This window comes from uncultured Methylobacterium sp. (genome assembly GCF_964242245.1).
Taxonomy (GTDB): domain Bacteria; phylum Pseudomonadota; class Alphaproteobacteria; order Rhizobiales; family Beijerinckiaceae; genus Methylobacterium.
The window spans coordinates 1-40,958 of sequence record NZ_CAXTBY010000004.1 but is presented as its reverse complement, the minus strand read 5'-3'; the positions used below and the strand labels follow the sequence as shown (position 1 = coordinate 40,958).

At 71.6% G+C, this 40,958-nt stretch carries 39 protein-coding genes; 18 read left to right on the top strand and 21 right to left on the bottom strand.

What is annotated here, in order from left to right; genetic code table 11:
• The 5 genes from ACFE8Y_RS01905 to mdcG all read left to right on the top strand — a co-directional run.
• Positions 1-103, top strand: a 103-nt coding sequence (locus ACFE8Y_RS01905) for a malonate decarboxylase subunit alpha (RefSeq protein ID WP_375462759.1), incomplete at its 5' end; no start/stop codon positions are given.
• 11 nt (positions 104-114) lie between these two features.
• Positions 115-429 (top strand): malonate decarboxylase acyl carrier protein, encoded by a 315-nt coding sequence (gene mdcC, locus ACFE8Y_RS01900; RefSeq protein ID WP_375462693.1) that lies wholly within the window; start codon positions 115-117, stop codon positions 427-429.
• Positions 426-1,334, top strand: a complete 909-nt coding sequence (locus ACFE8Y_RS01895) for a biotin-independent malonate decarboxylase subunit beta (protein WP_375462692.1) — start codon at positions 426-428, stop codon at positions 1,332-1,334. Before mdcC ends, ACFE8Y_RS01895 begins: the two co-directional genes overlap by 4 nt.
• A complete protein-coding gene (mdcE, locus tag ACFE8Y_RS01890) occupies positions 1,321-2,040 on the top strand; it encodes a biotin-independent malonate decarboxylase subunit gamma (RefSeq protein WP_375462691.1) in 720 nt (239 codons plus the stop codon). The genes ACFE8Y_RS01895 and mdcE overlap by 14 nt, the downstream gene beginning before the upstream one ends.
• Before the next feature lie 2 nt (positions 2,041-2,042).
• On the top strand, positions 2,043-2,687 hold the full coding sequence (mdcG, locus tag ACFE8Y_RS01885) for a malonate decarboxylase holo-[acyl-carrier-protein] synthase (RefSeq protein ID WP_375462690.1): 645 nt from the start codon (positions 2,043-2,045) through the stop codon (positions 2,685-2,687).
• Between the two features lie 476 nt (positions 2,688-3,163).
• On the opposite strand, the gene proC is transcribed toward mdcG, so the two are convergent.
• The 6 genes from proC to ACFE8Y_RS01855 all read right to left on the bottom strand — a co-directional run bounded on the left by proC (position 3,164) and on the right by ACFE8Y_RS01855 (position 9,134).
• Entirely contained in the window at positions 3,164-3,970 is an 807-nt protein-coding gene (proC, locus tag ACFE8Y_RS01880) for a pyrroline-5-carboxylate reductase (protein WP_375462689.1), read from the bottom strand.
• 37 nt (positions 3,971-4,007) lie between these two features.
• Entirely contained in the window at positions 4,008-4,517 is a 510-nt protein-coding gene (locus ACFE8Y_RS01875) for a YbjN domain-containing protein (RefSeq protein WP_375462688.1), read from the bottom strand.
• 321 nt (positions 4,518-4,838) lie between these two features.
• On the bottom strand, positions 4,839-5,117 hold the full coding sequence (locus ACFE8Y_RS01870; RefSeq protein ID WP_375462687.1) for an accessory factor UbiK family protein: 279 nt from the start codon (positions 5,115-5,117) through the stop codon (positions 4,839-4,841).
• Positions 5,118-5,283: 166 nt separating this feature from the next.
• Complete coding sequence (locus ACFE8Y_RS01865) at positions 5,284-5,499, bottom strand: hypothetical protein (protein ID WP_375462686.1); 216 nt, start codon at positions 5,497-5,499, stop codon at positions 5,284-5,286.
• A gap of 141 nt (positions 5,500-5,640) precedes the next feature.
• Complete coding sequence (locus ACFE8Y_RS01860) at positions 5,641-6,357, bottom strand: PhoH family protein (RefSeq protein WP_375462685.1); 717 nt, start codon at positions 6,355-6,357, stop codon at positions 5,641-5,643.
• A gap of 422 nt (positions 6,358-6,779) precedes the next feature.
• On the bottom strand, positions 6,780-9,134 hold the full coding sequence (locus ACFE8Y_RS01855) for an ATP-dependent helicase (RefSeq protein WP_375462684.1): 2,355 nt from the start codon (positions 9,132-9,134) through the stop codon (positions 6,780-6,782).
• A 142-nt stretch (positions 9,135-9,276) separates the two neighbouring features.
• Between ACFE8Y_RS01855 and ACFE8Y_RS01850 the strand changes: the two genes are divergently transcribed.
• The 3 genes from ACFE8Y_RS01850 (at position 9,277) to ACFE8Y_RS01840 (ending at position 15,055) form a co-directional block, all read left to right on the top strand.
• A complete protein-coding gene (locus tag ACFE8Y_RS01850) occupies positions 9,277-9,522 on the top strand; it encodes a hypothetical protein (RefSeq protein WP_375462683.1) in 246 nt (81 codons plus the stop codon).
• An 89-nt stretch (positions 9,523-9,611) separates the two neighbouring features.
• The gene (locus ACFE8Y_RS01845; RefSeq protein WP_375462682.1) at positions 9,612-13,160 is read left to right on the top strand and encodes an AsmA family protein; all 3,549 of its coding nucleotides are present in this window, start codon (positions 9,612-9,614) and stop codon (positions 13,158-13,160) included.
• Positions 13,161-13,459: 299 nt separating this feature from the next.
• Positions 13,460-15,055, top strand: a complete 1,596-nt coding sequence (locus ACFE8Y_RS01840) for a gamma-glutamyltransferase family protein (protein WP_375462681.1) — start codon at positions 13,460-13,462, stop codon at positions 15,053-15,055.
• 219 nt (positions 15,056-15,274) lie between these two features.
• Here the strand turns inward: ACFE8Y_RS01840 and ACFE8Y_RS01835 are convergent, their stop codons facing one another.
• Positions 15,275-15,622: an FAD-dependent oxidoreductase gene (locus ACFE8Y_RS01835; protein ID WP_375462680.1), complete on the bottom strand. Its 348-nt coding sequence runs from the start codon at positions 15,620-15,622 to the stop codon at positions 15,275-15,277.
• 653 nt (positions 15,623-16,275) lie between these two features.
• Here ACFE8Y_RS01835 and rpmF point away from each other — a divergent pair.
• Positions 16,276-16,464 (top strand): 50S ribosomal protein L32, encoded by a 189-nt coding sequence (rpmF, locus tag ACFE8Y_RS01830; protein ID WP_003601373.1) that lies wholly within the window; start codon positions 16,276-16,278, stop codon positions 16,462-16,464.
• Between the two features lie 389 nt (positions 16,465-16,853).
• Here rpmF and phaR read toward each other — a convergent pair whose 3' ends face one another.
• The gene (phaR, locus tag ACFE8Y_RS01825; RefSeq protein ID WP_375462679.1) at positions 16,854-17,444 is read right to left on the bottom strand and encodes a polyhydroxyalkanoate synthesis repressor PhaR; all 591 of its coding nucleotides are present in this window, start codon (positions 17,442-17,444) and stop codon (positions 16,854-16,856) included.
• 296 nt (positions 17,445-17,740) lie between these two features.
• On the opposite strand from phaR, the gene ACFE8Y_RS01820 reads away from it, so the two are divergent.
• Positions 17,741-18,925, top strand: coding sequence for an acetyl-CoA C-acetyltransferase (locus ACFE8Y_RS01820; RefSeq protein ID WP_375462678.1), 1,185 nt, complete (start codon positions 17,741-17,743; stop codon positions 18,923-18,925).
• Positions 18,926-19,443: 518 nt separating this feature from the next.
• A complete protein-coding gene (gene phbB, locus ACFE8Y_RS01815) occupies positions 19,444-20,172 on the top strand; it encodes an acetoacetyl-CoA reductase (RefSeq protein ID WP_375462677.1) in 729 nt (242 codons plus the stop codon).
• Between the two features lie 497 nt (positions 20,173-20,669).
• On the opposite strand, the gene ACFE8Y_RS01810 is transcribed toward phbB, so the two are convergent.
• Positions 20,670-21,065 (bottom strand): PAS domain-containing protein, encoded by a 396-nt coding sequence (locus ACFE8Y_RS01810; protein ID WP_375462676.1) that lies wholly within the window; start codon positions 21,063-21,065, stop codon positions 20,670-20,672.
• 298 nt (positions 21,066-21,363) lie between these two features.
• Between ACFE8Y_RS01810 and ACFE8Y_RS01805 the strand changes: the two genes are divergently transcribed.
• Complete coding sequence (locus ACFE8Y_RS01805; protein ID WP_375462675.1) at positions 21,364-21,630, top strand: hypothetical protein; 267 nt, start codon at positions 21,364-21,366, stop codon at positions 21,628-21,630.
• On the top strand, positions 21,614-22,090 hold the full coding sequence (locus tag ACFE8Y_RS01800) for a Crp/Fnr family transcriptional regulator (protein WP_375462674.1): 477 nt from the start codon (positions 21,614-21,616) through the stop codon (positions 22,088-22,090). Before ACFE8Y_RS01805 ends, ACFE8Y_RS01800 begins: the two co-directional genes overlap by 17 nt.
• Positions 22,091-22,306: 216 nt before the next feature.
• Here ACFE8Y_RS01800 and ACFE8Y_RS01795 read toward each other — a convergent pair whose 3' ends face one another.
• The gene (locus ACFE8Y_RS01795; RefSeq protein WP_375462673.1) at positions 22,307-22,573 is read right to left on the bottom strand and encodes a DUF6894 family protein; all 267 of its coding nucleotides are present in this window, start codon (positions 22,571-22,573) and stop codon (positions 22,307-22,309) included.
• A 677-nt stretch (positions 22,574-23,250) separates the two neighbouring features.
• Here ACFE8Y_RS01795 and ACFE8Y_RS01790 point away from each other — a divergent pair.
• A complete protein-coding gene (locus tag ACFE8Y_RS01790) occupies positions 23,251-23,433 on the top strand; it encodes a hypothetical protein (protein WP_375462672.1) in 183 nt (60 codons plus the stop codon).
• 43 nt (positions 23,434-23,476) lie between these two features.
• On the opposite strand, the gene ACFE8Y_RS01785 is transcribed toward ACFE8Y_RS01790, so the two are convergent.
• From ACFE8Y_RS01785 to ACFE8Y_RS01775, 3 genes are all read right to left on the bottom strand, one after another.
• Positions 23,477-23,947, bottom strand: a complete 471-nt coding sequence (locus ACFE8Y_RS01785) for a cupin domain-containing protein (protein WP_375462671.1) — start codon at positions 23,945-23,947, stop codon at positions 23,477-23,479.
• 110 nt (positions 23,948-24,057) lie between these two features.
• Positions 24,058-24,639 carry a hypothetical protein gene (locus tag ACFE8Y_RS01780; protein ID WP_375462670.1) on the bottom strand — a complete coding sequence of 194 codons (582 nt, stop codon included), beginning with the start codon at positions 24,637-24,639 and terminating at the stop codon, positions 24,058-24,060.
• Positions 24,636-24,917 carry a hypothetical protein gene (locus tag ACFE8Y_RS01775; protein WP_375462669.1) on the bottom strand — a complete coding sequence of 94 codons (282 nt, stop codon included), beginning with the start codon at positions 24,915-24,917 and terminating at the stop codon, positions 24,636-24,638. Before ACFE8Y_RS01775 ends, ACFE8Y_RS01780 begins: the two co-directional genes overlap by 4 nt.
• A gap of 178 nt (positions 24,918-25,095) precedes the next feature.
• On the opposite strand from ACFE8Y_RS01775, the gene ACFE8Y_RS01770 reads away from it, so the two are divergent.
• Entirely contained in the window at positions 25,096-27,972 is a 2,877-nt protein-coding gene (locus ACFE8Y_RS01770; protein WP_375462668.1) for a phosphoenolpyruvate carboxylase, read from the top strand.
• Positions 27,973-28,338: 366 nt separating this feature from the next.
• Here the strand turns inward: ACFE8Y_RS01770 and ACFE8Y_RS01765 are convergent, their stop codons facing one another.
• The 5 genes from ACFE8Y_RS01765 to ACFE8Y_RS01745 all read right to left on the bottom strand — a co-directional run bounded on the left by ACFE8Y_RS01765 (position 28,339) and on the right by ACFE8Y_RS01745 (position 32,502).
• The gene (locus tag ACFE8Y_RS01765) at positions 28,339-28,635 is read right to left on the bottom strand and encodes a GIY-YIG nuclease family protein (protein ID WP_375462667.1); all 297 of its coding nucleotides are present in this window, start codon (positions 28,633-28,635) and stop codon (positions 28,339-28,341) included.
• Positions 28,636-28,841: 206 nt separating this feature from the next.
• On the bottom strand, positions 28,842-29,279 hold the full coding sequence (locus ACFE8Y_RS01760) for an NfeD family protein (protein ID WP_375462666.1): 438 nt from the start codon (positions 29,277-29,279) through the stop codon (positions 28,842-28,844).
• A complete protein-coding gene (locus ACFE8Y_RS01755) occupies positions 29,276-30,259 on the bottom strand; it encodes an SPFH domain-containing protein (protein ID WP_375462665.1) in 984 nt (327 codons plus the stop codon). The genes ACFE8Y_RS01760 and ACFE8Y_RS01755 overlap by 4 nt, the downstream gene beginning before the upstream one ends.
• Before the next feature lie 188 nt (positions 30,260-30,447).
• Positions 30,448-31,662: a nuclease gene (locus ACFE8Y_RS01750; RefSeq protein ID WP_375462664.1), complete on the bottom strand. Its 1,215-nt coding sequence runs from the start codon at positions 31,660-31,662 to the stop codon at positions 30,448-30,450.
• 9 nt (positions 31,663-31,671) lie between these two features.
• Positions 31,672-32,502 carry a hypothetical protein gene (locus ACFE8Y_RS01745; protein ID WP_375462663.1) on the bottom strand — a complete coding sequence of 277 codons (831 nt, stop codon included), beginning with the start codon at positions 32,500-32,502 and terminating at the stop codon, positions 31,672-31,674.
• A 544-nt stretch (positions 32,503-33,046) separates the two neighbouring features.
• Between ACFE8Y_RS01745 and ACFE8Y_RS01740 the strand changes: the two genes are divergently transcribed.
• The 3 genes from ACFE8Y_RS01740 to ACFE8Y_RS01730 all read left to right on the top strand — a co-directional run bounded on the left by ACFE8Y_RS01740 (position 33,047) and on the right by ACFE8Y_RS01730 (position 35,993).
• Positions 33,047-33,991 (top strand): lipid kinase, encoded by a 945-nt coding sequence (locus tag ACFE8Y_RS01740; protein WP_375462662.1) that lies wholly within the window; start codon positions 33,047-33,049, stop codon positions 33,989-33,991.
• A 339-nt stretch (positions 33,992-34,330) separates the two neighbouring features.
• Positions 34,331-35,068 (top strand): TerC family protein, encoded by a 738-nt coding sequence (locus ACFE8Y_RS01735; RefSeq protein ID WP_375462661.1) that lies wholly within the window; start codon positions 34,331-34,333, stop codon positions 35,066-35,068.
• A gap of 145 nt (positions 35,069-35,213) precedes the next feature.
• The gene (locus tag ACFE8Y_RS01730; RefSeq protein ID WP_375462660.1) at positions 35,214-35,993 is read left to right on the top strand and encodes a transporter substrate-binding domain-containing protein; all 780 of its coding nucleotides are present in this window, start codon (positions 35,214-35,216) and stop codon (positions 35,991-35,993) included.
• Positions 35,994-36,011: 18 nt separating this feature from the next.
• On the opposite strand, the gene rho is transcribed toward ACFE8Y_RS01730, so the two are convergent.
• From rho to ACFE8Y_RS01715, 3 genes are all read right to left on the bottom strand, one after another.
• Complete coding sequence (rho, locus tag ACFE8Y_RS01725; protein ID WP_375462659.1) at positions 36,012-37,370, bottom strand: transcription termination factor Rho; 1,359 nt, start codon at positions 37,368-37,370, stop codon at positions 36,012-36,014.
• Positions 37,371-37,758: 388 nt separating this feature from the next.
• Positions 37,759-39,573 carry a single-stranded-DNA-specific exonuclease RecJ gene (recJ, locus tag ACFE8Y_RS01720; RefSeq protein ID WP_375462658.1) on the bottom strand — a complete coding sequence of 605 codons (1,815 nt, stop codon included), beginning with the start codon at positions 39,571-39,573 and terminating at the stop codon, positions 37,759-37,761.
• A 93-nt stretch (positions 39,574-39,666) separates the two neighbouring features.
• On the bottom strand, positions 39,667-40,958 hold a 1,292-nt coding region (locus tag ACFE8Y_RS01715; protein ID WP_375462657.1), incomplete at its 5' end, for an NAD(P)(+) transhydrogenase (Re/Si-specific) subunit beta.

Genomic DNA, 40,958 nt, shown 5'->3' with positions numbered 1-40,958 from the left:
GCTCGACGCCGACCGCAGCTTACTCGCGGCGCGATCGATCAAGGATCTCGTGCACCGGTCGGGCGGGCTCTACGACCCGCCGGCGCGGTTCCGGAACTGGTAAGGTTATGGTCGATGGAAACCTTCTCCTTCCACCATGCCACAAGCAAGCCGCTCGCCGGTGCCAAACCCCAGGCGATCACCGGAATCGTCGCCTCCGGCAACCTCGAAGTGCTGCTGGAGCGGGTGCTGCCGCCGGATCAGTGCACCATCGAGATCGCGACGCCCGTGCACGGCTACGGTGCCGTCTGGGCGGCGGTGGTGGCCGACTTCGTGGCGCGCGCCCAGCCGGGGGGCCTGCGCATCGCAATCAACGACGGCGGCGCGCGGCCCGACACCGTGTCGCTCCGCCTGCTCCAGGGCGCCCGCCTGATGGAGACGGACCGATGAGCGCGCCGACCGCCCTGAGCTGGTACGAGGCGAGCGCCCGCCAGCGCATCGCCGCGCTCCTCGATGCCGGGACCTTCGCGGAGTTCGTCGGGCCGGAGGAGCGCGTGATGAGCCCGCACCTGCCGCTGTTCGACCTGCCGCGCGCCTTCGACGACGGCATCGTCGTCGGCGCCGGCCGCCTCGACGGCCGGCCTGTCCACGTGGCCGCGCAGGAGGGCCGCTTCATGGGGGGCGCCTTCGGGGAGGTGCACGGCGCCAAGCTCGTCGGGCTGCTGCGCGCCGCGCTTGCAGAGAAGCCCGACGCGGTGCTGATCCTGTTCGATACCGGGGGCGTGCGCCTGCAGGAGGCCAATGCCGGCGAGACCGCGATCGCCGAGGCCATGCGCGCGGTCGCCGACCTGCGCCGGGCCGGCATCCCAGTGATCGGCCTGATCGGCGGGCGGGCCGGCGCCTTCGGCGGCGGCGGGCTGATCGCCGGCACCTGCTCGCGGCTCGCGGTCTCCGAGGGCGGGCGCATCGCCGTCTCCGGCCCGGAGGTGATCGAGACCAACAAGGGCGCCGAGGAATTCGACTCCAAGGACCGGGCGCTGGTCTGGCGCACCATGGGCGGCAAGCACCGGCGGCTGACCGGCGGCGCCGACGCGTTCTGCGACGACACGGTCGCGGCTTTTCGCGAGGCGGCGCTGCGCCTGATCGGCGCGGCACCGGCCTTCGACCTCGCGACCCTGGAGGCCGAGCAGGCGCGGCTGACGGCGCGCCTTGACCGCTTCGGCGCGTGCCGCGACGCGACCGAGATCTGGGCGCGGCTCGGGGTGAACGATCCCGCCGCCGTCCCGGGATTGGCGACGCGGGCGTTCGACGCCCTCCTCGCCGGGCTCGAAGGGACGACCCATGACGCTCGCTGAGATCCTCGCGTCCCTGTTCCCAGACGGTCACGCCGTGTCGGTCGCCGCAGACGGGCTCATTGCCGGCCACGGGCCGCTCGGCACCGACACGCTCGCGGTGATCGGCATCGACGGCGATGCGCCCCTCGGCGTCGAGGGCGCGCTGACGCTCGCGGCCCACGTCCTGGCGACGGTGCGCGCGGGCAGCCGCACGCCGATCCTCGTGATGATCGATTCCGACAGCCAGCGCATGAGCCGGCGCGACGAGCTGCTGGGGCTCAACGAATACCTCGCCCACCTCGCCAAGGCGCTGCTGCTGGCCGACAGCCACGGCCACCCGACGATCGGGCTGATCTACGGGCACTCGGCGGCCGGGGCCTTCATCGCCACCGCGCTCGCCGCCCGCGTGCTCGCTGCGCTACCGGGCGCGTCCCCGAGCGTGATGGACCTGCCTTCCGTCGCCCGCGTCACCAAGCTGCCCCTCGACAGGCTGGAGGCGATGGCCAAATCCACGCCGGTGTTCGCGCCGGGCCTCGACAACATGGTCCGGGCCGGCGCGGTCCACGCCGTGCTCGACCCCGCACGTCCGCTCGGGCCGCAGGTCGCGGCGCTGATCGCCGATCGCCCGACGCGCGACACCCGCGACGTGCTGGGCCGGGAACGCGGCGGTCGCCCCGTCGCCCGCGACATCGCCGCGCGGGTGATGCGGGCCGCGCAAGGGCGCTGAGGGTGCACGCGGTCCGCCGCCACGACCTGTTCACCGTGGCGCCGGACGCGTGGTCGGACCTGCTCGCGGGGCACCCCGACCTCGACGGCGTGCCGCACCTCGGAGAGTGGGCCAGGAAAGGGCGGCCGGTAATCGCGCGCCGCCGCCATCCCGGCGAGGCGTCCGATCACCTGCCGGCCGGGCTTCCCCTGCCGCCGGCCTCGGGCCAGCGCCGCATCGCCCTTGCGGTGCCGTGGCCGGCCGCAACCCCGCGTCCGGCCGTGACACTCGCCGAGGCGCGGGCCGCGGCGCCGGCCGCGTGGCACCCGGCCCTCGACGGGGTGCTCGATCTCTCCGCCCGATGGGGCCTCGTCCCGCGCGTGTTCGGCAGCCTGCTCTGGCAGAGGTTGACCGGACTGGACTACCTCACCGCGGGGTCCGATCTCGACCTACTCTGGCCCGCCGCCGCCGATCGCCGCTTCCTCGATGGCCTCGCCGGGATCGAGGCGGGCGCGCCGATGCGCCTCGACGGCGAGGTGGTGCTGCCGGACGGCACCGGCATCAACTGGCGCGAACTGCGCGACGCAGCACCCGACGGGTCGGTGCTGGCCAAGGGCCTCGATGCCATGGCGCTGATCCCGGCGGCGTCCGTCCTGTCGTCGGCCTGAGCCACGACGCGCCTCGCCGCGATGGCGGGGACGAAGGCTAGGCAAGCGCCGAACGGTCCGCTCTCCCGTTCAGCAGAAGGGTTGGGACGAGGAACGTAACCTCCCCGGAGGGTTCTCATCCACCGCGTCGCCGATGAAGTCCGTCGCCGTCGTGGAAGCATCTCCCGACCGAGCTGTTTTAAGGGTGCCCCTTCCCTCCCCCCTCTGCGGGGGAGGATGGCCCTCGCGTGAGCGAGGGGCGGGTGAGGGGAGCGCCATATCCGAAAATGTCGCTCCCCTCACCCGCCCCGCTTCGCGGGCCACCCTCTCCCGCTAAAGGGGAGAGGGAAGAGATGCGGATCGAGACTACCTTCGTTCCCAGGGTGCGGGACATGCGCTCTGCATGGGCACCCGTCGGATGGCGTCTGCGCCGCCGTCGAAGCCGGGCACGCGCGCAGAGCGATCCGGAGGCCGCCTCGCCAATGGGCGAGCCGCCCTCAGCCCGACAGTTCCCCGGCCCGTCGCTTGGCGGCGGCGACCGCCTCGCGCAGCAGCGGAGCCATCCCGTCGGCGCGCATCAGCACGTCGAGGGCCGCGGCGGTGGTGCCGCCGGGCGAGGTGACGTTGCGGCGGAGCTCGCCCGCGGGCAATGCGCTCGCGTCGAGGAGCGCGCCGGCCCCGGAGACCGTGGCCCGCGCGAGCCGCGCGGCGACCTCCGGCGACAGGCCGGCCGCGACGCCGGCCTCGGCCAGCGCCTCGGCCAGCAGGAAGACGTAGGCCGGTCCCGATCCCGAGACGGCGGTCAGCGCGTCGATGTCGGCCTCGCTCCCGAGCCATTCGACGAGGCCGCTCGCCGCGAGAAGGGCGTTCGCGCCCGCGCGCTGGCGCGCCGACACCTGCGGGCTCGCCACGGCCCCGGTCGCGCCGCGGCCGATGCTGGCCGGAAGGTTCGGCATCGCCCGCACCACCGCGCTCGCCCGCCTGAGCCGGGCCTTCAGGTCGGCGATGGTCTTGCCCGCCAGGATCGAGATCACGAGGGTGTCGGGGCCGATCAGCGCATCGAGCGCGGGCGCCGCATCCGCGAGGCCCTGCGGCTTGATCGCCAGCACCAGAACCTCGGCCGCGACGATGCCTAACGGGTTGAGGGCGATGCCGCGGGACTCGCAGAGGCGGGCGACCGCGTCGGACGGGTGCGGATCGCGGATCGTCGTGCCGGCCGGATCGAGCCCGGCGGCGAGCCAGCCGTCGAGCATCGCCGCGCCCATCCGGCCCGCACCGACGAGGGTCAGGGCGGCGGGAAGCACCGCGCGCGCTTCGATCGAACCGGGCGCCACGGCCGGATCAGGCCTCGCCCTCGGTCTCGAACAGCACGGCGTCGAGCGCCTCGCGGGCGGATTTCCCGGCCCAGAGCACGAACTGGTAGGCTTGGTAGTAGCGCTCGCACGCCTCGACCGCGGATTTCAGCAACATCGCGCATTGCGGGTGCGTCGGCACGGCGCCGCCAGCCAGCAGCAGGGCGTGGCGGAACATCACCACGCTGTCGGTCGACCACAGGTCGAAATGCCCGATCCAGAGCTGCTCGTTGATCAGTGCGATCAGCCGCAGCACCTCCGTGCGGCGGCGCTCCGGCACCTTGAGGTCGAATGCGCAGGCGACGTGCAGCGCCTCGACGTCCTCGATCCAGGTGAAGGCGACCTGATACTCGGTCCAGCGTCCCGACACGACCACGGACATCTCGTCGGTCTCGGCCCGGTCGAAGATCCAGTCGCGGAGCGAGGCAAGGCGCTCGACGATGTCGAGCGGATGCTCGATCCGATCGTGGATTTCGATGTCGACTTGGAGCTGTGGCATGACGATCCGAGCTGGCGATTCCGTCGAGGACGCGTCGCGGCATGGTGAAGGACGAGGTTGCGGCGCTGTCAGGCACGCGACGACGCGGAACGACTTGACCCGTGCGGGCCGAATGCATCACGGCGCGGACTTAACGGCTGCCGATCTCCGGCGGGCTTGGGCGAATCAGTACGTCACCGACTATAAACCGGCCGCGAGTCGCGACACAAAGCGCTTGCCGCGGACGGTGAACAGGAAACGAATCGGATGCTGCTGCTTCCTGTGCACAAACCGAAGCGCCGTGCGGTCGCCGATCCGAGGCGGGCCGCTCCAGGGGGCGTCTCAGATCGCCTCGCTGACGCCGGCGGCGGGCATCGTGCCCGCCCGCGCCTCCAGGGCCGCGATGCGGGTGGTCAAGGCCTCGTTCTGCGTCCGCAGGGTGGCGACAAGGTCGCGCAGCACGTCGACCTCCTCGCGCGAGGCGATGTCCATGTCGCGGATCAGGCGCTCGGCCTGGGCGCGGATCACCGTCTCGGCCTCCCGCCGAACTCCCTGGGCCGCACCGGCGGCATCGGTCACCAGCCGGGCGAAGTCGTCGAACAGACGGTTGGAGGGGGGCATGACGTCTCCCGGGGCGGATGCCGGCCGCACGTCGCGGCGGCCCGCAGGCCGACATAGGAATCGGCGCGGCCCGGGGCAATCCATGCCAAGCGATCGAAGGCCGGAGACCGGACGAAAAACGGGGCCCCGAAGGGCCCCGCCGCGGGTCGTTGCCGATCGGCCGAGATCACATGCGGTGCATCATCCGGCGCCGCATCGTGTGGCGATGCATCATGCGCCGCTCCATCCGGCGGTGCATCATCCGGCGCTCCATGCGGCGCATCTGGACATGCTCCACCGCGCTGGGGGCGGTGACACCCATCGGCGCGCCGGGAGCAGCGGAGGCGGAGGTGGCAAGCGCCGCGCCGCCGAGCGAGGCCAGCACGGCGATGGCGAAGGTCATTGTCCTCACGGAGAGTATCCTGTTGCTTGGATCGTGGGCGCGGAACCCGTTTCGTTCTCCGGGACCGGAGAACGGGAGAGCGTTCTCGCGCCTTGAGGCGCGGCGGACCTCCGCTGGGGTCCGCCGCTAGTAACATCCAAGTCAGAGATTCGTTTCCTCGAACGCCTTCACCCATTCGGCGCAGATGCCGGAGCGGACGATGTCGTCGCGGGTGAACTCGACCACGGGGATCGGCATCATCCGGCTCTTGATCAGGTGGATCACGGTGCGCAGGCCTGAGGTCTCGCGCAGGTCCGTCTGCGAGACGTCGCCGTTGATGATCACTTGGCACTGATCGCCGATGCGGGTGAGGAACATCTTGATTTCGGCCGTGGTCGTGTTCTGCGCCTCGTCGAGGATCACGAGGCAGTTCTTGAACGTGCGCCCGCGCATCACCTCGAACGGCACGATCTCGATGTCGCCGGCCTTGAGCGCGATCTCGAAGGCGGCCGCCCCCATCCGCTCCTTCATCGCCTCGGTCAGCGGCGCGACCCAGGGCGCGATCTTCTCCTCGAGCGTCCCCGGGAAGAAGCCGAGCGAGCGGCCCGAGGGCACGTTCGGCCGGGTGATCACCACCTTGGCGATCCGGCGCTGTCGGAGGAGGTCGGCGGCCCGCGTCCCGGCGATGTAGGTCTTGCCCGTGCCGGCGGGGCCGAGAACGATGACCTGAGCGTGGGCACTGAGCGCGTCGAGGTAGTCGCCCTGCCGGTCGGTGAGAGGTTGGATGGGGCTTAAGTTTCGCTCCTCGTCGAAGCGGGTCCTGTGCAGCCGGACCGTGCGGTCTTCCACCAGCTCAAGTCGTGCGCGCCGTCTTTTCATCGATCAACACTCCACGTGGGACTTGCCAACCAGGATTCGTCAACCAGGACTTGCTAATGCGCTAGAAGCGTCTCGGACTTCGTGTCGTGAACCTTCTCCACTCGGAAGCAATCATGCAGCCTTGAGCCGGTTCCGGCCCTCGACACGAAGCCTGTGGACAGCGCGGCCGAAGCTTCGGCGCGCCCCGTCGCCGCGGAACCATGCAACGCGCGCACCATGACTGGGCGGGTGCGACGGTTGCGTGACGCTGAAGGGTTGCTGTTGCAGGAAGGCCGCGGACGGGCGGCGGATCAGGCGCTCTGGGCGCCGGCTTCGTCGGGATGGCACGGCATCCGCCACGTCCTCGATCCTGACCCGCCCTCGCGGGCGATGCCGGCCGGCCCTGCCGCCCCCGCGATTCGGGCTTGGACCGGCGGGACGCTTCACGCCTGCTGGATGAAGCTGTCGAGGACCATTTTGCGACCGGCCTTGTCGAAGTCAACGGTGAGCTTGTTGCCGTCGACCGCGGCCACGTTGCCGGGGCCGAATTTGGTGTGGAACACCCGCATCCCGGCATCGAACGCCGAGGGCGCGCCGGCGGACTTGGCGATCAGCTCGCCCTCGATCTCGCGCAGGGCTCCCGAGCGCCCGCCCGGAGCAGCGCCGAAGCCGCGGCCGGCGGCCGTGTTCGCCTGCGCCCGCTGCCAGCCTGGGGTGCCGTAGGACGAGCCGAAGGGCTGCGGGTTCCGGTCGAAGCGGGAGGCGCCGGCCTGGAAGTGCGCCGGCGCCTCGATCACGTCGACCGCGGTCTCCGGCAATTCGTCGATGAAGCGGGAGGGGATCGTCGAGGACCACAGCCCGTGGATGCGCCGGTTGACGGCAAACGACAGCTTGGCGCGCTTCCTGGCGCGCGTCAGGCCGACATGGGCCAGCCGCCGCTCCTCCTCCAGGCCCGCGCGGCCGCTCTCGTCCAGCGCCCGCTGATTCGGGAACAGCCCGTCCTCCCAGCCCGGCAGGAACACCGTGTCGAATTCCAGGCCCTTGGCCGCATGCAGCGTCATCAGCGAGACCCGATCGGCGCCCTCGGCCTCCGAGGCCTCCATCACCAGCGAGACGTGCTCCAGGAAGGCCCCCATGTCCGGGAACTCCTCCATGGAGCGGACGAACTCCTTCAGGTTCTCCAGGCGGCCGGCGGCGTCGGCCGAGCGGTCCTTCTGCCACATCTCGGTGTAGCCGGATTCCTCCAGGATGGTCCGGGCGACCTCGGAATGCGGCGTCGTCTCCACGAGGCGCGCCCAGCGCGAAAAGCTCTCGGCGAGCGCCCGCAGCGTCGCCCGCACCCGGGGCTTCAGTTCGTCGGTCTCGCACAGCCTCTGCGCCGCGCGGAGCAGCGGGATGCGCTCCGCCTTGGCGAAGACGTGGAGCTGCTGCAGCGTCGCCTCGCCTAAGCCGCGCTTCGGCGTGTTCACGATCCGCTCGAAGGCGAGGTCGTCGGCGGCGTTGGCGGTGACGCGGAGGTAGCCCAGCGCGTCGCGGATCTCGGCCCGCTCGTAGAAGCGCGGGCCGCCGATCACCCGGTAGGGCAGGCCGAGCTGGACGAAGCGGTCCTCGATCTCGCGCATCTGCGCCGAGATCCGCACCAGCACCGCGATCTCCGAGAGCGGATGCTGTTTGGCCTGCAACGACTCGATGGATTCGGCGAGCAGTCGGGCTTCCTCCTCCGAATCCCAGGCGCCCGAGACGGTGACCGGCTCGCCGAGCACGTCCTCCGTGCGCAGCGTCTTGCCGAGCCGGCCCTCGTTCCGCGCGATCAGCCCGGAGGCGGCGGCGAGGATGTGGCCGGTGGAGCGGTAGTTGCGCTCCAGCCGCACCACGACGGCGCCGGGAAAATCGTGCTCGAAGCGCAGGATGTTGTCGACCTCGGCGCCGCGCCAGCCGTAGATCGACTGATCGTCGTCGCCGACGCAGGCGACGTTGCGGTGCCCCTGCGCAAGGAGTCTCAGCCACAGGTACTGGGCGACGTTGGTGTCCTGGTACTCGTCCACGAGGATGTAGCGGAAGCGGCTCTGATAATTCGCGAGCACGTCCGGGTTCTCGCGCCAGAGCTTCAGGCACAGCAGCAGCAGGTCGCCGAAATCGACCGCGTTGAGCGTCGCGAGCCGCGCCTGGTAGGCGGTGTAGAGGCTGCCGCCCTTGCCGAAGCCGAAGGCCTGCGCCTCACCCGGCGGAACCTGCTCAGGGCTCAGGCCGCGGTTCTTCCAGCCGTCGACGGTGTGGCCGAGCGCGCGGGCCGGCCAGCGCTTCTCGTCGATGTTCTGGTCCCTGATCACCTGCTTCATCAGCCGGAGCTGGTCGTCGGTGCCGAGGATGGTGAAGTCGGATTTCAGGCCGACGAGCTCGGCGTGGCGGCGCAGGATCTTGGTGCCGATGGCGTGGAAGGTGCCGAGCCAGGGCATGCCCTCGCCGGCCGGGCCGATGAGCCCGCCGATGCGGTGCTTCATCTCGCGGGCGGCCTTGTTGGTGAAGGTCACCGACAGGATGTCGAACGGCCGCGCCCGGTTCGTCGCGATCAGGTGCGCGATCCGCGTGGTCAGCACCCGCGTCTTGCCGGTGCCGGCGCCCGCGAGCACCAGGACCGGCCCCTCGGTCGCCTCGACGGCGCGGCGCTGCTCGGGGTTGAGCCCGTCGAGGTAGGCGGCGGGCGCGGGCCGCAGCCCGCCCATGGCGCGGGCGGCGATCGAGGTCGGCGCAGCCCCCGCGTCCGAGGGGGAAGATGCCGCATGCGAGGGGGTCTGCATGGGCGAGTCCTGGACCAAAACACGAACGGCGTCGAGGCCCGGGCGGCGCGCCGAGGCTCGGCGGCGCTGCCGCAGGAACTTGCACGCCGCCGCCGGCTTCCTCACATCGATTTCCAGACACCGTCTCGCACAGGAGAGAGGCATGCACGCCAAGTTGATCACGATCGCCGCGCTCGCGGCCTTCGCCGCCGCACCGGCCCTCGCCCAGGTCTCGCAGACCAACCCGAACGCCGCCAACGAGTCGCTGGCGCGCCAGGGTGAATCACGGGCGCTTCAGCAGAACATCACCTCGCAGAACAACACGACGCGGATGGACATCCAGCGCAGCCAGCAGGCGCAGCCGGTGCCGCAGACCGGCCCCGGCGTCATCGTCGCGCCGAGGCGCTGAACCGGGCCGTCCTGGCGCGTCCGGCCACGCTCCGTGCTATGTCCGCGTGAACCCGCGGCGCTGCGCGGGCTGCATGCGGAACGATCACGGTGCGTGACCTCCTGACCGCGCTCGCCGGCGCCGTCATCCTGATCCTCGTCGCGGCACTCGCCGTGCCGCCCTTCATCGACTGGCCGGCTCACCGCGCGCTGGTCGATCGTGCGGTGAGCCGCTCCCTCGGCCTGCCCGCCCGCAGCGAGGGGCGGATCGCGGTGCAACTGCTGCCGCTGCCGCGCCTGCGCCTCGACCGGCTTCACCTCGGCGACGACCCGGCCAAGCCCGCCCTCGACGTGCGCTTCGTCAAGGCGGAGGTGGCGCTGAGCCCCCTGCTGAGGGGCCAGGTTCGCTTCACCGAGACCCGGATCGGCCGGGCCGAGATCAAGCTGCCCGTCACCGAGGGCGACGCCCTGCTGCTGCCGCCCGGCCTCGGCGACGCCCTGCGCGGCCGCGACCTCGCCATCGAGGACCTGCACGTCCAGCAGTTCCTGCTGACCACGATGGTGCCCGCGACCGGGCGCACCGACCAGGTCTTCGCCGAGGGCCTGCGCCTCCAGGCACCCGCCCTCGCCGGCCCCTGGCGCGTCGAGGGCACGAGCGGCGGCGTGCCCTTCCGCCTCGCCAGCGGCGAGCCCGGCGCCGACGGCACCGTCGCCGTGAAGCTCTCGGGCGGCGGGGACACCCGCCCGCGCTTCGAGGCCGACCTGCGCATCGGCCTCGTGCCGGCCGATCCGCGGCGGAACGCACAGGGGGCCGAGCCGGGCGCGCTGTCCGCGGAGGCCGAGGGCACGGCCCGCTTCGTGGTCGGGCCGCCGACGCAGGCGGCCGGGGCCTACCTGCCGTTCTCGCTCTCCGGAGCGTTCAAGGCACGCGGGCCCCTCGTCCGATTCGAGCAGGTCGCTGCCGAGATCGATCCCGGCGGCAAGACCCTGCGGCTCGCCGGGAAGGGCCAGATCGACCTGCGCCGCTGGCGGGCCGGGCTGACGCTGGAGGCCCGCCGCCTCGACCTCGACGCCTTCCTGATGTCCCCGGCCGGACAGGCCCTCGTCGCCCGCGGCCTGCCACGGACGCGGGCCGGCCTGCCGGTGATGCTCGACCTCGACCTGTCGGTCGAGGCGTTAGCCCTCGGCTTCGAGGAATGGTCGAACCTCAACCTCGTCGGCACCCTGGACCGGAGCGGCGGCCTGCTTCTGCGGCGGCTCGCGGCGATCGCACCGGGCGCCGCGGCGGTCTCGGCGAGCGGGGAGATCGACACCGAGCCCGGTCCGCACTTCACCGGTCCGGTCTCGCTGAGCGCGCCGGCCTCGGACGGGCTCGGGCGCTACCTGCGCCGCCTCGGCGTCGAGGGGCCGCTCGTCGCGCTGCTCAACGGGCGGCCGATCGAGGCGACCGCCGAGGTCTCGGCCGCCACCGCCGACTTCTCGCTGCGCAACCTCCGCCTCGGGCTCGGCGACGCGCAGGTCACCGGCAACGCCCGCTACGCGGCGGGCGACGGCCGCACCCGCGGGCGCTTCGACGCCCAGATCCGGGCCCGCGGCCTCGATGTCGCCGGGCTGCCGCGGCTCGGCGGCGCACTGGCCGCCCTGCACGACCACGATCTCGGCCTGACCCTGGAGGCGCGCGACCTGCGCTACGGCGCGACCGGGTCCGGCAACGGCACCCTGTCGGCGAGCATCCAGTCGGACGGCCCGAACCTCGTCGTCGACAGCCTCGACGTGACCGACCTCGCGGGCGCGAACGCTCGGCTCTCGGGCCGGATCGGTGCCGACGGAGCAGGCCGGATCGCCGGACGGCTGTCCGCGCCGGTCGCGGCGCCGCTGCTGGCGCTCATCGACCGGGTCTGGGTCGCGGAAGCGCGCCTGATCCCGGCCTTCCTGCGGGCCGGCGCGCTCGACCTCGGCGTCACCCTGGAGCGGGACGCGGGCGATGCGGATACGCTGCGCGTGGCCGCCGCGGGCCAAGCCGCCGGCGGACCCCTCGACCTGTCGCTCGCCAGCCGCGCCGGGGCCGTCGAGCGGGCGAGCGTGACGCTCTCCACGCCCCGGGCGGGCACGTGGTTCGGGCGCGCCGACATCCCCGGCCTGCAGCACCCCGCCGACCTGCGCCTCACCGCGCAGCGTGCGGCGGACGGCGAAGGCGGCCTGTCGGTTCAGGCGGCGGGCACGATCGTCGGCGCGCGGATCGCGACGGCGGTGCCGCTCCGGCTCGGGGCGGCGGACGGGCCGCCCGCGGCCGGCGAGATCAGGGTCGACGGCGATCTCGGGCCGTTCCTGGTGATCGCCGGCGGGGCAGCACTCGCGCCGGGACCGTGGCCGGCGGACCTGACGATCGGGCTGTCCCGCCAGGGCGACGATGCCCGCGCCGCGGTGCAGGGACGGATCGCGGGCGCCTCTCTCGACGCGCGCCTGACGCGGGCGCCCGGCGGCGAGATCGCGGGCGACGCCCGCCTCGCCCGCCTCTCCCTGCCCCAACTGGCCGCCGCGCTGGTGATCCCGGCCGGCGCGGCCGGACGGTTCGGGACCGCGCCGCCGCCGGGGCCGCGCATCGACCTCGACCTGCGGGTCGAGCGGCTCGAACTCGGGCGCGGCCTCACCGCCGCAAGCGCCGGCCTCGGCCTCGGCCTCGACGACGGCACGCTGACGCTGCGCGACCTGTCCGCACAGCTCGCCGAGGGGCGGCTCGGCGGCTCCGCGACCCTGTCCCGCCGAGGCCCGGCGGCGACGGTCTCGGGCGAGGGGACGCTGGCGGACGCCTCGATCGCGGCGCTCGCCGACGGCAGTCCGATCGGCGGCCGGATCTCCGCGCACCTGCGCTTCGGCACCTCCGGCGACGGCGGGCCGGCGCTCGCCGCGAACCTGTCCGGCAGCGGCGACCTGACGCTGTCGGCCCTCAACCTGCCCGAGACCGACCCGGCCGCCGCGGGCCGGGCGCTGGCCCGCGCCCTCCAGGTGGAGGACCCCCTGCGCGAGGGCCGGCTCCAGGCGCTGGTCGCCGACGAACTCGGAAAATCCGCCGCGGGCACGACCGCCCCGGCGGCGGCCCCGGCGACCCTCGTCGGCGGCGTGCTGCGGGCCGGCCCCCTCGACCTCGATTTCGGCCCCACGCGCTGGACCGGCACGCTCGGCTACGACCTGCGCGCCGGCCGCCTCGACGCGCGCGGTACTCTCATGGGCGGCACGGCGCCGAAGGGCTGGGCCGGGCCCGCACCCGCGATCCAGCTCGGCCTGACGGGTGCGCTCACCGCGCCCGAGCGCAGCCTCGACGCCGGCCCGCTCTCCACCGGCCTCGCGGCCCTGGTGCTCCAGCGCGAACTCGAGACGATCGAGCTGTTCGAGGCCGATCAGGTCGAGCGCCAGCGCCGCCGCGCCCGCCTCGAGATGGACAGGACGCGCGCCGCCGCCCTGAAGGCCTTGGCCGACAAGGCCGCCGCGGAGCGGGCTGCGGCGGAGAAAGCCGCATCCGAGGAGGCTGCCCGCCAGCTCCGCCTCCGGGCGCAGGCGGCCGAGGACGCCGCGCGGCGCGCCCGCGCCGAGGCCGCCGACGCGCCTCCGCCCGAGGGTGGGCGGCCCCTGGACATCCGCCCACCCGCGGCTCAGCCCTGAACCGGGTCGGCATGGCGAGAGGCGCGGCGCCCGCTCGGGTCCGCGGAGCCGCGCAAGCCGTCCGGCGGCCGACAGACGAACGCGGTGCGGGTGCCCTCGTAACTTGATGTCCAAGTTACGAGGGATGAGCGGCGCGCCGTGTCCGCGCTGGTCTCACCCCCGCCCCTCTCCCGCGCAGGGTGCGCGACCCGCGTCGCGTCCGTCGCGAGCGGAGGGTCTTGCGCGATCCCGAAGCCTTTGCGGGGCGGCGCGGTTCCCGTAAGCCTCGTGCCACCCACCCTCGCGACCCTGACACGGACATGCCCGAGACCTCTGTCTTCGCCCACGGCGCTTGTGCCGCCCCGCACCACCTCGCAGCGCAGGCCGGGCAGACCGTGCTGGCGCAGGGCGGCAACGCCATCGAGGCGATGACGGCGATGGCGGCAACCATCGCCGTGGTCTACCCGCACATGAACGGCATCGGCGGCGACGGGTTCTGGCTGGTGCGCGAGCGGGGGGGCCGCGTGCGCGGCATCGAGGCCTGCGGGCCGGCCGGCGGCCTCGCCACCCGCGCGCGCTACCGCGAGCGGGAGCTCGACGCGATCCCGGCGCGCGGCCCGGACGCGATGGTGACGGTGGCCGGCGCCATCGGCGGCTGGCGCCTCGCCCTGGAGCTGTCGCGGGCGCTGGGCGGTCGCCTGCCGCTCGCAACGCTGCTCGCCGACGCGATCCGCCACGCGCGGGACGGTTGCCCGGTCTCGGCCTCCGAGGCGCGCTACGTCCCGAAGGCGCTCGACACCCTCCACGACGCGCCGAACTTTTCCGCCACCTTCCTCAAGGACGGCGAGCCGTGGCCGGCGGGCGAGGTGCGGAAACTGCCGGCGCTGGCCGCGACCCTGGCGCAGTTGGCCCATGCCGGGCTCGACGACTTCTACCGCGGCGACGTCGGCCGCGAGATCGCCGCCGATCTCGAACGCCTGGACGCGCCGGTGACGCGGGCCGACCTGAAGGCCTACCAGCCGCGGGAGCGTCAAGCCCTGTCGATCCGGCGGCGCGACGCGACGCTCTACAACTTCCCGCCGCCGACGCAGGGGATCGCCGCGCTGCTGATCCTCGGCATCCTCGACCGGCTGAACATCCGCCAGCCCGAGACCCCCGCGCATTATCACGGGCTGATCGAGGCGACCAAGCGCGCGTTTTCGATCCGCGACCGGGTGGTGACCGATTACGACCGGCTGACCTCGGACCCCGCCGCCCACCTCACCCCCCAAAGCCTCGCCCGCGAGGCGGCGCAGATCGACGTGGGGCGTGCCGCGAGCCTCCCCCTGCGCGCGCCCGACGCGGGCGACACGGTGTGGATGGGGGCGATCGACGACGACGGCTTGGCCGTCTCCTACATCCAGTCGATCTACTGGGAGTACGGCTCGGGCTGCGTGCTGCCGGCCACCGGCATCCACTGGCAGAACCGCGGCACGGCGTTCTCCCTCGACGCGAATACCGTGAACCCGCTGGAGCCGGGCCGGCGCCCGTTCCACACCCTGATCCCCGCGCTTGCCTGCTTCGACGACGGCCGGGTGATGGCCTACGGCGCGATGGGGGGTGACGGCCAGCCCCAGTTCCAGGCCCAGATTTTTTCCCGCTATGCCGATTATGGGATGAGTCCGGCGGAGGCCGTCGACGCGCCGCGCCTGCTCTACGGCCGCACCTGGGGGGCGGACTCGCTCACCGTGAAGGTCGAGGACCGCTTCGATCCGGCCTGTCTCCGCGCGCTGGCCAAGATGGGCCATGAGATCGAGGAACTGGGCGGCGCCTACATCGACTCGCTCGGCCACGCCGGCATGCTGGTGCGCCACCCAAGGGGTCGGATCGAGGCGGTGCATGATCCGCGCTCGGACGGTGGCGCGCTGGGGCTCTGAGGCGGCGTCTCGCGGCAACCGGACGTTCCACGTGTGAGGTTGGCCATCACGGATAGGGGCAGATGAGCAACCGGAGACCGTACCTGCGAGCGATGCTGGTCCAACCGACGGATGCGGACCGGACCCGGTCACCGCGGCGATGCGCGTCGCGGTCTTTCGGCGGCGCGACCGAACGCCGTCGGAACCGGGTGCGGATCGCGCGGGCCTCCTCGATGGTCTTCAACGAGAGCGCATGGGCGCCCATTCGTCGTGCCCGCAGTAGGTGCTGGTCGAGCCCGTGGCGACGACGAGACGGTCGTAGGCGATGGCCTCTCCGTCCGTGAGCCGGACGCTCTTCGTCTCCGCGTCGATGGCGGCGACCTTGCCCATCACCACGTCGATGTCGGGGTAGTCCGCCACGATGCGGCGGATCGGCTCGGCGATGTCGGCCGGCGACAGCGCGGCGGCGGCGACCTGATACAGCAGCGGGACGAACAGGTGATAGTTGTTGAGGTCGACCAGCGTGACCGGCACGTCCGACCCGGCCAATGCCTTGGCGGCCGCGAGGCCACCGAAGCCCGCGCCCACGATGACGACGCGCGGCGGGGCAGGTCGGTCCGAGGGGCGTTGTCCGGTCGTGGGGCAGGACCCCGCGCGAGGTGAGACGTATCCCGGTCCGGCCTGTGCGGGCCGCCATGGAGTGCCTGCGGAGCGCTCTACGTCGTCCCCGCTACCGTCTTGGCGAAGCCGCGCAGGTAGGTCGCGAAGGGACAGCTTGAGGGGCTGGTCCGGATCGTCCGCCCCACGATCGCATTCCCGTCGGCGCCGTGCGCCGCGAAGGGGGCACGCTCACGTCCTAGCAGGGGTCACGGCTGCCCGCGGCGAAGGGACGGTTCAGCGTCAGGAATCCGGTGTCCCCCGCAGCGAGGCGTGCACCGTGGTCTCCCTGATCCTGGTACCCGGTTCCGTTCACGACCAAGCAGCCGCGTGGGCGACGAAGGTCTGCCCTCCATCCCGAGGGGACCACCATGCGAAGCGCAGCGCCCCCGACCATGCACGCGGCCCGCACCCGATCGTCCATCGCCGGCAAACCCCCTCGTCCCGGAGCCCCTAGCCAGGATAACGCAGCGCCGCTATAAACCGCCCTCGAAATCTCCGGCCCGGCGGCGCGCGGCGACGCTTGAACGCGAAGCCTCTGGGCTTCACCGTGGCGCCGTTCGACCGAACCTAGGATTCCTGCCGTGGCCGTTCCGAAGCGCAAGACCTCCCCCTCCCGCCGCGGCATGCGCCGCTCGGCCGACGCCCTCAAGGCGCCGACCTACGTCGAAGACAAGGATTCGGGCGAGCTGCGCCGTCCGCACCACATCGACCTGAAGACCGGGATGTACCGCGGCCGTCAGGTGCTCAAGGTGAAGTCGGCCGAGGCCTGATCCAGGCGGTCCGCCGCGCCGTCTCGGCGTAGCACGCTGCGGCGGTCCGCGTCCGCTCCAGGCGCGACGGGCGCAGCGTCGGGTCCGCATCCACGATCATTTGAGCCAGGAAGCCCGCGAGCGGCCGTGCGCCGCTGCGGGTTTTTCGCGTCGTCTCCGATCGGGCGTGATCGTCCCGGCCGCCGCCCAGCGCGACGAGGGCACGGGAAGGCTCGGGTCGCAGCGGTGCCTCGGGCGCGCCCCGCGCGGCGCGTACCGTTCCGGAACGCTGGAGTGTCCTGATCCGCACCATGGCCCGCACCGTCGCCCCGAGACCGGAGGCGCGGTGCAAGGGTGGGGCCGGCGTTAACGGTTCGTCAACCTTTTCCTGAGCGCCCCGGGCCGCGCGGCTACTTCTTGGCCAGCGCCTCCAGGCGCTCCTGCATCGCCAGCATCTGGCGCTTGAGGTCGTCGAGGTCACTGGAGGCAGGTGCCGGAACCTGCGGGGCGGGGGCCGCCGGGCCGGGCACGCCGGGGGGCGTGAACCCGGTGAACATCTTCATGGCATCGCCGAAGAAGCCCATGTTGGCCCGCACCTGCTGCTCGATGGCGTTCTGGAACGTCGAGGGACCGAAGCTCTGCGAGAACTTCTCGCGCAGGCCGTCCTGGTCGCGGGCGAAGTTCGCCATCGAGAATTCGAGGAAGCTCGGCACCATCGTGCGCATGCTGTCGCCGTAGAAGCGGATCAGCTGGCGCAGGAACGCCACCGGCATGAGGTTGTCGGCCCCGGCCTTGTTCTCCTGCTCGAAGATGATCTGCGTCAGCACCGAACGGGTGATGTCGTCGCCCGAGCGCGCGTCGTAGACGACGAAGTCCTCGCCGCTCTGCACCATCGTCGAGAGGTCTTCGAGGGTGACGTAGGTCGAGGTTCCGGTGTGGTAGAGGCGCCTGTTCGCGTACTTCTTGATGACGGTCTGGTGTGCCTTGACGCTGTCCGCCATCTCTGCGGCCTCTCCCGATCGCGCGACGAGCGGGGGCATCCCCGTCGACAGGGGTCGTCCCCGCGTCCGGCAGGAACCTTAAGGCTTTCAGCCGACGACGAAAACAGCAATCTGACGCGTTGTCCCGCAGAATAATGCATCCTGGTGGCTCGCGTCGCGGTCTCGGCCCCGCCGCGGCGGCACGCCGGGCCATCCAGGCTCCTTGACTTCGCGCATCCTAAGCCTTTCATCCGAGGGCAACGGCCTCGGAGCGTGCGACCGCCAAGGCGCGCCGGCCGGCAGAGGAGACACGTCAGATGGCAGGCAGCGAAGACATCGTCATCGTCGGCGCGGCGCGCACGCCCGTCGGCTCGTTCGGCGGCGCGTTCAACGCGGTGCCCGCGCACGAACTCGGCAAGGTGGCGATCCAGGCCGCGCTCGCGCGCGCCGGCGTCTCGCCCGACGACGTCGACGAGGTGATCTTCGGGCAGGTGCTCACCGCCGGCGCCGGCCAGAACCCGGCCCGCCAAGCCGCGATCGCGGCCGGCATCCCGGAGAAGGCCACCGCCTGGGGCGTCAACCAGGTCTGCGGCTCAGGGCTCCGCACGGTGGCGCTGGGCATGCAGCAGATCGCCAACGGCGACGCGACCGTCATCGTGGCCGGCGGCCAGGAATCGATGTCGCTCAGCCCCCACGCGCAGTACCTGCGGGGCGGCCAGAAGATGGGCGACGTGAAGCTCGTCGACACGATGATCAAGGACGGGCTGTGGGACGCCTTCAACGGCTACCACATGGGCACCACCGCCGAGAACGTGGCCCAGGCCTTCCAGCTCACCCGCGAGCAGCAGGACCAGTTCGCGACGCGCTCGCAGAACAAGGCCGAGGCCGCCCGCAAGGAGGGCCGCTTCAAGGAGGAGATCGCCCCCGTCACCGTGTCCGGCCGCAAGGGCGACGTGGTCGTCGACACCGACGAGTATATTCGCGATGGCGCCACTGTCGAAGCCATGGCCAAGCTGAAGCCGGCCTTCTCCAAGGATGGCACCGTGACCGCGGCCAACGCCTCGGGCCTCAACGACGGCGCGGCGGCGATCGTACTGATGTCGGCGGCGGAAGCCGAGCGCCGGGGCCTGACGCCGCTCGCCACGATCAGGTCGTGGGCGACCGTGGGCGTCGACCCGAAGGTGATGGGCACGGGCCCGATTCCCGCCTCGCGAAAAGCCCTGGAGAAGGCCGGCTGGAAGCCCTCCGACCTCGACCTCATCGAGGCCAACGAGGCCTTCGCCGCCCAGGCGCTCGCGGTGAACAAGGACATGGGCTGGGACGATTCCAAGGTGAACGTCAACGGCGGCGCCATCGCCATCGGCCACCCGATCGGTGCGTCGGGCGCCCGCGTCCTGGTCACGCTGCTGCACGAGATGAAGCGGCGCGACGCCAAGAAGGGGCTGGCCACCCTCTGCATCGGCGGCGGCATGGGCGTGGCCATGTGCGTCGAGCGGGCGTGATCTTCGCATACAATCGATACAAGCTCCTCTAACGCCCATTCCTGCAATATACATCGAAGATGGCGAGACCATTTTCAATCAGCATGGCAGGGTTGCTTATGGCAGCAATGCTTGGGAGCTATTCAAGCAACTAAGGCTGGAAGATTTAGACAAAGATATTCCAGCTTTAATATATGTGTCAGCAACTGCGTCTCAGAACTTTGAGTGGGAAAATTTCTCGCCATAAAACAGTCTCCGTAGAGAAGCTGGATGGATATGAAGAAAGTCACTCGGGAAAGCGCAAAAAGCCACACCTGCGCAGCAAGCACGCCCTTGAGACAGACAGCAGCTTTGCTGTGTTTTGGGAAGTTGTGGATTTAAAACGCCTTGAGAAACCTGCAAATTTAATTGGCGTTCGCACACTTCGCACTGATGGTAAGCCGGACAGCAAACTCAACGAAGCTCCACGCGGACCCATACGCGTGTGGGCAATCGACGAAACAATAAGCAATAATTTCTAATCAGAAACGGAGGAAACCATGGCTCAGGAACGCGTCGCCCTCGTCACCGGCGGCACCCGCGGCATCGGCGCGGCGATCTCGAAGGGGCTCAAGGCCAAGGGCTACAAGGTGGCGGCCAATTACGGCGGCAACGACGAGGCCGCCCACGCCTTCAAGGCCGAGACCGGCATCCCCGTCTTCAAGTTCGACGTGGGCGACCTCGCGAGCTGCGAGGCCGGGATCAAGACGATCGAGGCTGAGCTCGGGCCGGTGGACATCCTGGTCAACAACGCCGGCATCACCCGCGACGGCGCGTTCCATAAGATGACCTTCGAGAAGTGGCAGCAGGTCATCCGCACCAACCTCGACTCGATGTTCACCTGCACGCGGCCCCTCATCGACGGGATGCGCGCCCGCGGCTTCGGGCGCATCATCATCATTTCGTCGATCAACGGCCAGAAGGGCCAAGCGGGCCAGACCAACTACTCGGCGGCGAAGGCCGGCGTGATCGGCTTCGCCAAGGCGCTGGCGCAGGAGAGCGCGGCCAAGGGCATCACCGTCAACGTGGTGGCGCCGGGCTACATCGCCACCGAGATGGTGATGGCGGTGGCCGAGGACATCCGCAACAAGATCATCGCGTCGATCCCGACCGGGCGGCTGGGCGAGGCCGACGAGATCGCCCGAGCGGTCGAGTACCTCGCCAGCGACGAGGCCGCCTTCGTCACCGGCTCGACGCTGACGATCAACGGCGGCCAGTACATCACCTGATCCGCGTTCGGAGCAGGACTCCGGGTCCCTGCTACCCGCTCCGCCCGGACGCCTTGACGAAATCCACGAACGCCCCGGCGGTGCCGGCATCAGCCGCCCGCTCGGGCAGTAACAGGCGCGGGCCGGAGAAGCGCGGCCACCACGCCTCCAGCACCGGCACGAGCCCGCCGGCCTCGAGGGCGGAGCGCAGGAACTCCTCTGAAGATCAGGCCCGAGGCCCGTCAGCGCCGCGTCCAGCTCGATCTGCGAGGCCACGAGCGGCCCCGTGGGCGCGACCCGCACCGTCTCGCCGCACTGGACGCGATCGCCGCCGACGTCGGCCCGACGGATCGCATGGACGAGCACTGACGGCTGCCGAACGGGCTGCGGCGCCCCGGTCGTGTCTCGGCCCGGAGGCGTGGCCGGGTTCGACCGACGCGCGGAGCCGCCATTCCGGACACGTCGCGAGGCGATCGATAGGCCCCCGCCAGCCCGCGACCGCATCGGGTGGCGGGATGTCACGCGGCGAGGCGGGCCTTGCTCACGTCGAGGAAGACGCCGAACATCACGCGGGCGACGTTGCCGGCATCGTCGCCCTGGCCGCGTGCCGAGACCCAGCGAGTCTCCTTGCCGTGCAGGATTCGGAAGTCGATCTCGTAGGCCCCCAGCACCGCTCGCGTCGCCTTGAACGCGATCCTCGCCCCGTCGACATCGGCCGGATGGATGCACGCGGACAGGTCGTCGAAGCTCACCGGCGCATCACTGGGGAGGCCCCACAAGCCGTGCGCGCGCTCGTCGAGGGCGATCTCATCGGTGTCGACGTTCCACGACCACAGGGCGACCCCGGCCGCATCGGTGGCGATGCGCAGGTGCTCGGCATCCCACACCGGGGCGCCCGATCCATCCCATGACACCGTCGATCACCCCTCGTCATCGAGCCTGAAACAATGGCCGGTGCTGCCCAAGGCCCTCACCCGGATTGATCGCAGGAGATCCAGATCCAGTCAGGGCGCCGACCCCCCGAGCACGTTCACCGGATGGATGACTCTACGTCTCATCGTGGAACGTCACGCCGAAATTTGTTGGTATGATCGCGATGAAAGCCGACGGCGCAGCAAGAAAGTTCGTATGACTTTAGTTTTCCTTGCGCGTTATCGACGAATAACATAAGTCAATTTCAGATTTTCAAAGCTTGTCGATGCGGAAGAGACGATGTCGAACCCGCTGATCCGCAAGCTCGACCATGCCGGCGGCCTCGACGAGGCGGACCATGCCGCACTCCACGCGGTCTCAGTCCTGACCCGGCAGGTCGAGGCGCATCGCGACCTCAGCCACGAGGGCGACCGGCCCGAGACCGTGCACCTCGTCCTGGACGGGCTGGCCTGCCGCTACAAGATCCTGCCCGGCGGCAAGCGCCAGATCCTGGGCCTTGCTGCTACCCGGCGACTTCTGCGACCTGCATATGGCGATCCTGGCTGAGCGTGACCACAGCATCGGCACGCTTGCCGCCTCCTGCATCGCGGAGATCCCACGCGAGACGATCATCGACCTGACAGCCAGACGGCCCAATCTCGCGCGCGCCTTTTGGTGGGCGACGCTGGTCGACGAGAGCATCCTGCGCGAGTGGCTGGCCAGCATGGGGCAGCGCGTTGCCGACAAGCGCGTGGCGCACCTGTTCTGCGAATTGCTGGTCCGCCTCCAGGCCGTGGGCTGCGCCACGGAGAACGGCTACGACCTGCCGATGACGCAGATCGATCTGGCGGATCTGTTCGGGTTCACGCCGGTGCATGCCAACCGGATGATGCAGGAGTTGCGCGGACAGAACCTGATCATCCTGAAGCGCGGCCACCTCGACATCCCCGACGTACCGAGACTGAAGGTCTTCTGCGGCTTCAGGCCGAACTACCTCCACTTGAATCCGCGGCGGCCCGACGCCTGAGGCACGGCCCTTCGTCCTTGGCCCCTTGGATCAGGGGCGCCTCACGAAACGCCCGTTCAACCCCCGCCCCCGCGCGGGCGCGCACCGTGCGTCGGACGTTTCGTGAGGCGCTCCAATACCAACGGCCCGAACGTTTGACCCTTCCTTCCGTTGTCCGTTGGCGATCGCGGAGGCGCGTCGCCGCTCGTGCGGCGGGTCGCCCTTGAGGCGTCAGCATCAAGGGCCGCCGGTGTAAGACAGCGGAGGCTCGACGGACCATTCGTCCTCCAGCCTCAGGCTGGCGCTGTAGACGGTGGCACCGCTCTCATCCCGTACCCGGACACTGAACGTGCGTCGACCGCCGCGCCCGATCCCGCACTTCGCCATGTCCGGGAGCGACGCGAGGGCCACGTCACGGGCGGCCTGCGCGTCAGCATAATCCTGTCCCTCCTCGTCATGGACGAGCAGGTCGCCGTCGTCGCTGTCGATGTGGAAGCGGACCATACCGGCCCTCCGCGGCAGAGTAGGTGGGAACGTGCGCGTCTCGCGGTCGCCACGTCTGCGACTGAGGATCGATCGACAGTGGGATGATCCAGCGGCAATCGCATTAACATGCGTTAACGCGTAATCCGACGCTCCAGCATCAGCATTACATGCATTAGTGCGGATGTACGGTCAGGAGGGCAAAATAATCATTTTATAATTTTGCTATATATCATGGTCAATAGTCTTTACTACTGACGATTAACATTTTTTAATTTCCCCAATCGATACGAACACATTTCTTTTACTCGGTCGAAAGCCGATCATGCCCATTACGCTCAAGCCTTACTGGGAGGGTACGCCTCACCGTCTCAGCCTCGCGCTGGCGCGTGAAGATATCGATGCGGTTGCGCATGATCTTCGGAAGCGCGCGCCTTGCGCGACCGCGAGGACATCGAACTGGCTGATGTGAGATCGCGCTACGGATCGTCGTTCCGCAGCCCGACTCACGTGCTGCCGATCTGGATGGATGGCGGTGAGCGACCGCGCCCTGATGCTCGATGCGCGAGGTCGGATCGTCCAAGGCGAGACCGTAGCTGCGGCCGGCGGCGACGAGGCGCTGGCTGTTCCAGCGCTCCGGCGCCGTCGACGCCGTTCCGGCTCGCGGCGATGACGTTCGCGGTCGGCGGCCTCGTCGGGTGCGCGGGATTGCCGGCGCGGGCGGGCGGCGCGCGGGGCACGTGGCCGGCGCGGTGCTCGGGCCGGCCGGCGTTGCGGCCCTGTTCCTCGCACGCGGCGATCTGCGCGTCCCGGACGGCGGCGTCGGGCGACCTCGGCGCATTCCCGGCGCCTTCGTCCGGGCGGGCTACGCGATGCTGTGATCTCCCGATCACGGAACGTGCCCCGACGCCCCGGGCGTTCGCTTCACGCGAGCCGGTCCCCGCCTCGCTCGGCGCTCCCGCGCGGCACCGGCCGCCAGTCCGGCGGGGCCATCTCGAAACCCGCGAAGCGGAAGGCCGGGGAGACCGTGCAGCCGACGAGCGTCCAGGCGCCGAGGCTCGTCGCCGTCTGCCAGTGGCCCTCCGGCACGACGAGCTGCGGACGCTGCCCGCGCAGGAGGTCCGGGCCGAGGTGGTGGGCGGCGGCGTCGTGGCCGTTCGGGCTCACGCTGAGCACGAGCGGCGCACCGGCGTGCCAGTGCCAGATCTCGGCGGCGTCGACCCGGTGCCACGCCGAGACCTCGCCCACGTCGAGCAGGTAGTAGATCGCGCTGCCGACGGACCGCCCGTCGACCTCGCGGGCATCGCGAAACGTCTCGCGGTAGTGGCCGCCCTCCGGGTGGGGCGCGAGCCCGAGCGCCGCGATCACCTGCGCGGCCGTCATGCCGTTGGCCATGGTCCGTCGTCCTTGCAAAGCAGCGCCGTTGCCCGTCGACCGTATCCCAGCCGGCGCCCGCCCGGATACGGTTCGCGCGCAGGACGGCAGAGATCCCCTGACACGGCGCGCTACTCGGCGATGGCGCCCTGCGGCACGCTGAAGCCGGGCGGAGCCTTGGGCACCTTCGGGGCGCTCGCCGCCCTGGCCCGCGGCCCCGCGCGGTCCTTGCGTGCGGCCGCCGGCGGCGCCTTCACCGCGGGCGGCTCCGCGCAGTCGCGGAACGCGAGGGTGGCGAGCGGCGCGCCGTCCTCGGCGACGATCGCGAGCGGATCGGGCAGCGCCGGCAGCGCCGCCTCCCAGCGGATCGCCGTGCCGAGCTGCGCCTCCAGGGCGGCGGGCGCGGCGCCGCGGCGCAACGCCGTGAGGTCCGGCCCGTAGGCGGTGGCGAGCTTGCCGGCGATCGTCACCTGGAGCACCTGCGTCACCTCCGGCGTCAGCGGCCGCAGGGGGTTTTCGAGGCTCGCCCGGCCGAGGCGCGTGACGAACACCTCGAAGTCCCGTTCCCCCGCGTAGCGGGCGGCGCGCGTGCCGCAGGGCTGCGCAGGGACGAGCGCGGCCGGCGTCGGCGACTCCTGCGCCCGCGCGGGGCCGAGGAGCAGGCTGAAGGCTGCGGCCAGGAATGCCGCGCGGGACGGGCGGACCGGGCTCAACGCGTGCCGCCCTCAGCCGGATCGAACCGTTCGAGGCGCTTGAGGTCTTCGGGATGATCGCGTCCGGCGTCGACCGGATCGAGGTCGGAGACCGCGGCCGACCGGTCGATCGGGCTGGCCGGCGGCGCGACGGAGGCGAGCACCATCCGCTCGTCCACCTCGTCGAGGTCGCTGTCCATGCGAAGCGGCGCGCGCCGGCCGCGCGCGGTCAGCGCGAGGGCGACGAGGCCGGCCGCCGCGCAGGCCGTGACGGCTGCCAGGATCAGGACGGTTTCCATGCCCTGCAGCGTTACCCCATGGCGGACGCGCGTGCACCCTCGATCGCGGCGCAAGCCCGGGCCGCACGGAATGGTCCTTGCGTCGTCGGCCCGTCCCGTGACCCCGACACCGGACGGCGGGAGATGCGGGTTCGCCCGCGCCCAACCGCGCACCCTCCTTCCGGAGCCCGAGCGAGCGATGCGAACGGACGAGACCCGCGATCCGGAGGAGCTCGAGGCGCACCTCGTCGGGCTGATCGAGGCCTCGCGCGAGCAGGCGAGCGAGGACCCGTTCCGCAACCCCGTGCTGGCGGTGACGCTGGCCATCACCCGCCGCTTCGACCGGGGCGAGATCACCGAGGGCGACCTCGACGCCCTGTTCGTGCGCCTGCGGGCGCAGGCGCTGGCCGAGCGGGCCGCGCGGCTGCGCGACTACGTCGGGATCGCCGAGGCCGCGGACCCCGGAGCCGCGATGCCGGCCCGCCTCGTCGCGGCGGTGCCCGACCGGCCCGGCGCCTTCGAGGGTTTTCGCGACGGGATGGCGCGGACGGCCTTCGCCGTGGTGTTCACCGCGCACCCGACCTTCGGCATGCCGCGGGCGGTCGCCGCGCTGATCGCCGAGGCCGCCAGCCTCGGGGACGCGCAGGCGCGCACCCCGCTGATCGCGAAGGCCGCCGCGCTCTCGACGCGGCCCGACGCGCCGATCACGCTGGACGGCGAGTTCGAGCAGGCCTGCGTGGCGGCCAACCACGGGCGCGAGGCGGTCGATGCCTTCAACGGCGCGCTGCTCGATGCGGCCCGCGCCCGCTGGCCCGACCGCTGGACCGAGCTGGTGCCGCGCCCCTTCGCCATCGCGAGCTGGGTCGGCTGCGACACCGACGGGCGCACCGACATCGGCTGGTGGGACACGCTCCGCTACCGCCTCGAATCCAAGCGGATGCAGCTCGACCGGGTGATGCGCCACCTCCCCGCCATCCCCGCCACCGGCGTGGTGCGGGGCCTCGCCGAGGGGGCGCTTGCCGCGGTCAACCGCCAGCTCGCGGTGGCGCCGCGGCTCGGCACCAAGCCCTCGCTGGAGGCGGTGCACCGCTTCGCGCTCGCGCTGATCATCGAGCGCGAGCGGGCGCAGAGCGATTCCGGCGCGCTGATGGCGGGGCTGGCCGGTGCCGTCACCGCCGCCGAGGCGGAGGCCGACCAGCGCACCATCGCGGTGCTGCGCGCCGGCATCGCGACGCACGGGCTGTCGAACGCGCTGCCGCACTTCCGGCTCAACGCCAGCCAGATCCACAACGCCGTGCGCCGCGTCATCGACCTGGAGGGCGAGCCGACGGACGCGGCGCAGCGCCGCTCGCACCTCTCGGCGATCCACACGCTCCTGAACGACGTGCAGCCGGTCGCCGTCGATTTCGGGGCGCTGGCCGCCGAGCGGGCGTCCGCCGCGCGGCTGATGATGACGATCGCGCAGATCCTCAAGCACGTCGACGGCACGCACCCGGTGCGCTTCCTCATCGCCGAGACCGAGACCGGCTACACCCTGCTCGCCGCCCTCTGGCTGGCGCGCCATTACGGCATCGCCGACAAGCTCGAGATCACGCCGCTGTTCGAGACGGCGAGCGCGCTGGAGCAGGGCATCCGGGTGCTGGACGACGCGCTGCGCAACCCCCACTGGCGGCGCCACCTCCAGCGCATCGGCCGGCTCACCGTGCAGTTCGGCTACTCGGATTCCGGGCGCTACGTCGGCCAGCTCGCCGCGACCTTCTGGATCGAGCGGCTGCGCCTGCGCATCACCGAGATGCTGGTCGGGAACGGGCTGGAGGCGGTCGAGCTCGCGATCTTCGACACCCACGGCGAGTCGATCGGGCGCGGCGCCCACCCGACCTCGCTGCGCGACCGCCTCGCCTACCTCGCCCCCGAGGACGCGCGCGCGCGCAACCGCACGGCCGGGATCAAGGTCCGGCTCGAATCGAGCTTCCAGGGGACGGACGGCTACCTGCTGTTCGGCTCTCGGGCGTTGGCGGAGGCCGGCATCGCGCGGATTGCCGAGCACGTCTACGCGCTCGACGTCGCCGAGGACGACGCCTTCCCCGGCTACGCCCTGACCGAGGCGGCCGAGGGCGCGGACGCGGCCGACGACCCGGTCTACGCCGAGACCGACTTCGCCCTCGAATTCTTCACCGTGGTCCGCCAGGACATGGAGACGCTGGTCGACGACCCGGGCTACGCGGCCCTGCTCGGCACCTTCGGCCCGGGGCTGATCGACCGCACCGGCTCGCGGCCCGTGGTGCGGCAATCGGATGCCGGGGGGCCGGCGCTGATCACCCACCCGCGCCAGATACGGGCGATCCCCAACAACGCGATCCTGCACCAGCTCGGCTACCTCGCCAACTCGCTGCACGGCCTCGGCCGGGCGGCGGGCCGCGCTCCGGACCTGTTTGCCGACATGCGCCGCGATTCGGTGCGCTTCTCCCGCGCCTTCCGGCTGGTGCAGCACGCGGCCTCGGTGGGCGACCTCGACGTGCTGCGCGCCTACATCGACACCCTCGACCCGGCCGTCTGGCTGGAGCGCGCCCGCCGCACCCGGAAGGACGGGCGGCGCGACGAGCTCATCGTCATCGCAGGCGCCCTCGACCGCCTCGACCTCGCGCCGAACCTGCGCCGCCTGTTCGGGCGGCTCACCACCGACTGGCTCAGCCTCCAGAGCGCGGCGCCCGACCTGAAGAAGATGTCGGTGCGCCTCACCCTGCTGCACGCGATCCGCCTCGCCCTGGTCCACCGGATCTGGTTCACGGCGGTGCACATCCCCGGCTTCCGGCCCCAGGCCGGGATCAGCCGCGAGCAGTTGCTCGAGCGCTTCCTGCGGCTCGACATCGACGGCTGCCTGACGCTGCTGGACGAGATCTTCCCCGTCACCCCCGACCCGACGCTCGGCCTCAACTTCGGCGAGCCGGCGGGCCCGCGCGACGTCGGCACCTACGAGGCCGAGCACACCGGCCTGTTCCAGCCGATCCGCCGGATGTTCGCCCAGGTGCGCGAGATCTCGGGGATGATCCAGCACGAGGTCGGGGCGTTCGGGTGAGGGCGACCGATCGATACCGTCTCGCATCGTCATTCCGGGGCGCCGTAAGGCGAGCCGGAGGCGTGCAATCAGAGCAATCGCTTGAACGCGTTTGCCCTGGTTTTTCTCCTGCCTCAGCCGCCGGCACCCGCTTTCGCGGGCTCAGGCTTTCGCTTCGCTCGATACTTTCCAGGACGTTCTTCCTGGAAAGCCCGCTCCGCGGGGCACTCTTCGCACCCCGAAGCCGCAACGGAGGCTTCGAGCGATTGCCTTGGGCGTGCAATCCAGAGCCGTCGACAGTGCAGGTCGAACACCACCTGCGGTTCTGGATTCCGGGCTCTGCTACGCAGCCCCGGAATGACGAGGCGGGCGATGTAAATTGGAGCCTCAACCGGTCCACCCCACCAACGTCGCATAAAGGTCGGACCACTCGGGATTGAAACCTTCGATCAGTCGGACCTTCCAGTCGCGGCGCCATTTCTTCAGCACCTTCTCGCGATCGATGGCCTCGACGATCCGCTCGTAGGTCTCGTACCAGACCAATCGATCGACGCCGTAGGTCGCGGCAAATCCGGGGTTCTGCTTCGTCTTGTGCTCGTACACGCGTCGCGCGAGATCGTTCGTGACGCCGATGTAGAGGGTGCCGTGCCGCCGACTGGCGAGCATGTAGACGGCATAGGGCAAGAGCGCCTCCCGTTCTCCGCCGTCGCCCCCAGCCCCACTCCGTCATTCCGGGTCGCCGTAAGGCGAGCCCGGAATCCAGAGCCGCTGACAGTGCAGGTCGAACACCACTGCGACCCTGGACTCCGGGCTCTGCTACCCAGCCCCGGGATGACGGATTGAAGCGGCGATCGATGCGGCCGCATCGGGGAACGGAGTCCTGAGCAGCCTCACACCCCCGCCACCCGCAGCACCGTCCCGTCCATCCCCGTGACCCGCACCCGCGCGCCGGCGGGGAGATCCGGGCCGGTGACGCGCCAGAGGGTGTCGTCGAAGCGGATGCGGCCGGCGCCGTCGCGGATCGGCTCGGGCAGCACGCCCTCGCGCCCGATCAGGCCGCGGTCGGCGCGGTTGAGCACGGCGACGTGGCGGCGGTCGAGGCGGCTCGCCAGCACCACGGCGGCGACCGAGAGGGCGGCAAACAGCAGGGCCTGGGCCTGCCACGCCACAGGCGTCGCCACGGCGGCGAGGCCAGTCAGCACGGCGGCGATCCCGAGCCAGATCAGGAAGATGCCGGGCGCGGCAAGCTCCAGCCCCATCAGCACCAGCCCGGACAGGACCCAGATCCAGACCGGCCCTAGCGCGGCGGCAGCCTCCGTCGCGCTCACGGCCGCGGCGTGCCGGCGGCGGGCGGCAGCCCCGAGCCCTTGCGCGCGGCGCCCGCGGTCTCGCCGAAGACGGCCTTCGTGATCTCGGCGATGCCCCCGAGCGTGCCGGCGAGCGCGGCCGCCTCGATCGGCACCACCACCACCCGCTGGTTCGGCGCGGTGGCGATGGCGCGCACCGCCTCGACGTACTTCTCCGCCACCAGGAAGTTGGCGGCCGCGATGTCGCCCTTGGCGATCGCCTCGCTGACCATGCCGGTCGCCTTCGCCTCGGCTTCGGCCGAGCGCTCGCGCGCCTCGGCGTCGCGGAACGCCGCCTCCTTGCGCCCTTCCGCCTCCAGGATCGCCGACTGCTTGCGCCCTTCGGCGCGCAGGATGTCGGCCTGCCGGTGGCCTTCGGCCTCCAGCACGGCTGCGCGCTTCTCGCGCTCGGCCTTCATCTGCCGGGCCATGGCGCCGGCGAGATCGGCCGGCGGCACGATGTCCTTGATCTCGATGCGGGTCATCTTCACGCCCCACGGGGCGGCTGCGGCGTCCATCACCCGCAGCAGGCGCTCGTTGATCTCGTCCCGGTGGGAGAGCAACTGGTCGAGGTCCATCGAGCCGACCACCGTGCGGATGTTGGTCATCGTCAGCGTGCGGGTCGCGACGTCGAGGTTGGAGATCTCGTAGGACGCGCGGGCCGCGTCGAGCACCTGGTAGAACACCACCGCGTCGATGGTGACTCCGGCGTTGTCGCGGGTGAAGGCCTCCTGGCTCGCCACCTCGATCACCTGCTCCATCACGTTGACCCGCCGGCCGATCCGCTCGACGAACGGCGTGATCAGCCCGAGCCCGGATTCGAGGGTGCGGGCGTAGCGCCCGAAGCGCTCGACGGTGAAGACGTAGCCCTGCGGCACGATGTTGATGCCGGACGCCAGCGTCGCCACCACGAGGAGCGCCGCCACGACCGCGAAGACGCTCAGGCCCACCGAGAGGTCCATGCCGGAACTCCTGTCGCCGCGTTTCGGCGACCGCATCCCACTATGAGGCGCAGGCGCGCCCGATCCGCAAGCCCGGACGGCCGGCGGAGCGGCCGGTCAGGGCTCCTACGGCGATCAATGCTTCGATCCGCAAGCGGTGCTCCTCTCGGAAGTCCGGTCGAACGAAGCACGGATCGCCGTGGGGACCCTCAGCGCTTCCAGACGCCGATGCGCTCGGTGCGGGCGTGGTCCTCGGCGGCCACGAGTTCGGGGGAGGCCTCCGGCGAGGCGCGGCCGCCGCCGTTGAACAGCACCACCTCGGAGAGGTCGCGGCCCTCGACGGAGCACGAGACATTGTCGCTGCCGGGAACCGGCGCGCAGGCGACCGGCCGGCCGGCGAGGTACTTGGCGAGTTCGTCCGCTTGGCCGCCCCGCACCCACTCGACGCCGAACAGGTGCAGCACCTTGCCGGCGACCCGCACGGTGGCGGTGTCGATCACCTCGGCTTGCCCGCGGATCTCGTTGGGCGAGGGCGGCGGGGGCGGCTCGCCGAAGTCGGTCGTGTCGGCGGTTTCCGGCGGCGGGGTCGCGGTGTCGACCGGCGCGGACTTCGGGATCGTATTGGGCGCGGGCGGGGCGGCGTCGGGTACTGTGGGGCCGGCCGACATGCGCTCGGCGACGACGAGGCCGGCCCCAAGGACGGCCAGCAGCGCGGCGGCGGTGCCGCCCGCGAGCCAGCGGCGATGCTGGCGCACCGATTCGCCCTCGCCCTGCCAAGCCCCGCCCACGGCTGCGAGCCGGCCGAGGGTCCTGCGCGCGGCCGCGCCGGCCCTCGCCGCCCCCGCGCTCCAGGCCGGCGCCCCGGTGCCGGCCCGACGCGCGGCGAGCCGGGCCCCGAGCGCGGTGCGCAGACCCGAGACGCGCCCGGCGGCGGATTCGGCGAGCGCCCGGCCCTGGACCGTGGAGCGCTCGGCCAGCGCCCGGGCGAGTTCGGACTGCGTCTCGACGAAGCGCGCGGTGGCGGCCCGCATCTCGATGGCGCCCGCCATCAGCGGCGATTCCTTCTCCACCTCCTCGGGTGCGGGGCTCACGGCGACGACCGGCGCCGGCGGCATGAACAGGGCTGGATGCTTCGCCTGGAGCCCGTCGACGAACTCGGGCAGCGTCAGGGGTGCGTCCGATCCCTCGCGCAGGCGCGGCGCGCCGTGACGATCGACGATGCGGTAGCCGGGCGCCGCCTCGGAGGTCTCGACGGCGGCCTCGGCCATCAGCAACAGGGTGCGCAGCGCCACCGGCTTGGGGTCGCGGCGCTCGATCTCGGCCCGGATCTGCGTCCGCAGGTTGGCGCGCCCGACCCCGTCGAGGACGGCGCGCGCCGTGCCGGTCTCCGCGCCTTCCGCCGCCGCTATGTCCGTGACCGCCATCGGGCCGGTCTAGCCGCTGACGCGCGGTCCCGCCAGCGCGCCGACCGTCGCGCCACGGCGCAGGACGCGGCTCGATTCGGAGACGATCACCGGCCGGCCGCCGGAGAAGTTCACCTCCAGCACCAGCTCGGCGACGCCCCGCGAGAGCGCGCCGCGGGCCGGGTTGCCGGCGCGGAAATCGACGATCGTGCGCACGACGCAGGTCTCGATCGCGGCGTTGCAGGCGGTCCGGCTCGCGCGCGGCGCGTAGCGCCGCTCCGGCCAGCGCTGGGCGAAGCGGCGCTTCTCGGCGATGAGCGCCGGCAGCGTCATCATCCGCCCGTGGAAGCGCAGGCGCGCCCCGTAGAAGCGCGGCGCGTCCGCCACCATCGCCCCGTTCGGCGCGGAGAAGACGGCGAGGTAGTCGCTGGCGAGAGCCTGGGCGCGCCCGGCCCATCCCGGGAAGCGCGGATCGGCGGCGCCCTCGCGCGCGGCTCGGGGCACGATCGGCGGCGCGAACGGCGTGGACCCCGCCGGCGGCGCATCGGCGAGGCGCCGGGCGGCGCGGCGGCGCATCCGCGGCCGCTCGGCGCGCCGGCTCGGACCGCTCATCGCGCCGCCATCGGCCTGCGCCTCCGGCACCGAGGGCTTGGCCACGGCAGCCTGCGTCGGAACCGGCGCGGGCGGAACGGCCGGCGCCTGGGGCGACGCGGCGGCCGGCGCGGGCGTCGTGGGCGCGACCTTGGCGGGCGGATCGACCCAGCCCGGTCCCGACTGCGCCGCGGCGTCCGCGAGCGGCAGGATCAGGCCGAGGGCGAGCGCGGCGCGGCGCAGCGGGCCGGGCGTGGGCTGGGAGCGCATGGAGATCACCGGATGGCGGCCGAGCGGGGACGGGATCGTCCGCGCTCGTCCCCCTACGACGCGGGTCGATGCGTGACGCGGCCCGCCCCGAGGCGGCGGGACGGGCGAGGCGTCGCCGAACGTCCGTGCGGGCCGGTTCGGATCACCGGTCCGCGCGGGTTCGGCCGTTGCATCGACGGGCAAAGTCATGCCACGGAAGCCGATTTCCCGGCAAGTTCCGCGGCGCGTTCTCCGGCAAGATTGCGCGCGGTTCCGAGGCTCGATCACGGGCGGCGACGCGCCTTGCGCCTAGGCCGATCCCGGGCGCCGACGGTCGACCGGGGGGTTGTGGTCGCCGTGATTGCAAGCCAAGGTCGGCCGGCCCCGGTCTGCCTTGCTCAGGTTGCGTCGGCGGTGCTCGCCCAGCGATCTGGGGAATCGCGATGCCGGACCTCCGCCAGCGCTTCCGTGCCGGGCGGTACGAACGGGAAGGGCACCGAACCCTGTCGCGTCCGACGCCCATCCGCCCGCTGGAGGGCCATTCGCGACCGCCGGAGGTTTGCCGATGAGCGTCGAAGACTTGCCGACGCCCGGGGCGAGCCGGCGCCGGGCGCTCCTAATCCGCAACCCGCGGGCCCGCAACGGCGCGGTCGCGATCGAGGCCGTGCGCGGGGCCCTGCGGGACGGCGGCATCGAGCCCGTCGAGCCGCCGCCGGAGCGCGACTGCCGGGCCGTGATCGCCCGCCACGCGGGCGCCGTCGACCTCGTCATCCTGGGCGGCGGCGACGGCACCCTCAACGCGGCGGCGCCCGCCCTGGTGGAGACCGGCCTGCCGCTGGGCATCCTGCCGCTCGGCACCGCCAACGACCTCGCCCGCTCCCTCGGGCTGCCCCTCGATCCGCTGGCCGCCGCCCGCCTGATCACGATCGCCGAGCCGCAGCCGGTGGATCTCGGCTGGGTCAACGGGCACTACTTCTTCAACGTGGCGAGCATCGGCTTCTCGGCCGATCTGGCCGGCGACCTCACCGCCGCGTCGAAGCGGACGTGGGGCACGCTGGGCTACGGCATCGCCGCCTGCCGGTTGCTGCGGCGCGTGCGCCCGTTCACCGTCACGATCGCGCATGACGGGCGCACCGAGCGCGTCACCACCATCCAGGCCTCGGTGGGCAACGGGCGCCACTACGGCGGCGGCATGACGGTGGAGGAGACCGCCACCGTCGACGACGGCAAGCTCAATTTCTACAGCCTGGAGGTCAAGCACTGGTGGCGCCTGCTCGCCCTGCTGCCGGCGCTCCGCCGGGGCACGCACGGGCGGGCTGCGGACGTGCGCGCCTTCCAGACCACCGAGGTCGTGCTGACGACGCGGAAGCCCCGGCCGGTCAACACCGACGGCGAGCTCACCACCCACACGCCGGCCCACTTCAAGGTGTTCCCGGGGATCGTGCGGGTGTTCGCCCCCGGCGCCGCGAGCCGGCCGGGGGCGCCCGGGAACCGCTTCTTCCCCCTTTGAGCGACGCAGCGCATGGCCCTCGGGAGGCGCATGGGCGGACGTGCCCGTCCGCCGGACTACGGGGTGGAGAAGTGGTAGTCGAGCGCCACGCGGGCCACGTCGACGGCCGTCCTCCGGGCGATGTCGTAGGTGAAGCGCCCGCCGCCGAAGACGGACGGCGCGCCGGTCGAGCGCACCCGACCGAGATCGACGTGCAGGTACGATCGGTCAGGACGCCTCGCGGCGCCACCGGCGGGCGCGCGGATTATCGCAAGACATAGGTCGGAGCCTGCGATATCGGCAATCGCGATCGTGGGCGGCCGGGTATCGGCGTGGGCACGGCAGGGAGTTTAGAACGGCGTGGACAGCATTCTCCGGCTCGCATCCGACCCGACGGTCTGGGTGGCGCTTGCCACCCTGATCGTGATGGAGGTGGTGCTCGGCATCGACAACCTGATTTTCATCTCGATCCTGACGAACAAGCTGCCGCCCGAGCATCGGACGAAGGCCCGCCGCATCGGCATCGGGCTGGCGCTGATCCTGCGGCTCGGCCTCTTGGGCACCGTCGCCTTCATCGTGCACCTGACCGAGCCGGTCTTCTCGGTGTTCGGCCGGGGCGTCTCCTGGCGCGACGTGATCCTGATCGGCGGCGGCCTGTTCCTGCTGTGGAAGGCCACCAAGGAAATCCACGAGAGCGTCGACCCCACGCCCTCGGCGACCGGCTCGGGCGCCTCCTTGAGCTTTGCCGCCGCGATCAGCCAGATCCTCGCCCTCGACCTCGTGTTCTCGATCGACTCGATCATCACCGCCGTCGGCATGACCGAGCACGTGCCGGTGATGATGATCGCCGTCGTGGCGGCGGTGGTGGTGATGCTGGTGGCCGCCGAGCCGCTCTCGGCCTTCATCGCGAAGAACCCGACGGTGGTGATGCTGGCGCTGGGCTTCCTCATCATGATCGGCATGACGCTGATCGCCGAAGGGTTCGGGGCGCACGTGCCGAAGGGCTACATCTACACGGCGATGGCGTTCTCCGCCGGCGTGGAGGGGCTGAACATGCTGGCGCGGCTGCGCAGGCGAGGTGTCAGAACAAGGGGCTGACAGCCGCGCGGCCCGCGCGCTCCCTCCCCCTCTGCGGGAGAGGGAACACGCGCGTGCTTGCCAACCGCCGATCACACGCTCGGAAAGACATCCGTGCGGTTCCTTTCCGTCCCACGTTCACCGATCGGCGCCGAGGACATCACCCATGCGCAGCGCCACCCTCGCTGCGGCGATCCTGCTGAGCATCGGCGCGGCCCGTGCCGATGAGGTCGCCCCGGCGGTTCTGCACGACCTCGCCCCCACCGGAACCCTGCGCGCCGCGATCAACCTCGGCAACCCGGTGCTCGCGCGCCGGGGCGCGGACGGCGCGGCGGAGGGGGTGTCCGTCGACCTCGCGCGGGCGTTGGGGGAAAAACTCGGCGTGCCCGTCGCCCTGGCGACCTACGACGGCGCCGGTTCCGTCTCGGGGACGGCGGGCGCGAACGCCTGGGACGTCTGCTTCCTCGCGACCGACCCGAAGCGCGCCGAGGGCATCGCCTTCACCGCGCCCTACGTCACGATCGCGGGAAGCTACCTCGTTCCGGTCGGCTCGGCGCTCAAGGACATCGCGTCGGTCGACCGGCCCGGCATCCGCGTCGCGGTGGGGCGCGGCAGCGCCTACGACCTGTACCTGTCGCGGGCGCTCCGTCACGCCACCCTGGTGCGGGCACCGACCTCGGCGGCGGCCGTGGCGCTGTTTGCCGACGAGACATTGGAGGTCGCGGCCGGCGTCGAGCAGCCGCTCGCGGCCTACGCGGCCGACCACCCGGAGGTGCGGCTGCTGCCGGGGCACTTCATGGCGATCGAGCAGGCGATGGGTCTGCCGGCGGGCAGGCCGGCGGGGGCGGCGTACCTTGCCCGCTTCGTCGCGGAGATGAAGACCGCGGGCTTCGTCGCACGAGCCCTGCGCGCGCACGGCCAGGACGCCGCCCTGGCGAGGCCCTGAGAGGCCCCGCTTCGAGACTCAGGTGTTCATCGAGTCGAAGAAGTCGCCGTTGCTCTTGGTCTGGCGCAGCTTGTCCATCAGGAACTCGATCGCGTCGGTGACGCCCATCGGGTTGAGGATGCGGCGCAGCACGTAGGTCTTCTTGAGGGCGTCGGCCGGGACCAGCAGCTCCTCCTTGCGGGTGCCCGAGCGCGTGATGTCGATGGCCGGGAAGATGCGCTTGTCCGAGACCTTGCGGTCGAGGATGATCTCGGAGTTGCCGGTGCCCTTGAACTCCTCGAAGATCACCTCGTCCATGCGCGAGCCGGTGTCGATCAGCGCGGTGGCGATGATCGAGAGCGAGCCGCCCTCCTCGATGTTGCGGGCCGCGCCGAAGAAGCGCTTGGGCCGCTGCAAGGCGTTCGCATCGACGCCGCCGGTCAGCACCTTGCCGGACGAGGGCACCACCGTGTTGTAGGCACGGCCCAATCGGGTGATCGAGTCCAACAAAATGACCACGTCGCGGCCGTGCTCGACCAAGCGCTTGGCCTTCTCGATCACCATCTCGGCGACCTGAACGTGGCGGGTGGCCGGCTCGTCGAAGGTCGAGGCGATGACCTCGCCCTTCACCGAGCGGATCATGTCGGTGACCTCTTCCGGGCGCTCGTCGATGAGCAGCACGATGAGGTAGCACTCGGGGTGGTTGATGGTGATCGACTGCGCGATGTTCTGCATCAGCACGGTTTTGCCGGTGCGCGGCGGCGCCACGATCAGCGCGCGCTGGCCCTTGCCGATCGGCGCGACGATGTCGATGATGCGGGGTGAGAAATCCTTCTTGGGCGGGTTGTCCAGTTCGAGCTTGAACCGCCGGGTCGGGAACAGCGGCGTCAGGTTGTCGAAGTGGACCTTGTGCTTGATCTTCTCCGGGTTCTCGAAGTTGATCGTGTTGACCTTCAGGAGCGCGAAGTAGCGCTCGCCGTCCTTCGGCCCCCGGATCGGACCCTCGACCGTATCGCCGGTGCGCAGGCCGAAGCGGCGGATCTGCGTGGGCGAGATGTAGATGTCGTCGGGGCCGGGCAGGTAGTTCGATTCCGACGAGCGCAGGAAGCCGAAGCCGTCCTGCAGCACCTCCACGGTGCCGGCGCCGATGATCTCGACCTCCTTGGCCGCGAGCTGCTTCAGGATCGAGAACATCAACTCCTGCTTGCGCATGGTCGAGGCGTTCTCGACCTCGACCTCCTCGGCGAACGCGATCAGGTCGGTCGGCGTCTTGGACTTGAGGTCCTGGAGCTTGACCTCGCGCATCGCGTCGAGGTCGCCGGCCGCGAGCGCGCCCTCTGTCGCCAAGTCGGCGCTCGGCATGTCCGCGAGGGCGGAGTCATCGGATTGGTCAGTCATGGGGTGTCTTGAACCGACGTGAGACGAAGGTTGAGGCGGGGGGAAGTGGGCCGAGCGGTGTCGGAGGTGCCGGAACGTCTGGCCGCGGGGAATGCGGCGGACCCGTGCATCGTCTCGAAGGAGCCCAGGGGGCTCACGGATGCAGCGGCGGCGCTTTAACGAAGACACTGCACCCATACCGCGTTTTCGGGGCCGGCTCAAGGGGTGGGTTTCATGCGACGGGGCAATCGCTTCGGTTTAACGGGGTTGGGCGTTACGCCGACCCCCGCAACGATCGCCACTCGCGTGTGGACCCGGTTCACGGTTGATGCTCGCGTCCCTTCGGCGGAGGGCAAGCCTTGCGCGATCCGGCAGGTCCCACGCGAAGCGCCAAGCCATCGGACCCGCATCACTCGGTGGGGGCCAGGTCGCAGATGCGGACCTGCGCCCGCTCGGCGCCGCGCCAGCGATCGCGGGCCAGCGTTCCGGCAACGTGGAACTCGCGGCCGATGCCGGTCAGGATCGCTTGCCCGAGGGGGCCTTGCGCGCTCCGGAAGCTGATCGCGCCGACGGCCTGCCCGTCGCGGCTGCGCAGCCGCGCGCGGACGTGGCCATGGCCGACGATGGCCGCGTCGACGATGCGGTGACGGGGCAGGGCGAAGACCGGCTCCGGCGCACCCTGTCCGAACGGGCCGGCGCGCTGGAGCAGGCGGACGGTCTCGGCGGTGGCGCCCCCGGCGCTGACGGTGCCGTCGAGGAGCAGCGCCTCGACGGCGCGCGCCTGCGCCACCGCCTCCGCGAGGCCGTCCGCGACGTGAGCGGCAAAGTGCGTGAGGTCGGTACCGGAGAGGGTCACGCCCGCGGCCATGGCGTGGCCGCCGCCCCTGAGGGCAAGGCCCGCCGCGACGGCGCCGCGCACGGCATCGCCCAAGTCCGCGCCGGGGATCGAGCGGCCGGAACCTGTCGCCGTGCCGTCGGGCCTGAGCGCGAAGGCGAAGGCCGGGCGGCCGAATCGCTCCTTCAGGCGCGCCGCGATCAGCCCGACGATGCCGGGATGCCACGCGGCGCTGCCGACGACGAGCACCGGGCGGTCCGGATCGAGGCTCAGGGCGTGGTCCATGCCGGCCTCGGCCTCCGCCACGGCCTGGGCCTCGATCGCCTGACGCTCGCGGTTGAGCCGGTCGAGCTCGGCGGCGATGCGGGCGGCGGCGGCCGGATCGTCGGTGGTCAGCAGGCGCGCGCCCAGACCCGCGTCGCCGATGCGGCCGCCCGCGTTGATGCGGGGCCCGACGAGGTAGCCGAGGTGCCACGCCTCCGGCGGCCCGTCGAGGGATGCGGCATCCAGGAGCGCGGCGAGGCCGTGGCGCCCGCGGGCACGCATCACGGTGAGCCCCTGCACGACGAAGGCGCGGTTGAGGCCGGTCAGCGGCACCACGTCGGCGACGGTGGCCAGCGCCACGAGGTCGAGAGCGTCGGTGAGGACGGGCTCGGGACGCGACCCGAAGAATCCTTCCGCACGCAGCGTGCGCGCGAGCGCGACCAGCGTCAGGAAGACCACCCCCGCGGCGCAGAGGTGGCCGAGGCCGGAGAGGTCGTCGAGGCGGTTCGGGTTCACGAGGGCGCGCACCGGCGGCAGGATCTCGGAGGCGCCGTGGTGATCGAGCACGATCACGTCGAGCCCGATTTTTTCGGCTTCTTCCAGCGGGCCGTGGCCGGACGTGCCGCAATCGACGCAGACCAGCAGGGTCGCCCCTTCCCCGGCGAGCGCCGTGACGGCGGCGACGTTCGGGCCGTAGCCTTCCGTGATCCGGTCGGGGATGTGGATGCGGGTCGGCACGCCGAGCGCCCGCAGGTAGCCGGCCAGCAGCGCCGCGCTCGCCGCACCGTCCACGTCGTAGTCGCCGAACACCGCCACGCTCTCGCCCCGGCGCACGGCCCGCGCGAGGCGCTTGGCCGCCACCTCCATGTCGAGGAGGCAGGCGGGGTCCGGCATCAGGTCGCGCAGGCGGGGCTTGAGGTAGGCCGCCGACTGGTCCGGCCGCACGCCGCGGCCGGCAAGAACCCGGGCCAGCAGTTCGGGCAGGCCGTGGGCCTGAACCATGGTGGCGGCGTAGGCCTGCGCTGCGGACTCGGCGCAGCGCTCGCGCCACGGCCGCCCGAGGATCGAACGCTCGACGTCGAGGAAGGCGCGGGACGGGAGGGCGAGGGTGGACACAAGCGCCATGATAGCCGGATCGCGCGACCGGCGCTGCCGCCCGGAAACGACAGCGGGGCGGGCATCGCTGCCCGCCCCGCACGTTCCCCCGTGAAGGCTTGGTCAGAGGTTCTTGAGCACCTGATCGACGACCTTCTTGGCGTCGCCGAACAGCATCATCGTGTTGTCGCGGAAGAACACCTCGTTCTCGACGCCCGCGTAACCGGAGCCCATGCCGCGCTTGATGAAGATCACGGTCTTGGCCCGCTCGACGTCGAGGATCGGCATGCCGTAGATCGGCGAGGCCTTGTCGGTCTTGGCGGCCGGGTTGGTCACGTCGTTGGCGCCGATCACGAAGGCCACGTCCGCCTGCGGGAACTCGCCGTTGATGTCCTCCAGCTCGAACACCTCGTCGTAGGGGACGTTGGCCTCGGCCAAGAGCACGTTCATGTGCCCCGGCATGCGGCCGGCGACGGGATGGATGGCGTACTTCACGTCGACGCCCTCCTTCTTCAGCACGTCGGCCATCTCGCGCAGCGCGTGCTGGGCCTGCGCCACCGCCATGCCGTAGCCCGGCACGATGATGACCCGCTCGGCGTTCTTCATGATGTAGGCGGCGTCGTCCGCCGAGCCCTGCTTGACGGGCCGCGTTTCGACAGCCCCGCCCGCCCCGGACGCGGCGGCATCGCCGCCGAAGCCGCCCAGGATCACCGAGATGAACGAGCGGTTCATCGCGTGACACATGATGTAGGACAGGATCGCGCCCGACGAGCCGACCAGCGCGCCGGTGATGATGAGCGCGAGGTTGCCCAGCGTGAAGCCGATGCCGGCCGCGGCCCAACCCGAGTACGAGTTCAGCATCGAGACGACGACGGGCATGTCGGCGCCGCCGATCGGGATGATGAGCAGGCCGCCGAGCGCGAAGGACAGGAGCACCACGAGCCAGAACACCACCTTGCTCTCGGTGCCGATGAACACCGCGAGCAGCGCCACCAGCGCGATGGCGAGCGCGATGTTGATGGCGTGGCGCTGCGGCAGCATGATCGGCTTGCCCGACATCCGCCCGTCGAGCTTGGCGAAGGCGATGACCGAGCCGGTGAAGGTGATGGCGCCGATGGCGGCACCGAGCGCCATCTCGAACAGCGACTCCTTGTGGATGTGGCCGTTCTCGAGGATGCCGACCGCCTGCGGCGCGTAGAGCGTGGCCGCCGCGCCCGCGACCGCGGCGAGGCCGACGAGCGAGTGGAAGGCCGCCACGAGCTGCGGCATCGCCGTCATCGGCACGCGCTTGGCGATCACCGCACCCGCGCCGCCGCCGATGGCGAGCCCGAGGAAGACGAGGAGCCAGGCGGCCGCCCCGGCCGGCGGATGGCCGACCAGGGTGGTGAGCACGGCGAGCCCCATGCCGATCATGC

Coding starts and splice junctions, on each gene's coding strand:
- mdcC (WP_375462693.1), top strand. CDS start 115: ATGGAAACCTTCTCCTTCCACCATGCCACAAGCAAGCCGCTCGCCGGT.
- ACFE8Y_RS01895 (WP_375462692.1), top strand. CDS start 426: ATGAGCGCGCCGACCGCCCTGAGCTGGTACGAGGCGAGCGCCCGCCAG.
- mdcE (WP_375462691.1), top strand. CDS start 1,321: ATGACGCTCGCTGAGATCCTCGCGTCCCTGTTCCCAGACGGTCACGCC.
- ACFE8Y_RS01875 (WP_375462688.1), bottom strand. CDS start 4,517: ATGCCACAGCTCCAAGTCGACATCGAAATCCACGATCGGATCGAGCAT.
- ACFE8Y_RS01870 (WP_375462687.1), bottom strand. CDS start 5,117: ATGCCCCCCTCCAACCGTCTGTTCGACGACTTCGCCCGGCTGGTGACC.
- ACFE8Y_RS01865 (WP_375462686.1), bottom strand. CDS start 5,499: ATGACCTTCGCCATCGCCGTGCTGGCCTCGCTCGGCGGCGCGGCGCTT.
- ACFE8Y_RS01860 (WP_375462685.1), bottom strand. CDS start 6,357: ATGAAAAGACGGCGCGCACGACTTGAGCTGGTGGAAGACCGCACGGTC.
- ACFE8Y_RS01855 (WP_375462684.1), bottom strand. CDS start 9,134: ATGCAGACCCCCTCGCATGCGGCATCTTCCCCCTCGGACGCGGGGGCT.
- ACFE8Y_RS01850 (WP_375462683.1), top strand. CDS start 9,277: ATGCACGCCAAGTTGATCACGATCGCCGCGCTCGCGGCCTTCGCCGCC.
- ACFE8Y_RS01840 (WP_375462681.1), top strand. CDS start 13,460: ATGCCCGAGACCTCTGTCTTCGCCCACGGCGCTTGTGCCGCCCCGCAC.
- phaR (WP_375462679.1), bottom strand. CDS start 17,444: ATGGCGGACAGCGTCAAGGCACACCAGACCGTCATCAAGAAGTACGCG.
- ACFE8Y_RS01820 (WP_375462678.1), top strand. CDS start 17,741: ATGGCAGGCAGCGAAGACATCGTCATCGTCGGCGCGGCGCGCACGCCC.
- phbB (WP_375462677.1), top strand. CDS start 19,444: ATGGCTCAGGAACGCGTCGCCCTCGTCACCGGCGGCACCCGCGGCATC.
- ACFE8Y_RS01805 (WP_375462675.1), top strand. CDS start 21,364: ATGTCGAACCCGCTGATCCGCAAGCTCGACCATGCCGGCGGCCTCGAC.
- ACFE8Y_RS01800 (WP_375462674.1), top strand. CDS start 21,614: ATGGCGATCCTGGCTGAGCGTGACCACAGCATCGGCACGCTTGCCGCC.
- ACFE8Y_RS01795 (WP_375462673.1), bottom strand. CDS start 22,573: ATGGTCCGCTTCCACATCGACAGCGACGACGGCGACCTGCTCGTCCAT.
- ACFE8Y_RS01785 (WP_375462671.1), bottom strand. CDS start 23,947: ATGGCCAACGGCATGACGGCCGCGCAGGTGATCGCGGCGCTCGGGCTC.
- ACFE8Y_RS01775 (WP_375462669.1), bottom strand. CDS start 24,917: ATGGAAACCGTCCTGATCCTGGCAGCCGTCACGGCCTGCGCGGCGGCC.
- ACFE8Y_RS01770 (WP_375462668.1), top strand. CDS start 25,096: ATGCGAACGGACGAGACCCGCGATCCGGAGGAGCTCGAGGCGCACCTC.
- ACFE8Y_RS01755 (WP_375462665.1), bottom strand. CDS start 30,259: ATGGACCTCTCGGTGGGCCTGAGCGTCTTCGCGGTCGTGGCGGCGCTC.
- ACFE8Y_RS01750 (WP_375462664.1), bottom strand. CDS start 31,662: ATGGCGGTCACGGACATAGCGGCGGCGGAAGGCGCGGAGACCGGCACG.
- ACFE8Y_RS01745 (WP_375462663.1), bottom strand. CDS start 32,502: ATGCGCTCCCAGCCCACGCCCGGCCCGCTGCGCCGCGCCGCGCTCGCC.
- ACFE8Y_RS01740 (WP_375462662.1), top strand. CDS start 33,047: ATGAGCGTCGAAGACTTGCCGACGCCCGGGGCGAGCCGGCGCCGGGCG.
- ACFE8Y_RS01730 (WP_375462660.1), top strand. CDS start 35,214: ATGCGCAGCGCCACCCTCGCTGCGGCGATCCTGCTGAGCATCGGCGCG.
- rho (WP_375462659.1), bottom strand. CDS start 37,370: ATGACTGACCAATCCGATGACTCCGCCCTCGCGGACATGCCGAGCGCC.
- recJ (WP_375462658.1), bottom strand. CDS start 39,573: ATGGCGCTTGTGTCCACCCTCGCCCTCCCGTCCCGCGCCTTCCTCGAC.